This is a genomic window from Candidatus Roizmanbacteria bacterium CG_4_9_14_0_2_um_filter_38_17 (assembly GCA_002788855.1).
Taxonomy (GTDB): Bacteria; Patescibacteriota; Microgenomatia.
This window is the reverse complement of record PFSB01000010.1, coordinates 1-49,753: the sequence shown is the minus strand read 5'-3', so window position 1 is coordinate 49,753 and position 49,753 is coordinate 1. Positions and strand designations below refer to the sequence as shown.

Annotated in this window: 40 protein-coding genes, 2 tRNA genes and 2 rRNA genes; 27 read left to right on the top strand and 17 right to left on the bottom strand. The window is 39.4% G+C overall.

Annotated features, from left to right (window positions below):
- The first annotated feature begins 58 nt into the window (after positions 1-58).
- From CO050_02345 to rrf, 8 genes are all read left to right on the top strand, one after another.
- Positions 59-961 carry a hypothetical protein gene (locus tag CO050_02345; protein PJC31748.1) on the top strand — a complete coding sequence of 301 codons (903 nt, stop codon included), beginning with the start codon at positions 59-61 and terminating at the stop codon, positions 959-961.
- Positions 962-1,026: 65 nt separating this feature from the next.
- Positions 1,027-2,454: a hypothetical protein gene (locus CO050_02340; protein PJC31747.1), complete on the top strand. Its 1,428-nt coding sequence runs from the start codon at positions 1,027-1,029 to the stop codon at positions 2,452-2,454.
- A gap of 49 nt (positions 2,455-2,503) precedes the next feature.
- A complete protein-coding gene (locus CO050_02335; GenBank protein PJC31746.1) occupies positions 2,504-2,968 on the top strand; it encodes a hypothetical protein in 465 nt (154 codons plus the stop codon).
- Positions 2,969-3,009: 41 nt separating this feature from the next.
- Positions 3,010-3,759 (top strand): hypothetical protein, encoded by a 750-nt coding sequence (locus CO050_02330; protein PJC31745.1) that lies wholly within the window; start codon positions 3,010-3,012, stop codon positions 3,757-3,759.
- Positions 3,760-3,804: 45 nt separating this feature from the next.
- A complete protein-coding gene (locus tag CO050_02325) occupies positions 3,805-4,248 on the top strand; it encodes a hypothetical protein (protein PJC31744.1) in 444 nt (147 codons plus the stop codon).
- 135 nt (positions 4,249-4,383) lie between these two features.
- A tRNA-Ala gene (locus CO050_02320) sits at positions 4,384-4,457 on the top strand.
- Positions 4,458-4,542: 85 nt separating this feature from the next.
- Positions 4,543-8,207 (top strand): 23S ribosomal RNA (locus CO050_02315).
- A gap of 84 nt (positions 8,208-8,291) precedes the next feature.
- A 5S ribosomal RNA gene (rrf, locus tag CO050_02310) occupies positions 8,292-8,408 on the top strand.
- 25 nt (positions 8,409-8,433) lie between these two features.
- Here the strand turns inward: rrf and CO050_02305 are convergent.
- Positions 8,434-9,642, bottom strand: coding sequence for a hypothetical protein (locus tag CO050_02305; protein ID PJC31743.1), 1,209 nt, complete (start codon positions 9,640-9,642; stop codon positions 8,434-8,436).
- Between the two features lie 199 nt (positions 9,643-9,841).
- On the opposite strand from CO050_02305, the gene CO050_02300 reads away from it, so the two are divergent.
- The 4 genes from CO050_02300 to CO050_02285 all read left to right on the top strand — a co-directional run bounded on the left by CO050_02300 (position 9,842) and on the right by CO050_02285 (position 13,372).
- Complete coding sequence (locus tag CO050_02300; GenBank protein PJC31742.1) at positions 9,842-10,909, top strand: hypothetical protein; 1,068 nt, start codon at positions 9,842-9,844, stop codon at positions 10,907-10,909.
- A gap of 33 nt (positions 10,910-10,942) precedes the next feature.
- Positions 10,943-11,206: a hypothetical protein gene (locus CO050_02295; protein PJC31741.1), complete on the top strand. Its 264-nt coding sequence runs from the start codon at positions 10,943-10,945 to the stop codon at positions 11,204-11,206.
- The gene (locus CO050_02290; protein PJC31740.1) at positions 11,185-11,616 is read left to right on the top strand and encodes a VapC toxin family PIN domain ribonuclease; all 432 of its coding nucleotides are present in this window, start codon (positions 11,185-11,187) and stop codon (positions 11,614-11,616) included. Before CO050_02295 ends, CO050_02290 begins: the two co-directional genes overlap by 22 nt.
- 73 nt (positions 11,617-11,689) lie before the next feature.
- Positions 11,690-13,372, top strand: a complete 1,683-nt coding sequence (locus tag CO050_02285) for a hypothetical protein (protein PJC31739.1) — start codon at positions 11,690-11,692, stop codon at positions 13,370-13,372.
- Here CO050_02285 and CO050_02280 read toward each other — a convergent pair.
- Both CO050_02280 and CO050_02275 read right to left on the bottom strand, forming a co-directional pair.
- Positions 13,365-14,081 (bottom strand): hypothetical protein, encoded by a 717-nt coding sequence (locus CO050_02280; GenBank protein PJC31738.1) that lies wholly within the window; start codon positions 14,079-14,081, stop codon positions 13,365-13,367. The two genes, CO050_02285 and CO050_02280, sit on opposite strands and share 8 nt — an antisense overlap.
- Positions 14,071-14,634 (bottom strand): hypothetical protein, encoded by a 564-nt coding sequence (locus CO050_02275; GenBank protein PJC31737.1) that lies wholly within the window; start codon positions 14,632-14,634, stop codon positions 14,071-14,073. The genes CO050_02280 and CO050_02275 overlap by 11 nt, the downstream gene beginning before the upstream one ends.
- Before the next feature lie 83 nt (positions 14,635-14,717).
- On the opposite strand from CO050_02275, the gene CO050_02270 reads away from it, so the two are divergent.
- Positions 14,718-16,022: a DNA repair protein RadA gene (locus tag CO050_02270; protein ID PJC31736.1), complete on the top strand. Its 1,305-nt coding sequence runs from the start codon at positions 14,718-14,720 to the stop codon at positions 16,020-16,022.
- A 1,364-nt stretch (positions 16,023-17,386) separates the two neighbouring features.
- Here CO050_02270 and CO050_02265 read toward each other — a convergent pair.
- Both CO050_02265 and CO050_02260 read right to left on the bottom strand, forming a co-directional pair.
- Entirely contained in the window at positions 17,387-17,698 is a 312-nt protein-coding gene (locus tag CO050_02265) for a hypothetical protein (protein PJC31735.1), read from the bottom strand.
- A 180-nt stretch (positions 17,699-17,878) separates the two neighbouring features.
- The gene (locus CO050_02260; GenBank protein PJC31734.1) at positions 17,879-20,095 is read right to left on the bottom strand and encodes a hypothetical protein; all 2,217 of its coding nucleotides are present in this window, start codon (positions 20,093-20,095) and stop codon (positions 17,879-17,881) included.
- A 46-nt stretch (positions 20,096-20,141) separates the two neighbouring features.
- Between CO050_02260 and galE the strand changes: the two genes are divergently transcribed.
- From galE to CO050_02245, 3 genes are all read left to right on the top strand, one after another.
- Positions 20,142-21,107 carry a UDP-glucose 4-epimerase GalE gene (galE, locus tag CO050_02255; GenBank protein ID PJC31733.1) on the top strand — a complete coding sequence of 322 codons (966 nt, stop codon included), beginning with the start codon at positions 20,142-20,144 and terminating at the stop codon, positions 21,105-21,107.
- A 63-nt stretch (positions 21,108-21,170) separates the two neighbouring features.
- On the top strand, positions 21,171-21,740 hold the full coding sequence (locus CO050_02250) for a hypothetical protein (GenBank protein PJC31732.1): 570 nt from the start codon (positions 21,171-21,173) through the stop codon (positions 21,738-21,740).
- A gap of 24 nt (positions 21,741-21,764) precedes the next feature.
- Positions 21,765-22,946: an ATPase gene (locus tag CO050_02245; protein ID PJC31731.1), complete on the top strand. Its 1,182-nt coding sequence runs from the start codon at positions 21,765-21,767 to the stop codon at positions 22,944-22,946.
- Between the two features lie 47 nt (positions 22,947-22,993).
- Here the strand turns inward: CO050_02245 and CO050_02240 are convergent, their stop codons facing one another.
- Genes CO050_02240 through CO050_02220 form a run of 5 tightly spaced genes read right to left on the bottom strand, consistent with a single transcriptional unit; the run spans position 22,994 to position 29,542 of the window.
- Positions 22,994-24,445, bottom strand: a complete 1,452-nt coding sequence (locus tag CO050_02240; GenBank protein PJC31730.1) for a hypothetical protein — start codon at positions 24,443-24,445, stop codon at positions 22,994-22,996.
- Positions 24,426-25,982 (bottom strand): hypothetical protein, encoded by a 1,557-nt coding sequence (locus CO050_02235; GenBank protein PJC31729.1) that lies wholly within the window; start codon positions 25,980-25,982, stop codon positions 24,426-24,428. The genes CO050_02240 and CO050_02235 overlap by 20 nt, the downstream gene beginning before the upstream one ends.
- Positions 25,983-27,023: an epimerase gene (locus CO050_02230; GenBank protein ID PJC31728.1), complete on the bottom strand. Its 1,041-nt coding sequence runs from the start codon at positions 27,021-27,023 to the stop codon at positions 25,983-25,985. It lies immediately after the preceding gene.
- Positions 27,024-27,027: 4 nt separating this feature from the next.
- Positions 27,028-28,620 carry a hypothetical protein gene (locus CO050_02225; protein PJC31727.1) on the bottom strand — a complete coding sequence of 531 codons (1,593 nt, stop codon included), beginning with the start codon at positions 28,618-28,620 and terminating at the stop codon, positions 27,028-27,030.
- Positions 28,610-29,542, bottom strand: coding sequence for a hypothetical protein (locus CO050_02220; protein ID PJC31726.1), 933 nt, complete (start codon positions 29,540-29,542; stop codon positions 28,610-28,612). The genes CO050_02225 and CO050_02220 overlap by 11 nt, the downstream gene beginning before the upstream one ends.
- An 84-nt stretch (positions 29,543-29,626) precedes the next feature.
- Between CO050_02220 and CO050_02215 the strand changes: the two genes are divergently transcribed.
- From CO050_02215 to cas2, 3 genes are all read left to right on the top strand, one after another.
- A complete protein-coding gene (locus CO050_02215) occupies positions 29,627-30,817 on the top strand; it encodes a transcription termination factor Rho (protein ID PJC31725.1) in 1,191 nt (396 codons plus the stop codon).
- A 119-nt stretch (positions 30,818-30,936) separates the two neighbouring features.
- Complete coding sequence (locus CO050_02210) at positions 30,937-32,067, top strand: hypothetical protein (protein ID PJC31724.1); 1,131 nt, start codon at positions 30,937-30,939, stop codon at positions 32,065-32,067.
- 149 nt (positions 32,068-32,216) lie between these two features.
- Positions 32,217-32,978 (top strand): CRISPR-associated endonuclease Cas2, encoded by a 762-nt coding sequence (cas2, locus tag CO050_02205; protein PJC31723.1) that lies wholly within the window; start codon positions 32,217-32,219, stop codon positions 32,976-32,978.
- Here cas2 and CO050_02200 read toward each other — a convergent pair.
- From CO050_02200 to CO050_02180, 5 genes are all read right to left on the bottom strand, one after another.
- Positions 32,972-33,922, bottom strand: coding sequence for a hypothetical protein (locus CO050_02200; protein PJC31722.1), 951 nt, complete (start codon positions 33,920-33,922; stop codon positions 32,972-32,974). The genes cas2 and CO050_02200 overlap by 7 nt on opposite strands.
- A gap of 35 nt (positions 33,923-33,957) precedes the next feature.
- A complete protein-coding gene (locus CO050_02195) occupies positions 33,958-35,172 on the bottom strand; it encodes a hypothetical protein (GenBank protein PJC31721.1) in 1,215 nt (404 codons plus the stop codon).
- Between the two features lie 63 nt (positions 35,173-35,235).
- Positions 35,236-35,859 carry a hypothetical protein gene (locus tag CO050_02190; GenBank protein ID PJC31720.1) on the bottom strand — a complete coding sequence of 208 codons (624 nt, stop codon included), beginning with the start codon at positions 35,857-35,859 and terminating at the stop codon, positions 35,236-35,238.
- Between the two features lie 321 nt (positions 35,860-36,180).
- A complete protein-coding gene (locus tag CO050_02185) occupies positions 36,181-37,503 on the bottom strand; it encodes a hypothetical protein (GenBank protein PJC31719.1) in 1,323 nt (440 codons plus the stop codon).
- Between the two features lie 487 nt (positions 37,504-37,990).
- Positions 37,991-39,001: a hypothetical protein gene (locus tag CO050_02180; GenBank protein PJC31718.1), complete on the bottom strand. Its 1,011-nt coding sequence runs from the start codon at positions 38,999-39,001 to the stop codon at positions 37,991-37,993.
- Positions 39,002-39,114: 113 nt separating this feature from the next.
- Between CO050_02180 and CO050_02175 the strand changes: the two genes are divergently transcribed.
- The 7 genes from CO050_02175 (at position 39,115) to CO050_02145 (ending at position 47,104) form a co-directional block, all read left to right on the top strand.
- Positions 39,115-41,475 carry a leucine--tRNA ligase gene (locus CO050_02175; GenBank protein PJC31717.1) on the top strand — a complete coding sequence of 787 codons (2,361 nt, stop codon included), beginning with the start codon at positions 39,115-39,117 and terminating at the stop codon, positions 41,473-41,475.
- 79 nt (positions 41,476-41,554) lie between these two features.
- Positions 41,555-42,160, top strand: a complete 606-nt coding sequence (locus CO050_02170) for a hypothetical protein (protein ID PJC31716.1) — start codon at positions 41,555-41,557, stop codon at positions 42,158-42,160.
- Positions 42,161-42,164: 4 nt separating this feature from the next.
- The gene (locus tag CO050_02165; GenBank protein PJC31715.1) at positions 42,165-43,016 is read left to right on the top strand and encodes a hypothetical protein; all 852 of its coding nucleotides are present in this window, start codon (positions 42,165-42,167) and stop codon (positions 43,014-43,016) included.
- Positions 43,017-43,057: 41 nt separating this feature from the next.
- Positions 43,058-43,954 (top strand): hypothetical protein, encoded by an 897-nt coding sequence (locus tag CO050_02160; protein ID PJC31714.1) that lies wholly within the window; start codon positions 43,058-43,060, stop codon positions 43,952-43,954.
- Between the two features lie 210 nt (positions 43,955-44,164).
- Positions 44,165-45,439 carry a hypothetical protein gene (locus CO050_02155; GenBank protein ID PJC31713.1) on the top strand — a complete coding sequence of 425 codons (1,275 nt, stop codon included), beginning with the start codon at positions 44,165-44,167 and terminating at the stop codon, positions 45,437-45,439.
- Positions 45,440-45,470: 31 nt separating this feature from the next.
- A complete protein-coding gene (locus tag CO050_02150) occupies positions 45,471-45,911 on the top strand; it encodes a nucleoside-diphosphate kinase (GenBank protein PJC31712.1) in 441 nt (146 codons plus the stop codon).
- 68 nt (positions 45,912-45,979) lie between these two features.
- Positions 45,980-47,104 (top strand): hypothetical protein, encoded by a 1,125-nt coding sequence (locus CO050_02145; protein PJC31711.1) that lies wholly within the window; start codon positions 45,980-45,982, stop codon positions 47,102-47,104.
- Between the two features lie 102 nt (positions 47,105-47,206).
- On the opposite strand, the gene mgtE is transcribed toward CO050_02145, so the two are convergent.
- Complete coding sequence (gene mgtE / locus CO050_02140) at positions 47,207-48,472, bottom strand: magnesium transporter (protein PJC31710.1); 1,266 nt, start codon at positions 48,470-48,472, stop codon at positions 47,207-47,209.
- Positions 48,443-48,517, bottom strand: a tRNA-Arg gene (locus CO050_02135). Before CO050_02135 ends, mgtE begins: the two co-directional genes overlap by 30 nt.
- A gap of 405 nt (positions 48,518-48,922) precedes the next feature.
- Here CO050_02135 and CO050_02130 point away from each other — a divergent pair.
- A complete protein-coding gene (locus tag CO050_02130) occupies positions 48,923-49,675 on the top strand; it encodes a hypothetical protein (GenBank protein ID PJC31709.1) in 753 nt (250 codons plus the stop codon).
- The last annotated feature ends 78 nt before the right edge of the window (positions 49,676-49,753 follow it).

The window sequence follows — 49,753 nt, the reverse complement described above, 5'->3', positions numbered from 1 at the left end:
GGCAGGTACATATACTTATACTGTTGGTTGCTACGGCGATTCTATTGTAAATCCGGCCATGTGTTACTTAAATGCTGATGATAGAGAATCTTGTGATGTTACTGTCAACACTGTCTCAACCCCAACCGCCACTCCAACCACAGTTCCAAACACCCCTACCCCAACCGCCACTCCAACCCCCACTCCAACCGCTACACCCACTCCAATCCCTGGCTTTCAAGCATACATCCAGGCATATGATGCGGACGTCCATTCACAAACAAGTATTAACTTACAGGCTCCTCCAACTGGAGGATACATAGTTGGTAGAAACATCGGAGCTGAGGGAATTGTGTCGAGAGGGACGGGTTCAGATCTAAAGGGATACTCAGCCACCAATTGGAAGTCAACAACAGATTGGCCAATTATTTCTAACAACAGCTATTTCCCTCTAGCTCTGTTGAATAACAAAGTTCCTGATAGCACTGCCATTGATAACACTCCTTGCAGTGGCAAGCTTAACACAGGCTGTGTAAACAGCAACAATCCATTATATGACCATGTTTCTGGTCCTCTAACGGTTGAAAACTTAAATGTTGCATCAGGTAAAAAGGCAGTTATTTATGTTGAGGGGAATATTAATATTACAGAGAACATCACAGTTAATAATAATGGCTTTTTGATGCTTATTGCAACTGGGAATATTAATATTGACAAAGACGTTACTGAAATACAAGGTTTATATTATGCGGGAGGAACTTTCTCCACAGGTAATAATCTCTCTGGATATGAATCCCAACTTGAACTTGAAGGAATCTTTATTGCAGAAAAATTCAGTCTCGAGCGTAATCTTGACCCAGCAAGCGCCGTGAACAACAGCAATGCTCCAGCTGAGAAGTTTTACTACAAGCCATCGCTACTATTTTCCGCACCTGAGTTCTTACAAGTTCGATATACACTGTGGGAAGAGGTAGCGCCATAGAAAGTCTATATATGTCCAACATTTGCTAAAGTATACTTGCGCAAAAATCCAGTTTATGCTAACATATGTTTATGTTAAGCCAAGAAATTTTAGAACAATACAATATTTGGTGGCAAACCAAAAAAATCCCTGAAAAATATTTATATCCAACCAAAAGAAGTTATTTACAAACCATAATAAAGCAATTAGGCGATACACAAAATATAACTTCTATTGTAGGACCAAGGCGAGTTGGTAAAACTGTGCTCTTATACCAAACTATCGAATATCTTTTAGCTCAAAATTATAAACCCCAACAAATTATATTTTTTAAAGCAGATGATCCTTCTATTAAGATAAAAGATAACCTTGTGCAGGATCTTATACATACAATTGAAAAGTATCTAATAGGAAAGCCCATAACAGAAGCGTACAGCAAGAAAAATCCTTTAGTAGTTTTGATTGATGAAATTCAGTCAACTCCTTTATGGGCTGAATATCTTAAAAAATACAATGATTTAGGCTACCCGATAAAATTTATTATCTCAGGTTCCGCTTCGATAAAAATTACAAAAAACACTAAAGAAAGCTTGGTGGGAAGATTTAAAGAAATAGTAATAGCACCTTTAAGCTTTAGAGAAGTATATATTTGGTCTCAAAATGATAGCTTAGAGTATGTTCCTAACTTAGAAGCCATAGACTTTATTGACGTGAAAAAAATATTTACCAAGTCTTTGGTGGTTTGGGAGAGATTCAAAGGGGCAAGAACCCTAATGCTTAATATGTATGAAGAGTACTTGTTGATGGGCGGGTTCCCTCAGATTATCAACGATTTTTACAAACCGCAAAGTTATGACCAATCAGAGGTGACAGAATACTTGAAAGTTCAGGTGATAGAGCGAGTATTATTCAGAGACATACCCGAGCTAACAGGAATTAAAAATACTTATTTTTTGCAACAACTTTTTGCCTTATTGTCAACAGAGTCGGGTAGTGTTGCGAATTTAAGGGAAATTAGTCGAAAGTTTTCTGTTAGCTTTCAAACTGTGCAAACGCACCTTTGGTATATGCATGAATCTTATCTCATTTCTATGGTGCGAAAATTTAGCAAAGGGGGAATGTCACAGGCAAGAACACAACCAAAAATATACCTAACTGATACGGGAATTATAAATGCCCTAAACAATATTGGCAGAGAAGTTTTGTTGGATTACACTATGCTTGGAAAGTTGGTAGAAACATCAATTAGCTCTGTTCTTAGGTTCAAATATTATAAGTTAAATACGCATTTTTGGAGAGACAGGTTGGAAATAGATTTTATAGTTTCTACAGCAAGTCATTTGCTTCCAATAGAGGTCAAATATAGGAATGAAGCCACAAAAGAAAATTATCTCAACTTAAAAGAGTTTTCTAAACGTTACAACACAAAACAAGCCTTAGTTATTACGAAAAATGAATTTGAATTAGTGGATTCAACTCTTTTTATACCAGCTTGGGTTTTTACGTTGCTTTAAATAGTTAAAAAATTTGACAATAGTTTAAATACTTGGTACGCTTAAGCTTATGAAAGGGGAGAAGCTGATTTTAATTATTGTAGCCATTATAACGGTAGCCTTAATAGGAGCGCTGGTTTTTATTGGGGCTGATAAATCACAATTAAACATAGTTCCTGACACAGCAACAGTCCCTGCTGAAGAAAATAAGAATGGCGCAGTTGAAGCTGATCAGCGCGCGCGAGAGGTTATTAATACACTGGAGGAAGTGCCTGCTGCAAGTACAGCAGAAGATAAGCCTGCTAGGTTTAAGGCAAACATTGATTATACAGTCAAAGGGATTGATGATAATTATATCTTGCTGGAGGGAGAAAAAGGAGAGATGGCCCTGCCAAAAGATCCCGATCAGGTTAAGGTTTATGTGCGTACGGTAGACACTGACACGGAAGTTGCCATTGCCGAGATCAAGATTGGAGATAGAACACAGCTAGAGATTGTTCCTGGCAAGTCTGCATGGTTATATCTCCTTCGCTAGATGTAAATGGGGTCAGCCACCATTTACCATAAGTAATTTATATGAGTAGCTTTATAGGAAATGCTGTTACACCTCCAAGCGCACCAATTTTAGATGGTGGTTTTGCAGGTCTAGCAAGCTTTTTAATCCGGATGATTACTATTCTCGCTGGTTTGTTCTCGATCTGGAATTTTATTGTTGCCGGGTTCTTTTTTATGAGCGCAGGAAATGATCCAGAAGCCCTTAGTAAGGCGTGGGGGAGTATCTGGAAGTCATTAATTGGTTTATTGTTGATTGTCTCAAGTTTTGTTATTGCTGCTTTTATCGGCTGGATTTTTCTTGGCAGTCCAACTGCGATCATCGCTCCAGATTTTACGCCTGATGAGCTTCCACAAGTATCTCTTATGCCAACTGCAACTCCAGCTCCAACCCACGTACCCGCCCCAACCAATACGCCTACTCCAACACAAGTAATAGGCTGGTCAGTAAGTTCAGCAACACAATACATATTCAATCCAGATCCTAATGGCAAAATTGATTTTGTTATTACTGGTCCGCTGGGTCAAACTATTTCTTGGGTTGCATATGATCAGCCATACAACGCAGCTACTGGAGCTACAGTTTGCGGACAGGTTATGATTGATTCCATCGGTAAAACGGTAAGTTTTCCATTTTCTCAGCTTAACTTACCAAGTACAGGAAACAAGTATTATAATTTTGAGATTTACCCATCGGAGGTTGTTATTGGTGGTTGTCAAATAACAGATGTCTCAAGATACTATTTTGGGTTTATTTTTAATATTTCAAAATAGTTATAGGAGTTGACACAAACAGCAATACTTGGTACGCTTAAGCTTATGAAAGGGGAGAAGCTGATATTAGTCATTGTTGCCATTGTAACGATAGCCTTAATAGGAGCGCTGGTTTTTATTGGGGCTGATAAAAATACCTCATCAACTCCAAATCCTGAAAATCGGATCATAGATCAAGAAGAAACCAGTCCGCAGGCGGTTGATGAATTAAGGCCAACCGAAACACAAGAGGAGGTTTTGGATAATACAAATGAGGCTCTTGGTGAGTTTGATTTGGTTGTTTCCAGAATAGAAGATTCTAATATTGTATTAGCTGGAGGACCCAAGGAAATACTGGTTCCTATAGACGAAGCCTTGGTTCAAGTTATGATGGTTGCTGGTGGCAAAGCAGAATCTGCCGAATTTGCAGATATTGCAAAAGGTATGAAAGCTCAGCTAAAACTAGTTGACTCTGAACATCTCATTCTCACCCTAATTGACTCTCGTTAATACTCCTGGTAGAATATCACTTAGGAATTCGTTACTTTAAGAATGAGTGTAGACAAGAGAAATAAAACTGATGCAGCCGAAAGTTTAGTTTCGTAACCTGTCATATCTCTTCTTTAAGTCTGAATTCCATGTTAGGGGCCGTTAGCTCAGCTGGCCAGAGCACTGCATTTGCAATGCAGGGGTCGGGAGTTCGACTCTCCCACGGTCCACTTAGCACTTTGAAAATTTAATGATTGTAAGTAAAGAATGCAAAATCTAGTTTTTTAGGTTGCATTCAGCCATTTATGATAGATTCTCGTAATGCCAACGGTGGATGCCTTGGCAGTTTGAGCCGAAGAAGGACGTAGTAGGCAGCGATATTCGACGGGGAGGAGTCTACATCCTTATGATCCGTCGGTTTCCGAATGGAGTAATCCTTCCATCAGTAATGATGGGAATCCCGAGTTTTTAACGAGGGAGGGGAACCTGGGGAATTGAAACATCTTAGTACCCAGAGGAAAAGAGACAAATATGTATTCCGTCAGTAGCGGCGAGCGAAAGCGGAGGAGCCCAAACCCTGATTTATTGGGGTGTTGTAGGACCCACATAATAAGCATAGTAGATAGTAGTAGAACAGCTCGGAATAGCTGGCCATAGAGAGTGAAAGCCTCGTATATGAAACTTGAAACTAGCTTTAGTGGGATTCCTGAGTACCGCGGGACACGTGAAATCCTGTGGGAATCCGGCCCGGCCACGGGCCAAGGCTAAATACTCAAACTGACCGATAGTGAACAAGTACCGTGAGGGAAAGGTTAAAAGTACCCCTGTGAGGGGAGTGAAATAGTACCTGAAACCGTTGGCTAACAAACTGATAAGGGTCCGGTGTTAAAACCGGACTGATATTGTGCCTTTTGCATAATGAGCCGGTGAGTTTACTCTAGTTCCAAGTCTAAGCTATTTTTGTAGTGGAGGCGCAGGGAAACCAAGTCTTAAATAGGGCGAAATATCCTTCGATTATACTCAGGATAACCCTGAGCGGAGTCGAATGGGTTAGGAGCTGGAGTAAGACCCGAAGCTAGGTGAGCTATCCATGAGCAGGGTGAAGTTCTCCGAAAGGAGAATGGAGGCCCGAACCAGTAGATGCTGCAAAATCTTTGGATGACTTGTGGATAGGGGTAATATGCTAATCGTACCTAGCGATAGCTGGTTCTTCTCGAAATATATTTAGGTATAGGCTGTTAGTTTAAGCATTGGGGGTAGAGCACTGACTGGGGATAGGGTGAGTAATCGTCTTGTTTCCAACCAAACTCCGAATACCATTGTGTATACTAATGGACTCAGACATGTTGGGCTAAGCTAATGTGTCGAAAGGGAAACAGCCCAGACTCTCGGCTAAGGTCCCTAAATCAAAGCTAAGTGGATAAGAAAGTAAGTGTGTTAAGACACCCAGGAGGTTGGCTTAGAAGCAGCCATCCTTTAAAAATAGCGTAATAGCTTACTGGAATAACGCACTTGCGTCGAAAATGATCGGGGCTAAGCTTTGTACCGAAGCCAGAGATTTATTAATCTTTTGATTGATGAGTGGTAGAGGAGCGTTCCAGGGGCGGTGAAGTTGAACTGAAAAGTTTAGTGGAGCGCCTGGAAGTGAGAATGCCGGCATAAGTAGCGAGAATTGGGTGAGAATCCTGATCGCCGAATACCCAAGGTTTCCGAGGCAACGTTCGTCGTCCTCGGGTTAGCCGGATCTAAGTGTGCGCCGTTTTAGGCGTACTCGATGTACAACAGGTTGATATTCCTGTGCTATTTTTAGATTGTATTCAGCTAAGGTGTGACGGGGTGGGATAACTGGAGTCCAGCGTTAGTTGGATTTAAGCAGTAAGGTAGTTTCTGTTGGAAAATCCGCAGAAATGATGTCACGTTTACGTGATGTAGTCGAGCTGTGAATAAGATTCTTAAGATTCGTCAAGAGAAAATTCTGGTAATTTCTACTTCCAAGAAAAGCATCGTAGCTGGGTCTAAAAGTATCCGTACCGCAAACCGACACAGGTGGGTGGGTGGAGAACACTCAGGCGAGCGGAAGAAAGAGGTTCAAGGAACTCGGCAAAATAACTGGGCGTAACTTCGGGAGATGCCCTGCCAATGCCCTAGAGGTATTGGCCGCAGTTAAAGAAGCTGAGCGGCTGTTTAACAAAAACACAGGTCTCTGCAAAGCCGAAAGGCGAAGTATAGGGGCTGACGCCTGCCCAGTGCTGGTAAGTTAACCATCTGTGGTTATCACTTCGGTGAGAAGCTGTGGATGTAAGCTCCAGTAAACGGCAGCAGTAACTATAACTGTTCTACGGTAGCGAAATTCCTTGTCACTTAATTGGTGACCCGCACGAAAGGCAGAACGACTCAGCGACTGTCTTGAACCTTTGCCCGGCGAAATTGAAATGGCTGTGAAGATGCGGCCTACTTGCACAAGGACGAAAAGACCCCAGAAGCTTTACTGTAACTTAACATTGGCAAAATTGTGAGAATTGTCGAGAATAGGAGGGAGTCTTCGGACATTAGTGGAATACCTCTCTTTCTTATTATTGAGCCTAACTCTATATTATTAGGGAACATTGTTTGGTGGGCAGTTTGGTTGGGGTGACCGCCACCTAAAGAGTAACGGTGGCGTACAAAGGTCGGCTTAGCGCGGATGGAAATCGCGTGTTATGTGTAAAGGCATAAGCCGGCTTAACTGTGAGACGGACAAGTCGAGCAGATGCGAAAGCAGGTCTTAGTGATCCTCGATTCCACTGTGGTTGTGGAACGAGCTTAACGGATAAAAGCTACTCTGGGGATAACAGGTTGGTCTCCTCCAAGAGTTCATATCGACGAGGAGGTTCGACACCTCGATGTCGGCTCAGCGTATCCTGGGGGTGAAGAAGCCCCCAAGGGTTGGTCTGTTCGCCCATTAAAACGCTACGCGAGCTGGGTTCAAACCGTCAATTTGGCGGCTTTACGCCGAAAGGCGAATTGCAAAAGTTGGCTCATATCGGTGAAATCCTTGCACGATTAACCTGTCGTGTGTTAGGATAATACCGAGGGAAGCTGATTGGTTTTTTCGTTATGCAAGCAACACATAAAGCTTACATTTCAGGATTTCTTGATGCGGATGGAAGCATCTACGTTAGGCTAAAGCCAAACGATAGTTATAAATACGGCTTCCAGATAGCACCAAGTATTGTTTTCTTTCAAAGTAAAAAAAACGAGAGCGTCCTGAAATATATAATCAATTTAGCCCAAGTTGGATATATACATAATAGAAAAGATGGAATAGTTGAGCTAACAATCTCTGACACAAAAGGATTGTTAACAATTATTTCGCTTACCAAACCGTATATAGTACTAAAACAAAAGCAAATTGAGCTATTAGAGGTAATTCTTAGAACTAAGCAAAATATTAGCTCCAGTAAAGACTTTTTACAATTGGCTAAGCTAATTGATAAATTTGAAACTTTGAATTACTCTCAAAATAGAAAAATAACAAGCAAGAACGTTGCTGCATATATAAAGCGAAACAAGCTAATTTAGCCCCGTAGAGACTTTGTTCAATCTAAGATTGAACAAGATAGATATCTTTCTGTAGAATCTATAATACGCCGACTCCCTAGTCATATACTAGGGTAGTAGTATAGTCCATTCTCGTTGGTAACAACGAATAAGAATGCGTAAGACAGGTTGGTCTCTATCCGGTGCAAGCGCATTGATACTTGAAGGGATTTGACTCTAGTACGAGAGGACCGAGTTGAATGAATCCCTGGTGTACCAGTTGTTGGGGATCTCTCCGGCATCGCTGGGTAGCTATATTCATTTAGGATAAGCGCTGAAAGCATATTAAGCGCGAAGCCCTCCCTAAGATAAGGTATCTTTAAGACTCCTGTAAGATTAACAGGTTGATAGGCTCTAGGTGTAAGTTCCGTGAGGGATTCAGCCGAGGAGTACTAATAGTCATAATCTATCATATATCAGCTGAATGCAGCCTGAAGAACTAGATTCAGGTATCGTATGGTACCTGGCATAAAAAGCTCTCTTTTTCCGGTTATTTTAGCGTTGTGGCACCACTCCTTTCCATTCCGAATAGGCAAGTGAAACACATCCGCGCCCACGATACTTACCTGGCAACGGGTTGGGACAATAGGTCGTAGCCGGAACAAGGGAGCTTTTTGAGCCAAAGGCTCATCCGCCTGTGGTGGATCTTAAATTTAGCCCTATTACCATAGCCAGCAATAGTTGGCCTTGTTGTAAGGTTAGGGGATAATGATCAAATAACCCTAATACTAAAATTGCCACAAGAGGTATGATATAAACCCCTCTTTTTAACCCAATCATATAAATTTTCCATATTAACCAGGCTAACAAACCCACCCCTATAATTCCTCCTTCTGAGAGTAGCAACAGGTAAATATTATGTGCTGGTTGAAAGAAAAACCCCGGTTCATTCACATCGCGATAATTACTCATTTGAACAACAAAGTTATTCATCCCAATTCCAACAATCGGTGAGCTTTTAAATAGTTCATAAGCTATATTATTAAGCTCAACTCTCCGTGACACACTCTCGGTCCCATATGTTATGGACAAAATACCCATTATGAATACGATTGCTCCAAACGCTAGATACTTATATAAAGATCGGATCTTTATATATTGAAATAATATTCCTATGCTAACTATTAATGCCATAGCGCTACCGCTAATATAAATTATCATAAGCCATAGACCCACGAGAAATAGTTTTAGATTCTTCCCAATCCACTGACCACTTAATATAAAAGGCATAGTAATTACAAAATATCCCGCAAGAATATTAGGGTGAGCAAATGTAGCGTATGGGCGTAAATATTCCCTGCCAAACAACATCTGTCTTGCGATTCCAGGGGTGTTTAAGCTAAAGCTCCGTTCCCCTAGAAAATAGAATAAGCCGCCAATTGAGCCATCATTAATTAGCTGTATCAGTGCCAGAAAAACAGTAAACAGCCCAGCTAGAATTAGAAGCTTGGTAATTTTCTGAATACCTAAGCTAGCTTGGCTAACATATGCCACTAACAAACCCATCTCTAAGTATTTTATCCATCTTAAAGTTGCAACCCATGGGCTCGAAGATAGCAATATATTAGCTTCAGCAAATATTCCCACAACTAATATCCAACCTCGAATATCGAGGACCTGGTCCTTCCCACGCTTGTAAGAAGTTATTAGCCAGGAGAGTAGCATAAGGCCTATTAATATATCTGTTAAATATACAGTAGGGGCCAAATAATCTATCCTAATGCCATTAATAAATGCAAAATCTGGCCAGAAATGCTTACCAAGCTGTACCGGGATTAACAATATCAACACATAAAAGAGAAATTTATGTAGTTGCTGTAGTCTTATGCGTAGCACATCCTGATTGTAGCAGATTCACAGCATAAACAGGTATTTGTAATTCTATTACTCTCAAGATATAATTACTCTCATAATAGGTAAACTATGAAACATAGGTAAACCATGAAACAAATGAAAGGAGCTGGAACTCAAATTGTCCAAAGCCAAAACACCACAAGTCAAACAGACTAAGGAGCCATCAAAAACGCCAACTACCATGGCGGATCTTCTAAAGGGAGAAAAGTACAATATCCCTAAGTATTCCTTGGGAGAAATGATAGAAGGAACCCTTTCTTCTATTCAACCAAAGGAAGTTTTAATTGATATTGGAGGAAAGGCCAATGCTGTTGTAGGGCACAAGGAATTGGAAGAACTCAGCGATCTTTTTCAAGACTTCAAAGTAGGGGACAAAGTATTTGGTAGAATTATTTCTGAGGAAAACAGGGAAGGACGTGTGGTTGTATCACTAAAACGCTTTACGTTTGATCATCGCTGGAAAGGCTTAACACAGGCATATAAAGATAGTGAAAAAATTACTGTCATGGTTCGCGACGTAGTTAATGGGGGCATCCTTATTGATTACAAAACCATCAAGGGATACATTCCCCCAAGTCATATCGATCCCGAGTTTCAGGAAAACCCCGCAAGTTTACGCGGACGTGAGATGGAAGTTAAAATTCTAGAGCTAGACCGTGAGCAAAATCGTTTTGTAGTTTCCCAGATGTTAGTTACCAGAAAAGAAGAAATTGCTGCCAAGCGTAAAGTTCTAAAAACTATTAAAGCTGGAGATGTGCTTGATGCAATTGTTGAGGGAGTTGTGCCGTTTGGTCTGTTTGTTCGTATTAATCCTAAATCAAAGAAAGATGAAGTTATTCTTGAAGGTTTGGTCCATATCTCCGAGATTGCCTGGGAGAAGGTTGAAGATCCCGCTGACTACTTCTCTGAAGGTGACGACATCAAGGTCAAGGTGCTTGAGAAAGATGAGCGCGAAGCTAAGCTAAACCTCTCTATTAAACAAACCACCGAAGATCCCTGGATTAAAATAGCCAAGAAGCTTAAAAAAGGAGACATGGTCAAAGGAGTGGTAACTCGCGAGACGGCATACGGTGTATTTATTGAGCTTGAAAAAGGCATCGAAGGCTTAGCTCATATCTCCAACATCCCATCAGGGCAAGAGCCAGACGTGGGAGATAAGGTCACTGTTCAGGTGGATACAATTGATTCCAACGAGCACAGGATTGCCCTCTCTGTCATTCCCACCTCAAAACCAGTGATGTATCGTTGACATACTTAAAGCAAATTGCTATAATTAAAGCATATGTTGATATCTAAAGTATCACCACAGGGTCAGACAAGTGTACCAGCTTTCATCCGCAAGCAACTCGCAATTAAGTCTGGCGACGAGCTAAGATGGGATATAGAAGAAAGGGTTCAAGGGTCTTTACAAATTATTATAACCGTTCCTACGGTCAAAACAATAAAGTCGTTGCGTGGAATTGCAGGCAATCTCTATAAGCAATACGGTGGAGGAGCCAAGTATCTTTCAAGTGAGCGTAATGCATGGAAGCAAGAAAATCAATAAATGAAGTAGATAGAGTATATTTAGATACAAGTATCTATATTTATCTGTTTGAGAACAATCCACGTTTTGCAGCAGACTCTGAGCAAATATTTCTTGACTTAGTACAGCAACAAACCACGATTATTGCTTCCACTTTGCTTATTACGGAGTTATTAGTTGCTCCAATAAAAGAAAAACAGCTTGAGTTAGCAAGAATATATAAGTATCTGGATGATCATATTCCTGGGCTGGAATTTATACCACTAACAAGGGAAATAAGTATTTTATCAGCCGAACTGCGAGCAAAATACAATCTTAAGACTCCAGACGCAATCCATCTTGCCACAGCGCTGGCAACAAATACTCAGCTATTTATCACCGCCGATAAGAAAATTAAAAATATCAAGGAGATTAAAGTACAATACATCTAAACCCTCGATATTGTCTATTGGTTGTATAAGACTCATGGTTGATATTGTCTGGGTATTTTGAGATGATACTCACGTGAAGTTAGCATTTTTTCTTATTAAAAAGGCAGGAGTTTTCTTTGTCAGTATTCTAATAACTAGCCTACTACTAACGATAGTAATGATTTTGCCATTAAAGCTTAATATTGTTCAGGCCAAATCAACATCAAGTGAGCTAAATGAACTGAAAGAGTTATTAGTCCAAACTTCAGACACTAATGATTCAGTAGATGTAGCCACAGATCGCAAAGAGCTACTAATCAAGACCATTGAGCAAAATTCAGACACCTTTTTTCAGCACGTACTAAACAGTCAAGAGACATCAGCTTTACCCCGGAAATTAACAGACTTAGGTCTTGTGGAGCAAGAAAAAGTTTTTAGTGGGAAGCTAAAACTAGTTATAGCTGATTATTTTGAGCAAAAAACTAGCTCGGAGGAACTATTTATCGGAAACTACGTTATTAAATCTAACAACCCACGGCTCAAGCAGCATATAAACTCAAAAATAAGAATTAAAGGATATGTCCTAGATAACTACGTAATAATAGATAGTGATCAATTAATTGAGGATTCTACGGTGTCAATATCTTCTGAAACTAACATTAGAGACAAACAAGTATTAGTTGTTCAAGTTAAGTTTAACAACAGCACAAGTGTTACAGATCAAGATTTTCTATTAAGATCATTTTTTCAACAAAATGATTCAGTTTCTGCATATTTTGAAGAAGTCTCATTTGGTAAAGTCAAACTCACTGGTAGAACCTATGGTCCAGTTGAAATACCACACCCTAACGATGACTGCAGCGACCCATATTATTACGATACTTGGGCAACTGAAATAGATGAACTCATTAATAATCAAGGTGAAATTTCGATAGATAATTATGACTATGTTGCATATTCAATTCCAGACTCACCATGCGGTCGACCAAATGGACAAGGAGAACTCTGGGGTAAACGCTCCTGGTACTATAACAGTTGGGGGAATAATTTACATAATTTTAAGCATGAAATAGGTCATAATATGGGGGCACATCACGCAAATATTCTAGAATGCACAGGTGATACAAAACCTACACTAAGTAGTTGCGATTCATTTGGTTACTCTGATGATACAGATGTCATGGGTTTTAGTGAAGGGCATCAATTTAATGGACCACATAAATACCATGTTGGCTGGATAGGAGAAGAAGAAGTGCAAAATGTATGGAGTGACGAAGTTGGTAGCTACAGATTTACAATTATACCCTCAGAAAGTAGCGAACCAGGTACTAAACTCATACGAATACATCACAACATACAAGAAAATAACAACGCATATTATTACCTGTCTTACAGGCAAAACATAGGAGTTGATGCAAGTCTACCCAGCTTAGTAACTCAAGGAACTCTAATTCACATACTAGAATATTCGGGATTTTCTCACTGGATAGACACAACACCAGATCCCATAACAGACGCTACTGGGCATCATGACGGCTTAATATTCGATGGTGATGAATATGGCGGTTTAAGTAGTAATATTTCAATTAAACAACTATCTCATAATGCAAATGGAGCGGAAATTGAAATTATAATATCTGAACAAGACTCTTCCCAAGCAATAAAAAATTGGCAACAAAACTGGGCCAAGGGTAGTATGAGATTTGACTACAACAACGACAATGTTGTAAACATCCTCGACTACCTCTACCTGCTTAAAGGTATTCTGCTCAACTAAAAACTTCAATTTGTCTCTCGACTAATCCAGTAAATTCAGAAATCATTTTCCCACTCCTAATCCAGTTTTTTTGACTCTCACTCAAAAGCTCTCCTAAGCCCTCCAAAGCACTCTTGGGTTTATAGAAGCTCATGAATTTATGTAGTGATTTATAGAAATTAAGAGTTTTGAGTCCTGTCCTAAATTCAATAATCTCATTATTTATTTCAGTGGCATATTTTGAACCTAAGAAAAAATGACCGTCAAAAATGTCTCTATTGGCTGTTATTTTCCGATCCTGAATTGCGACTAACTTATGCGCAATAATATCACCTATTTGTAACACATTTACCGAAGTTCCATAGAAATTTCTTACTTCATATGTATTTGGAAAGTCGCGAACTGATATTTCAATCTTAATATTACGCTGACCCTTCTCATAGGATACGAGCCAAAATAGGGTATTGTACTTTGTCGAGGAATCTATTACATCGTAATTTTTGTCTAAAATAGCTGTAATGCTTTTAATAAGCATATCTTTAGCTGATTTCAATATTAAACTCGGGATAATAAGATCAAAATCCAGATCTACAGAAAACCGGGGAAGCTCATAGAAAAAATAACAAGCTGTGCCACCTTTAAACCCAAGATTGGTGGAAACCTGGCTATTTTTATATAAAGAACTTAAGATATTTGACAAATGTACCTTGTGTTTTTGGCTATCCAGCATGTTTATTTATATATTTTTGTATTGTTTTGCTCTTAAACACATCAACGTTTAGATTATTCGCATAATTCCAGTCTACCGAATTTAAGTTATCAAAATGTTCTTCTCCATCCAGATAGACTTTATCCAAAATTGCTCGCTCCACGCAAGCCTCAAATACGCCATTATTTTCACTAATACCTTGTGAATTTAGTAGTATTGTATCTTTTATTTTACGGTACAGATATTTCTGATTACCAATTATTAAGGTTTCTGATCTGTTTGAAACAACAAAAATAGAAGTATACGGCTGAAACACAACCCCCGTTTTCTGCAACACAGTATATAAGCTAATGTATGACGGTTGGCGCAATTTATTTGCAAGTTCCTCTCTTGAGTACTGATTATCAAGCGAATAGATACCCTTGGTAAGTCTGAGTAAGTTACCTTTCTTAACGTGATAACTTAAAGCCGACAGTAAATTTTCATCTGGCTGTTTACCAGTAAGACGAGCAACGTCAGATACACTAAAAACTGTCTGAAAAGCACATTTGCGACGTAGTATTTGATTAATCATAACATCTACATAAGAAATAATCTTAGGTAGATGTTACAGCATAATGACGTATTTGTCAATATTATATATAGTACAATTAGCCCATGGTGAAAGCTACAACCCTTTTTGTGTGTCAACAATGTGGCAACGAGTTTCCTAAATGGAATGGTCAATGTCCAGCTTGTCATGAGTGGGAAACCTTAGTTGAAGTAAGCACCAAGGATATCCGCAAAACCAAGAGCTCACATCGCTCTTCAACTACATCTCCAATCTCTTTGTCCAATACAGTTAATAAAGACATCGTACGCGTCTCAACAGGGCTGTTGGAGCTAGATAGGGTATTGGGTGGAGGTCTAGTAGGAGGACATGTGGTTCTCTTGGCGGGGGAGCCAGGAATTGGTAAAAGCACAATTTTGCTACAGGTAGCAGACAAGGCAGGCTGTCTATACGTTTGCGGAGAAGAATCACCTGAACAGATCAAAATTCGAGCTGACAGGCTTAACATTAAAGGAGCAAGCATTGAGCTTTTCCCAGAAACCAACATCGAAGAAATCTTAACTACCATCAGTAAAAATCCAGATACTAACCTTGTTATAGTTGACTCCGTTCAAACTCTTTGGTCCGACGGTTTAACGGGAGTTCCCGGCTCAATTGGTCAAGTTCGCTACTGCTCGCAGAAGCTTATTGAACTGGCAAAAAGACTCTCAATTCCAGTAATTCTTGTTGGTCAGGTAACCAAAGAAGGAACCGTTGCTGGCCCTAAAGTTCTTGAGCACGCCGTAGATACAGTATTGTATTTAGAAGGAGAACGCCTAGAAGAATTAAGATTACTTCGTAGCTTTAAAAACCGTTTTGGAACAGTTGACGAGTTGGCAGTCTTTAAGATGGGGGAAGATGGTATGGAAGAAATAGCGGATGCCAGTAAAATGTTTCTGGACGATGAACTCATTTCAGCTCCAGGAGCTGTTCTTTGCCCAATCATAGCCGGAGCAAGAGTACTATTAGTTGAGATTCAATGTCTAGTTGTGGATAGTAAAATTCCCAACCCTAAACGAGTAAGCCAAGGTTTTTCTCGTTCCAGACTTGAGATGATCGCCGCAATTCTACAAAAGCATCTACGCATTCCACTTTACCAATACGATATTTTTATTAACGTCTCAGGCGGTCTAAAGATCGAAGACCCCGGTGCAGATCTGGCGGTGGCACTTGCAGTCTACTCATCAGTAAAAAATAAGACACTTGCCAATAATAGCTGCGCACTGGGAGAATTAACGCTCTTAGCAGGTGTAAGGCCAGTGCTACAAGAAAACAAACGCCTTAAAGAAGCTAAGAGATTAGGAATGACTGCTGTTTATTCTAACAATACATCCAAATATCTACCTGAATTGATCAAAAAGGTCTTTAAATAAGGTCTACTTCTAAATAACCACATTATAGGATTTTACCCCATTTTCTTTATAACCCTAATCAGCATCTAGCATGTCTACGGCAGTAGATAGTTAACTAACAACTTATCCACAACGCATGTAGATAAGTTTACGGACCGTAAATAAGGGCTATAATTAACATCCTATATTATAGGATACTCATATCTTAACAGTATGTTAACTATGGGGCTTGACAAATAATATCCGCGTATGTTAGAGTTATTTTAGGAGCGAAAAAAGAATGAAAAAAATTAAGTCACTAATTAAAGCAGTCTTAGGGGATAAGCCAGGTAAACGCGCAAGTGTCTTGGAGGGGAAGTTGCAGCACAATGATTTCTTTACAAAACAAGCAAGAGAGCAGTTTTTACGATTACAAAAGAGAGGTTTAAGTATACCAATAGCAACCCTTTAGTCGCTTAAGAGGGCAAAAAGAAGTGGGTGGAACATCCCCGCAAGGGGACAGATCGAAAGAAAAGAGCATCACTATCGCTAGTACCGTTTGAACAGACTACGAATAGCAATGCCCTTTAGCCGCTAAAAATGTCAGTCAGATGACTGAGATATGGATTGCCAGGCAGATTGCAATCTATATTAGTGTAGTTGTAACAAATTGGTATATGGTTGTCAAGCCGCAGATGACCTTTGGTTACCCCAAGGCACGTCTTGTGGGTATTTTGACAGTAAAAGCGGGAGGTAGAGTGTAGGGCAGACACTCAACCTCCCGCTTTTTTTGTTATCAATTATCTACCTAGCTTCGGTAAACATATCACCTCATATAAAAGTATGAGCGAAACAAGGCGAGGCTATCCATTTCATGTAAAGCTCGGCTTGTAAAGAATGGTGCCTGACCCCATTAATCTGAGTTATTCTGGGATTGTAGCACGGAAGATGATAGAGCAACTTGGTGTGACAACATTGTAAAAAGCTTAAGCGTATCGGTAAGTAAATACTCAAATTAAGTTTATTGAACTCAAAAGGTCTGACCTTTTGAGTTCAGAATAAGCGTCTGCGAATCTCATTTCTGGATTCCCGCCTGTGCGGGAATGACGGAGGGTTAATGGGGTCAGCCATCATTGTCCTACTTGCAATAGTTTCGAATAACAGTTGCATCATTCGAAACTATGAATATTCCTACCGAAACCCAGAACATAATAAATCTCTTAAATCCATGGTGGACTCACGATACGTATGGTTTTAGCACTTGCAGATATGCCATGTCATATGATGTGCCCATTTTTTATTTGCTTAATAGCAACTCTACTACTTGTTTTCTATTAATTTTAGAATCTTTATAACCTAAGTCATGTCTAATCAACAAGAGAATATCCTCATACAGTGGTGATAAATTAACTTTTTTCATATCTCCCTTTTTTTGCTTCATTCCAAAATAAAATAAATTTATCTACTATTTCATCTGGAGCATATTTTAACAAGTCAACAACGAGATCTATCCTATCTTTAGGATGCCAGTTGGTAGTGCGATCTTTTGTAAGAATAGAATTAAAAATATCAAACAGCTTTTTGTATGTTTGTATTTTAAGATCATTCTTGATTTTTAATTCTTCAATTTGCTTAGTAGTTCTTGAATTAAGATACCAAAGTAAAAAAGGGATAATTAGAATATTTAGCCCTGTAAGTAATAGAGTTGCTATTTCCATATTAGTTTCCTTATGTATTAAAAAATGGGCATTTCATATATTATTCATAATTCCATACCTTATACGAACTCTTTCTGATTTTCGAAGTCAGATTCATCAATTCTGCTTTTATTTCTGCTTGATAAATAGCTTAAAAGTTCTCTCTCATGTGCATCGCTCGTACGGTCTTTAGATTGAGTTTCACCTAAGTAAGTATATCCTAGTATCCCCTGAAGAATAGACGACGTTTCCTAACTGATCAAAGTTAGATTCAATCATTTTCGGATAAGCTTCGCGCTCGAGTTTACCAACAAAAACATACTCAACTGCATATCTCTCTAGTAATCTTTTTACCTCAGCTAAATCTTTAGAGGTATACATTGTCTCTACTTCCGTTCTTCTTTTACCAGCCTCATCATAGCTACCTCGCCATAGCCATTCATGAACCGGCCATCCTAAAACAGTTGGCAATCCAGTATTTGACGAGACTCGCGCATAGGTCGTGTATGAATCTCCTACCGCCTCTAAAACAACCGGACACTTGCCTGCAGCAGCAGCACATAGCTTGTCTGCTCGCATATCTAGCCAGATGACTCCATTGTAATCCTCAGGGTATCTTTCCATAAGCCACCCTAAGCCATACAGCTCTTTATAGTTAGAAAGGCTATTGTAGTAGGAGTTAATTCCGAATAGGGGATAGATTAGAACAACAAATGTCATTAGAAGCAAAATAGCAGCATAGATAATCCTAGAGAGTCTAAGTTTAAAATTAAAAATTAGTTTTACAATCGTATAACTTACAACCAATGAAAGCATCATATATGCCTGATAACCCAGCTTAAACATAGTATTAGCTCTAAAGTGTGCCGGATAAATGTCTCTAATATATATAATCTCTGGAGCCCACAAGAGACCTACGGATAAGACAATTATTAGGAGCATAAACTTGTCTACTGGCGACTTCATAAGGTCCTTAAATCGAAGGATAAACCGCAAATATCCAAGTACACCAAAATAGAAAAACCCCCAGAGGATCATATGCATCCAGGGTTTGGATATTTGACACTTACCAGCTTCCGCCGTAAATGGACCAAAGCTTATCTGGCGCGTATTCTCAGCATTATTAAAGGCAAGGCCTTTAATAAATACTGATGCTGCCTCGTATCCACAGTTAATACCTAAACTTGAAGAAATAGGTCTAAAATTTGTCCTAAACGGATGTGAAAAAACCATAAAACTAATAGCAAGGATAAGCACGGCTACCAGAAAAGATTTAATCTTTTTTAGAGATATGATAAACAGTGTAGCTACAGTTAAAGCCCCGTAGATCAAAAGATCCCAGGCATTGGTCATATAAAATACGGCGAGTAAAAAACCAAATCCTATAACCACTTTTAATTTAACTTTTCCATACTGAATAAGCGCTAGTAATCCAGCGAGTATTAACATCACAAATGGAATGTTATTCACATGCCCATGGAGGTCAGAAACTATAAAGGAATATGCAGGAAACTCATGAATGGTAAAAGGAATAAAACGAGTAGCATTAGGATACCAGTAGTTATTAAGGTTAAAGTCCCAGGTAAGTTGCCAGGGAGCTAGTGGAAGTGTGTCTCCCAGAGGATAGCCTGCTGTAAACGCGTAGATTGTGTGCAGGTTGCCAGCAAAAGTCACCAGCAACCCAGACAATATTCCCACCACCAAAAGTTGCTTAAGAGAATATAAAGATCGGATCTTTATATAAAATAAATTTATCCCTAAAGAAAAAGAGCACACAAAAGTAAAAGCGGCAAGTGTTGCAATTTGTAGATTATATGTAACGGCTGAAGGAAGCATAGATAATCTAGTTAGTACGGCAGCAACTAATTGACCGAAGTAATAGTAGTTAATATAAAAACCAGCTATGTTTTCCGGAATAACCTCGCCGATTTCCGGCTTAGCGATTGTGGCCAACCACATATCCTGGGGAGGAAATGTTCCACTAGCGAGCATTGTGCGCACAAAACCGTAGTCCATTAATTTCTCCAATCCCTCAATTGCTGGTTGATGCGCTCTAACATAGCTCCAAAAAGCAAGTACTGCTAAAAACAGCAACTCTTCAATAATGAAAAATTTTATATCTTGTTTATTAAATTTTAGGGATCTTTTTCTAAGCACTAGATAATTTAAACCCGCCAATATGACTAAAATTCCCAGTACAGCTGGAAAAGTAAAAGGAACTAGCTTGAGGTATCCTCCAATAAACACTAGGTAAGATAATACCAACATCCCTATTACTTTGGTAAAAATATACCCTTTGTCTACAAATTTGGAGAACAAAATGGAAGTTATAGGTATAAAAGATAGGGTTATAAACATCAAGGCTAACCACCAAGTAAGGATATAGAGAATATCTAGTGACGGCATTAATGACGACATTAAGCTATTTTACCGCATTCATTGAGATAAGTGATAAAATAGGCGAATGAAGGTACTAGTAACTGGGGGAGCAGGGTACATAGGTTCAATAATGGTCCAGATGCTTCTTAATAATGATCACGAAGTGGTAATAGTAGATCGAACTAAAAACTCCACAGTAGAAGCCAATAAAAGGGCCAAATTCTACCAACAAGACATCTTAGACATGGCTAAGCTTGAAGAGATTCTTAAAACAGAGCAGCCTAATGCTGTAATTCATTTTGCTGGACTAATTTCGATGGAGGAGTCTACCCGCAAGCCCGAGCTGTATTTTAAAGTAAACACTTTTGGATCTTTATCACTAATAACTGCAATGCTAAATGCAGGTATCAACAATCTCATTTTTTCCTCATCTGCTGGGGTCTACGGCAATACCGATGTGGTTCCAATTGTTGAGTCAGGAGTAAAAAAACCCACTAATCCTTACGGCGAGAGTAAACTATTGGTTGAACAGATGTTGCTCTGGTTCTGGCGCACTAAAAACCTAAGCTCATTAAGTTTGCGCTACTATAACCTGGCTGGTGCCAGCAGTGACGGATCTTTAGGAGAGACCCATGAGCCCGAAACCCATATTATTCCTTTGGCTCTTCAAGCTGCTCAAGAAGGAGCTGAATTTAAGCTTTTTGGTGACGACTATCCCACTACTGATGGCACTTGTGTCCGTGATTACATTCACGTAGTAGATCTCTGCCAAGCCCATCTTATGGCACTAAGCTCATTAATAAACGATCCTCGTCACGACGCTTACAATGTTGGAACGGGTAGAGGTTGGTCAAACAGGCAAGTCGTAGATACTGTAAAAAAAATCACTCAAAAAGAGCTTTTAGTGAAAATTGAGGTTAGACGACCCGGCGACGCAGCTGAGCTTGTAGCCGATTCAACAAAGATAAAACAGGCTCTTGGTTGGAAGCCACAGCACTCGGATCTTGCGGAGATTGTTCAAAGTGCTTGGGAATATGCTGGCAAGCAGTGAACAGTGAACAGAAGACATTCCAGGAATGTCAACCTTGCACATTTCTGGAATGTACAGAATATGATGAAACAAAAAAAACTTAAAGTAGGTTTTGATTTTGATGGAGTTATTGCCTATAACCCTCTGCGAATTTTTAGAAAGCCCACAAAATACTTAAAAAGCCTTATTTTAGGCAAAAAAGAACTAGGCTTTTACTATCCAAAAAGCATTTTCGAAAAAAGGATCTGGGAGCTAATCCACGAAACAAGTTTTTTCCCAGCGCCAGGAATAGATGAGCTACGCAATCTACTCAAAAAAAATAAGATCGAAGGCTTTATTATTACCAGTCGCTACTCCTTCTTGCGTCCTCAACTGGAGCGCTGGCTCAAGCGAAACGACCTATATGACTATTTTTCAGGCATTTATCATAACGAGAGTGACGATCAACCCCACAAGTTCAAAGAAAAGATGGTTAAATCTCTTAAAGTAGATTACTTTTTGGAGGATAACTTAGACATAGTTGAGCATCTTAATAAAACAACCAAGACGCAAATCCACTGGATCTATAACCTATTTGACAGCTACTTACCATACAAACACAAACACCCTCACTTGAAATATTTTATTAAGCAAATAGTGCACTTGACAAAATAATAGTACATATTGTATAGTGTAGTTATGAATTTCATGCCAAGACTTGCCCAAGGGCGACTCGCGCAGTTATTAAAGACTCAAAAAATAGTTATTATTTTGGGCTCACGTCAGGTTGGAAAAACCACATTGGTTCAACAAGTTTTTAGGACTAGAAATGTCTATTTCCTTAATCTTGATATTGAAGTAGACAAGCAAAGATTTTTAGCAGCTTCAAAAATCACACCAAAAGCGGCAATCAAAAGTTTTGGAATGCCTGAAGTTCTTGTTATTGATGAGGCGCAGGGATTGATAGAAACCGGAAAGATAGTTAAAGGCTGGTACGATTCGGCAATTTCAACAAAAATAGTACTTCTTGGTTCTTCAAGCCTAAACATATTAAACCAGTCAACCGAGAGCTTAACAGGACGCAATGTCAAGCTTTTTCTCACGCCGCTTCTATTTAAAGAAATAATATCAACCCAAGACTGGTATTCAACTGCTTTTTCTTGGAACAAAATACAAAGGCAGTTTTCTGAACAAGTAAGGACTCTATTACTAGAGACTTTGGTTTTCGGTAGCTATCCTGAAGCTGTAACAACTGCACAGAAACCGCAATATTTAACAAACTTGGTTTCCGACTTTCTCCTTAAAGATATTCTCAACCTTGGATTAGTAAAAGATCCAGGCGTAATAAAAAGACTACTGATGCTTTTAGCTTTTCAAACAGGCTCAGAAGTCTCTATAAATGAGCTTGCCAACAATTTAAATTTATCCAGAGTTACGGTTGACAGATACATTGATCTTTTGGAACAAACATTTGTTATTTTCAGACTTCCAGCTTTCAGCACAAACTTGCGAAAAGAAATAGCAAAAAATTCAAAGATCTATTTCTGGGACACGGGTATTCGCAATGCGCTACTGGGCGAATTAAGCGTAAACCCTTTAAGATCAGACATAGGAAAACTGTGGGAGAATTGGGTTGTTTCGGAACTTGCTAAAGAAAATATTCAGCTCGAGCTTGGGAAAACACTTTATTTTTGGCGTTCCCGAGCTGGAAGCGAAGTTGACCTGATTGTAAAAGATGGAGAAAAGATCAGCGCTTTTGAAATTAAGTGGTTATCGCATAAAAAGAGAGGATCAAAAGCATTTAAAGATAAGTACGGAGTTGATGTAAAAATAATAACCAGTAATTTCCCAATAGTTTCCCTGGCAGAAAAAAATGATTAACTTTGACAGCTGCCTGCCTTACAAACACCCCCCCCATTTGAAGTATTTTATTTAGAAACTAAGGGATCAAGAATTATAATAATCACCTTATCCATATTATCGCATTCACTCAACAAGTCCGTATCTATTTTAGTTAACTCACTTTTTGGCACTAACACGGTCTTATGACTTACCTGATTACAGTCTACTCTGGAAGAATGTATCACAGTTAACTTGGATTCAATAAGGTCATAAGCAATTTTTATAGGAGCTAAGTTGTATTCATTAAAACTACTACTGTCACTCAGCAACAACACGCTTTCGCTACCAACTTCTGCTTGCTGTAGATATTTAATAATAAGAGCTGTTTCTTGATGGTTGACTAGTTGAAATATCCTTATTTGGCTTTGGTACACATTTATTCCAAAGATTACGATTATCAGGATATATATTAAAATTTTAGGCAAATAACTGCTAATTTTTACCAATGCTATTGCAGCAAATATATAGCCAAATGGCAAAAAATATATCCCTCGCATAGTAGGTGCATATACATATGGAGAAGTTATTCCAATAGCAACAATTGTGCATATGTACAGTGATAAGATAATTGCATAAGATAGATTTTTTATCTTCATAACGACCATAAATGAACCTATTAGAGCCAATATACGGGTAATAAAATCTAAGTATGGTCCAATAACAAAATGGTTGTAGTTGTAATCGAAATTTTTGTAATACAAGGCGAAATTACGCAGGATATTTATTATGACTTGTGATTTATTCTCAAACTCTGGATTCAATATGGTTTTTTCTGCTGTTGGACCTAAATGTTGTTGAATGGAAAATAAAGCTAAAGATACAAAGATAAGATAAATTATCACCATCTGTATATATTTATCCAGATTTTTACGCTTGAATAATAGTAATAAATAAGGGCTAAGAATAAAAGGGAAGAGAGGACCAATATATACATAAAATGATAAGCCAAGCAAAACTCCAATCAATATATAATTTAATCTTTTATCTTTAAGACGAGCTTGCTCTGCTAGGTAAAATAAGAGCATTAGCATAGCTAACGCAAGAGGATTTACTTTGCCAATTTTAAGAAAGTTAGCAAAGTAAGCAGAAGAACATATTAATACCGCCGTCATAAGCGCAACTTTGCGATTAATCAGGCTCCGTAACCATGTATAGCTAAAGAAAGAAATAGGAACTATCAAGATAACATTTGAGAATCGCCACGCAAAATTATTGACTCCTATTACCCACATGAATAATGCTTGCCAAATACTACCCAGAACAGGATTTTGAGAGAATACTCCATTAAGGTCGAATGGATTAACCATGAAACTCTTTGAGACTATATCAGCTGCATAAGTAAAAAAATACCATTCATCACCTACGAAAGAAAAGCGCCATGAATTTATACCCCATGTATAGAAGACTAGAGTAGCAATATATAATGTCACCAGCAATAAATAATCCTGATATTTGATATTATTCAATATTTTTCTCATAGATCATCACCCTTGGGTGGTCGTAGACCGTGAATGATTCATCAGATGTTTGATCAGGAATTGAAAATTGAAAATTAAAAATTGAAAATCGCGGATAGCTAACAAAATCAGCTACTAACTCAAAGCCTAGCTTTTCAGCAAACAGGTCTTGATAATATTGAGCTGTTTGTGGATAGCACCTATCTGGTGGGAGATTCTCGCAATCTGTCAATTTCATTAGCGGTGTATACAGACGATTGCTAGCCATAATGATATAGTCTGTATTAACAAGCTTTTCATTTATGCTCTGCCATTTATCTGGTGTATCAGATTCATACAATGGAAGCTCAATATAGCTATAGATAGAACTGTCTTTTATAGGCAAGGGCAACCTATCGTCCCAGTGTTCTACCGCCAGGGTTGATCCAGCTGGAATATTACTAAACATCCACTCTGACGCAGCAACTCTCGAGTGCGGACGAGAATATATAGACATAAATGCCAGTGGCCAAATTACAATTACGATTAATAAGGGTTCAACCTTTAATTTTAATAAGGGTTGAACCCTTGATATAAACAGAGCAGAAAAGATAGCTAGTAGAGGATAGAGGGGAAGCATATAGCGCATAAACTTAACCGCCGATGACCCCATAAAGAGAAAAAAGGGAACTGCAAAAGCAAAAATTACTATAAAAGGCTTCGCCTTTATATGTAAGAAGACAAAGGTAGTGCCTGCGATAGCTAATATCCCCAAAGGCCAGCCCAAACCCCAGCGGACAATATTATCAATAAAGTATAAATAGGCCCTTGTGCCAACATACTGCAGTGTATAAGGAAAGATAAAGGCATCTTTGCGCATAAGCGATTGCTGAATTAACTGTGACCTAAACTCGGCAAAATCCAGTATTGCATATGGCATAGCTACAGCAAAAACAATAAACGACACCATTCCAATAACCAATACTTGCTTAAAGCTTACACGGCGAAGAATAATTACTGCCAACACTGGGAAGGCGAGGAAAACTGCTGGTATTTTTGTGGCCAGCGCCAGACCAATAGCGGCACCTAATCCTATCGCCAATCGTATAGAATACCTGGTCCTCGATATTAGTTTTAGGAGTAGATAGAGGGTTAGAGTGGTAAAAAAAGTGAGGGGAATATCTGAGATAAAAAAGTGCGCTGACTGCATAGGTAGCACGGATACTGCATAGAAAAATGCAGCAAGATCAGCAATTTTGGGCTTTATTTGTTTGGCAATGAAATATACCAGTAAGACCGTTCCTGTATCAAATAACGCCGAAATAGCTCTTCCTATGTACAACATTCCACTATAACTATCCAATCCAACTAACCAGCTTAAAAACTTCAACAAGTATATAGGAAAAGATCCATACGCAAAAAAATCTGGGTTAAGGGCATCTGGAAAGCGCAAACGTTCTGCCACCATAATCAGCATTCTTTCATCGGGATGTAGATGAAATCCGGCATCCCAGTCTATGCCATACAGTCTTAAGAATAAGGCTAGCAGTAGAATAATAGGCAGTAGATATTTTTTCATTTAGAGGAATTTCTTTACAATCCCCAGTATTCCTTGTTTCCAGCCCACGGTATGTGTAATTCCGGTAGATCTTGCTTTAATTTCATCATAGTTAGATAAATACCACTTATAAGCTTTAATAAGAGCCTGGCGATTGGAGTGCTTAGGTTTCCAGTTCAAGTCCTTTGTGAGTTTATCTATCGACACAAATGAATCTTTGTCTGCCGTGTCATAAACCCACTGATATAAAGGCGATAATCCTATTTTTTCAAAAAACCAGAGGGCGCCTTTAACTGGACCAGCTGGAGTAGGAACTAGCTTTGAGCGAGAACCAGCAAATTCAAACAGTGCTCCCAAGTCATTTTTAACTGTACTAAATTCTGCTGCGCCAATATTATAGATAGCGTTGTATTTTTTTAAGTCTCTTGAAGATATTAGATAAATTGCCTCTATCAGATCATCAACATCCAGAAGCTGGTATCGATTGTTTCCACTACCAATCACTGGAATTTTTTTCCCATCATGTATCCAATCAAACAAAATCTCAAACACTCCCAATCTTCCAGTACCTACAAACGTCTTAGGGCGGATTATTGTCACATTTAATCCTTTAGCCATGGCTTGCAAGCAATAATTTTCTGCCGCTATCTTGCTCTTACCATATGGTCCTACACCAATTAGTGTATCATCTTCATACACTGGATGTTTTTTTGGCACACCATACACAGCCGTAGAGGAGATATGAATAACCCTCTTCACACTATTAGCTTTGGCAACTTCAAGAATACTCTTAGTTCCCATGATATTTACATCCATAATAGTTTCAGGTTTAGATAAGGGGAGAGCAGCGGCTGTATGGATTACAACGTCTATTCCTTTCATAAGTTTCTTCATCTTCTTTTTGTCTCTTACGTCAGCCAAAATCATCTTGCAATCTCGCGGATATTCAGTCTTATTAAAGGGGTTAATGTCTACTAGAGTCAAGCTATGCTTTTTCTTATGAAAATAAGTCGCCAGGTGAAGACCTAAAAATCCAGCTCCACCCGTGATTAATATGTTCATCTAATTATTCTAGCACATCAACTTTCTTATAAACCCGAATCGTTGGGTGATCAAATACAGTAAACGTCTCCTCCGCCCAAATCTCCTCAAATGAACCCAGAAGGTCTGACCTTCTGGGTTCAAAATAGGGGGGTTGGGTGTGGATAAGTTCAAATCCCAGACGACCTGAAAATAGTGCATCGTAATATTTTTCTAATAATGGATAATTACCGGCGTTCTGAGGTAGATTTGCAAATAGACGCCTAGAGGGAACAAAAATATAATCTGCTTTTTCTAGGTGGTTGATCAGCTGATCAGACAGCTCTTCTTCCTGATCTAGGTGATAGAAATCAAAGGAAATCACAGTAAGTTCATTTTCATTGCGTACGGGAATATCAACTACATTGGCAGTTTCAGACAGTATGTAACTGCCATCAGGAATATTCTCATTAATCCAGGTAGATGCCGCAATTCTAGTGTCAGGCATTGTATATATCTGAAAAAGCAATACTCCCTGAGCCACTGTAAAAAGCAGAACTAGTATTACTGCTAGTTTATTTTGCAGTTTATAGAGTGCGTAAGCCGTGAATACCGCAAATAGGGGATAGGCTGGCGTCATAAACCTTGTCCATTTGGCAAAAATTAATGAGTTTACAGCAATAATAAATAAAAATGAAAATATCAAAATTACAAAAAACTGCTTCCTATATTCTCTAAGTGATAGTAATAACCCAAATAAACCAAAAATACTGGTAATAAATCCAACCGCAAACGGAAAAACTCTAATTGCCTGGAAAACCAAAGGTACTGAGTTCTCAAACTGTCTGGTATAAAAAACCTTAACCTCTCCAAGGGCTACAGCTGACTCATATCTCATCGATGAGAGATATGACTCGTAATCAACGAGGTTATATGGTGAAGCTAACAGTGCAACCAGCACTGCAAATACCGTAAATATAAGCCAGAAATAAATAAACCTTTTCCAGTCCCGCGCAACATATAAGCTGGCAACAATAACGGGTGCTATAAAATACAAAGCCGAAACCTTAGTTCCAACCGCTAGCCCAAAGACGATTCCCATAAGTATTGATCTATACTTAGGACCAGGTCCTAAGTGGAGAGTGAGGTAGATAATTAACATGAAGAAGAAAGTTAGTAGTGATTCTGTTGTGCCAAAATGAGCAGCTTGAATTAGCCCCGGCATAAACGCTACTAAAACAGCAGTCAGTAGGGAGTAGGAGGTAGAAAGTAGTTTGCGGGATATCAAATATACCAGGGGAATAGTCAATGTAGAGAAGAGCGCTGACCAGAAACGCAAGTTATAGATCGCTTCTTTAAACGGAACCAGTCTTAAATCCAGACCATGAACAAGCTGGTAGCTGAAGTAAACTAGATACAAAGGAAGTTGTCCATAAGCAAAAAAATCAGGATGAAAACCACTGTTTAGGTTCAGCTGGGATATTGCCCTCGCCATGTTATTTTCGTCAGGGTGGAAAAATAAACCATCTCCCCAGGTTAGGCCATAAAATCGCAATAATCCTCCTAAAGCTACTATTAAGATAAGTAAAATTAGTATCGAGAAGCGGGTTCTCGAAGTTAAGGTTTGTTTAGATGACATACAGAATTAAGATGATGCTTAACCCCCATCCCAAAACTGTTAAGACAAGAGGCATGTCTGAGGTAATCAATCTTTCCGGCTCTTGCCCAAGTGAGCGTTCATAAATAAGCTGGGCATAGCGCATGATCCCAATAATTACAAAAGGAACTGTTATCATTAACCACTTGCGCTCCAAAATATGCGGAGCATACTGTAAAAGCAGAGGAGTTAGTAGCCTTGCTTCGCTCTTAGGGAACTTAAGCGTTCCTTCGATGAACGTAAACATTGCATAAGTCACAATAGAAGCTGTAGCAAAAGTAGAAACATAAAAATCCAGCATTTTTTCATGGTAATGTTTCAGTGAAGTCCTTGTTCTAGTACCTTCATGTGTAAACTCGGAGCGGCGTTTGCTGGCAGCAATAAACAATGACAAAAAGACCACCGTAAACATCAACCATACTGGCAAGTGAAGACCCGTTAGCACCTCTCCTGCAAAAGCTCTCAGCACGAATGACAATGCGATCGCCAATATATCCAAAATAGCAAAGCGCTTAAGATAGAAAGAGTACAGAACATGTAATGCAAAAAATCCCACGGTAATAAAAAAGAAGTTCACACGGATCGCAAATGCCGCCACAAATCCCAAGATGGTAAGTAGAATAATAATCTCAAAAGCGCGCGACTTTGGAAACATGCCCGAGGCTATTGGTCGAAATTTCTTCTTGGGATGTTTTTTGTCGAACGGCTCATCAATGATGTCATTTAATAAATAACTAGCTGATGATATAGCGCAAAATACAATAAAGCCCTCAATGGAGCGGAGTAGGAAAATAGGGTCAAACAGTTTGCCATTAAAAATGATTGCAGCAAACAGCAATAGATTCTTTATCCATTGACCAGGTCGCAATGCTTTAAACAAAGGAGGGAGCTTAAGATTATTCATATAAGCTATTTTAATGTATTTAATGTAATTTGACAAAGTTAGCAAGGTAAGCTAATATAAAGGAGCTTCGAAAGTTGTAGTCCAATGGATTACACTTTACCCAATTATTTTAGATCTCTGAGCTTTATGGCAGAAACAGACGAAACAAAACTACCTGAAAAATCTGACGATACCGAGGTTGTAACAGGAATTCTAGATTTAAATCCAAATGGACATGGGTTTTTGCGGCCCAAATTTCATCACTCACCTGATGATATCTATATAAGCCAATCTCAAATTCACAAATTTTGGCTCAGATCGGGCGATCAAGTAAGTGGAATTGCTCGTCCACCTAAAGAAAGTGAACGTTATTGGGGATTACTTAGAGTAGACAAAGTCAATGGAGATGACAGTAGTAAAGCAACCCGCCGCCCTAAATATGACGAGTTAGTTCCAATATATCCAGATAAGCAGCTAATACTTGAAACCGATCAAGACACCCTCAGCACGCGAATTATTGATCTTATAAGTCCAATTGGTTTTGGTCAGCGGGGGTTAATTGTGAGTCAACCCCAGTCTGGTAAAACAACTGTTCTGAAAGACATTGCCCATGGCGTTGCTCAAAACTTTCCTGATGCTCATATTATGGCTGTATTAATTGGTGAAAGACCAGAAGAAGTAACAGATATGAGTAGGTCAATTAAAGGTGAAGTAGTTGCCTCAAATTTTGATGAAGCTCCCGAAAAACAGACTCGAGTTGCTGAAATTGCATTAGATAGGGCTCGTCGCCTAGTTGAGCTAGGTAAAGACGTTGTGGTGCTTCTTGATTCAATTACACGTTTAGCCCGCGCTTACAATCTAAATGTTTCACCATCGGGAAGAACATTGTCAGGAGGGTTTGACCCTGCAGCTTTATATCCAGCTAAGCATTTCTTAGGAGCAGCTAGAAACTGCGAGGGTGGTGGAAGCTTAACTATTATAGGCACTGCCTTGGTAGATACAGGTAGTCGAATGGACGAACTAATCTATGAAGAGTTTAAAGGAACAGGTAATATGGAGGTGCATCTTAGTCGGAAGCTTGCTAATCGCCGGATCTATCCAGCAATAGACATAGATAAGTCATCTACAAGAAAAGAAGAGCTACTTATCAGCAAAGAAGACCTTCCAAAGATTGTGACTCTCCGCAACATGCTTTCTCTACTTGGAAGTGATGAGGAGCGCATCATTACGCTAATTAGCCAGATCAAGAAGTCAAAGAACAACAAGGAGTTCTTGGATAACCTCAAAGAAGGATAAGAATAACTCCACAAGGTCAGACCTTGCGGGATTAATGGAAAAGTGTCAAACGCTGGATGTTTGACAAAGGATTCTAAATCTCAGCTTGGAATCTTTGGTATAATTCCAGTGCCCAAACAATGATAAACCGAATTCATTGGCATCATCAAAAGGCACGCTTAAAACGTGACCTAGCTGCTCTCCTGCAGGATTTGAAATTATGGCTTAAATTTAGCGCTAGCTATATCAAGTCTAAGTTAGAATTTTTTGCTGAACACTTTGAAAGCTTTAAAGGGATTATAGTTACATTTCTATTGCATAAACGAGGTCGTTATTCGCGCTCATTCCTAAACGTATCGGTATTTGTTATAGTTGGAGCGGGCTTTATTGTAGCTCCAATCATTAAAGAAAGTCATCCAATTGTGGGGGGAACGGGCTTTGAGGACTATGAATCACCTTCTGCGGTATTGTCATCGCTCACATATGATGAAATATCTACTTCTACTCAGATCTCAGAAAAACCACGTGATCAGGTTATTGAGTACGTTGTTCGAGAGGGTGACACTGTTTCATCTATTGCAGAACAGTTTGGTGTTTCTGAAGATACCATTAAATGGGCAAATGATCTAACTGTCAAAAATCCCGTGCTCAAGATCGAGACAATGCTAAAAGTCCCACCTGTTTCAGGAGTAGTGCATACAGTTAAAAAAGGGGAAACTGTCTATTCTATTTCCAAAAAATACCAGGCTGAAGCTCAAAATATAGTAAATTTTCCCTTTAATGAGTTCGCCGATTTAGAAACTTTCGCCTTAGACACAGGTCAGATCTTAATTGTACCCGATGGAGTTATTCAAGGCGCAAAGCCAGTCATTCGTCAAGTTCCACTTGCCCCTGAGATTATTGCCCATGGAGATGGCCAATTCCTATGGCCAACAAATGGTAGAATTACTCAAAACTTTGTTTGGTATCACAAAGCTATAGACATTGCCAATAAGCAAGCACCATCAATTGCCGCAGCCGACACAGGTACGGTTGTATATGCAGGCTGTCTAAAATGGGGATATGGCTGTCATGTGATTGTCGACCATGGCAATGGCTTTCAGACGCTCTACGCACATCTTTCCCAGTATTATGTAAACGTGGGTGACGCCGTCGCTAGGGGACAGTCCATCGGTCAGATGGGGTCAACTGGTCGGTCAACTGGTACTCACTTACATTTTGAAATTCGCAAAAATGGAGTTGCCCTTAACCCCATGAGCTTCCTACAGTAAGGGCCTATAGGTAAGTGGTATACCGTGTCCTGGGTCCGATTCCCAGTAGGTCCACAGAAGTGTTTTAAAACCGGGTTTTAAAATAGAATATTTCTAGATCTAAACAGTAGATGATTGCATTATCTAGAAATATTTGTTAGATTGAAAACATGCCTAGCACCCGTAAAAGAGTGAATGATCTTAGTTTAGGCTTGATCGACGGCCTAAACAATATTGTGCTATATGCAATTGAAAGTGGAGGATTTAATGAGTCAGACAAGCTGCTTAATGTATTTAGCCCTGCTCAGATTCAAAAAGCAGTTTACAATCTTAGTCAAGCCAACTTGATTAAATTAAACAATAAAGCTAAACACAAACAGTATATTTTGACCAAGCAAGGCTTAAAAAGACTACAAGGGCAGATTCCTTTTTATGATGAACAGCGTAGCTGGGACAATAAGCTATATCTGGTTACCTATGATTTTCAGATTAAGCACAACCAGCGCCGTGACGCCTTCCGTAAGGCACTAGTCAGCTTAAGCGCCGTGATGATACAGCAGAGCGTATATCTAACCCCATATAATCCTCATTCCACCATTCTTAAGCTAAACCAAGATGGTCAGCTCAATGATCAGATTGTGGTCTCCGAACTTAAACAAAGCGGCATATATGGCGAGGCTTTAAGTTTTAAAGAATTGGTTTGGAAGATCTATAATCTCGAAGACATTAATAATAAGTATGCACTATTCATAGGAAGACACAGTCATTATAAGGCAACTAAGGTTAAAAGAGAGTGTTTGCATATAGCTTTTGAGTACCTCGCCATCCTAAAAGAAGATCCACAGTTGCCTTTCAATTTACTTTCAAGTGAATACCTCGGTAAACAAGCATATACTCTATACTTAAAACTTCTTAAGAAAGCTAACTACTGAGTGGCTTTAGTAGGAGCAACGGTTACATTTGGAGCTGCGCTCTTCTCATCCAATTCTAGTGGCGGTTCCATAAAAGCCTCATTCGTTGCCTCTTCAGGGCCAAACAACACTGGTTTAGGCGTGGGGGAAGGACTTGTAACTGCCTGTTGATTATTTTGTACATCCTGTGCGCCTTCAGCTGGCTGTTGAGGTTGGGTTTGAACAATCAAGTCGTTAATTTCAGTTAAACGCTCTTGAGCATTTTTATAATCGTCCGAATCTCTTTCAACTAAAGTTAATACTTGTGTCATTGCCGACTGTGCTTGAAGTAGTTTCTCTTGCTTGCTGTATGCAAAAGCAAGATTATAAAAAGCATTTGTATAGTCCTGTTTTAAGGAAACCGCTAGCTCAAACTGACGTTGGGATGCCTCAAATTCATTTAAGCTAAATAATAACTGACCATATGCCAACCTTAGCTGTGCATTATTAGGATCAACAGCAATCGCCTGCTGATATGTAGCAACTGCCCATTGATCTGATCCTTCTGCCACATTTATGAGACTCTGATAGATATTAGCTAGAACCGCCCAGCTATCAGCTCTTAAGCTGTCTATGGCTATGGCATTTTTTGCTTGCTCTATAGATTGAGTTACTAGCTGCTGAATAATCTGCCTATCTTGATCTGTTAAGTCTTTGTTAGCCGCTAAAGAATTAGCTATCGCAAGGTTAGTCTGAGCATAACTCAGTCTATATCTTATATCATAAGGATTGAGCCCAATAGCTTGAATCTGTGAATTGTAAGTTGCATCTCCACGATTGGCAGCCGCTTCTCTTATTGATCTACCGAATACATACTCTCCAGCAGCAACTCTATAACCTACATACGATAACCCTCCCGCCAGAGCTAGACCCAGTGTTAATACTATGTAGCTAAATACTGTATTTTGTTTATTCATTTGTTTCATCACGCTAAGCGTGATTTCATGGTTTACCCATTAAATTAATCAACATTAAATGCGTCAGAAATCTTAACCAACTTAATTTTTGTAGCAGGCGAACTAGACTTCACGCCGTACTCTAGAAGCAGAACCAGTTGAGCAAATAGCAAAGTCATACCAAACGGTATAAGTAGCTGAATTAAAAAGATACCTAATATAACTCTCAAAATGCCCTTATTGTTTTTCTCAGCATGTCTAAATAGAACGTGCACTCTACGCACTAGCAATAGGTAGCTTCCAAGTCCCAATATTCCCACTGTAGTTAATAAATGAAAATACATATTACTAGAGAGACCAAAGGAAGCAGTCCAATAATCAGTCAAATTAATACTTGCTGGTTTATAACGAGTAAAGGCAGTAATGAATCCATCAGGCCCAACTCCAAATATCGGAGCATTTTTAAAGCTTTCAATTGCTATAATCCAGCCAAACTTAAACGGTAATAAAGGAAAAGGAGAAACTTGAGATAACACGTATCCAGTTCCTATAATTCCCAACGATAAGATTGCAAGGCAGATGTAGCCAAATAGACCGCGCTTAGGTAGGTTAAGAAGTAGATATGCAAGCACAATTAACAAAAATACAGCTTGAGAGATAACGTCCCCCAGGGGCGACAGCTGTGATAATGGAAATTGCAGGGTCACCTGTCCAATATTAGTTGTGTAACTAAAGTTTGCTAACTCCATGCCAACATTTATAAGATTCCACACTGCAACCACAAGCGCTCCGTGTAGTAAGCCATTTACTAAAGCATAATCACTATTGCTTATCATGGTAACAAATCTAGCAATTGGCAGTTTGTCTGCATTTGCCTCTATAGGTAAACCATGAAACATATGAATGTCACTCTGTTTACTCACTATAGCTTTTGTTTGGACTACTAGAATATAGAATAGTATCAACATTAACATCGCTCCCGCCGCGGCGGGAGATAACAAAGAGCCAATGGTATTAGATGAGGCAAATATAGCGCCTGCAATATAAGAAACTGCCAAAGCTAATAGTGGCATATCAAAAGAGGTGCTCATCCATCTTAGGGAGCCCGTGCGGTAAACTTCGTATGCCCAGAACAGAAGTAGTCCAACATTACCAACAAGAAGCACTAATAATTTAGGAATCCCAATGGAGTCTCCAAAAACTGCTGGCAAGAAGAAGACAGGCAAAAGAAAACTGACCAAATATAATATTATGTTTCTAAATAGTTTCATTTGTTTCATGGTTTACCCATTTTTATTTCAATAAACGAGACTGTATCATAGACAAAAACTTACTGTCAACTATTAGTTGATACAACTATGTACACTCTTATAAAACAGTAAATCCATATTTTCTGGTTCAGGCTTATCCTTAAGGGATATATCCAAGCCCAAGACATCGGGAATCTTATTACCAGTCTTATTGGAAACAGATATATTTTCTAGTCCATCTTTTATTTCCAGTTGTTTAGCTGGTTGGACTTGACCTACATTTCCAAACACAGTCTCAACATGGGGTGTATGTAAAGAAAATACAACCACTAACGTGGAAAGAACAAGCAAGGTGGAGTAAAAAGCGTTAGCGGGTCGGTTAAAGTCACCTAACTTAGCCAATAGCTCAGATCTCTTATAATGCGCAAGCTCATCACTTATGAGCACCTGAATCTCATCTATATTTCTTCCTTGTTGCTTTAGATCCTGTATTTTCAAAAGCAGGACTATAGAGTAGAGAGGTAAAAATCCTTCAGTATAAGAAAGGTGTGGACCTGACTGTTGACGTAACATATGTGGTAGCAAGCCTAGCTTGATGTAATGGCGAATGCGATTAATTGGATTACCACTGCCGAAGTCATACCCAGCCTCTTTAGCATTTCTCACTATTGCGGATACGCTAATATATTTATCTATGCTTTGGTCAATATTTTTCACGCTTAGTTTTTACTTAATTTCTCGTCACGAGAACGTATTTCTAATACCACTATAAACTAGTGTTAATGCAAATGTCAAGTGGTAAATATGATGTAGTTAAGTAGTAGTATGATAGTTATATAAGACCAAAAAAGAGATGTAAAGCTACAAAATGATACGTTTGACTAATTTTAGTCGCGAGAAATAGATTTTTTAAATAAATACTCAAAATTAGTAGAAATTTGTAATTCCATATTGGTATTTGTAGATTATTTATTTATCACTCAAAGATGGTTAACTGCTACACAATTGGAGTAGGGCATTTAGCTTGTAGAATTAACCTTAATTAGAAAGACTTGCGCTTGTTGTTGCAAGCTCTGCCGAGAGAGTAGATAGCTCATCATCAAGAAATAGCGGAGCAATTCTCATAACAGGAGTAGGAGTAGGGGTAGGCGCAACGTAGCCAAACTCAAAACGTTTCAGCGCGATTCTGGGTTTGAGCTCAGGTCCAAATCCTACGCTGGCTCCTAGATATACTTCGGGGTATTGCTGTAGTAATGAATAAGGAATCGGATGACCACAATCTTGACCTAAGATAACTGTAAAATTACCACTGCTACCGGGAGTAGTGGAGCAGCGACCGGTGCTATAGATAGGGTCTATAGCGTCGCTGGTGGGATATAAAGAAAAACTGAATTCATTTTCATATGATAGTGGGATTCCAAACATATCTTTAAGCTTGCCTGTAAAAGGAATAGTAACAGTAAGACTATCCTCAACCGAGCCTGCAGACCCTTTATCTAAGATGTCAGTTGTAGCGTTTATAGCCGATGAAAGGGAGGTATTCATCCTACCTAGTAGGAATATGTTGGAAGATAAGATTAAAAATAGTAGCACCAAGGAAAAGTGAGAAGAAAAAAGAGGCCTGAGAGAGGCAGTAATGCTTGATTTAGGCTCGTCTATTGTTAAGTCTGGTTCATTTTTTGGTACAACATCTACCTTTAATGCAACATCTGCAACATTGGTATTTATGAGTAGCTCTTTTTTTAAGGTAGTTGCTGCTTGCTGATCAAGTTTTGTGACCGACTCCATAAAGTCAATAAATTTGCGTATACTTGCCAACTTTCTTTTATAAGAGGCCTTACTATATTGTTTGTCCAGTAGTATAAGGTAGGCCCTAATAGACTCTGGAATAAGTTTAACCTCATTATGTAGTAAATGCCGTATATCACTGATATAGTTTTTTATAGTATGATCAGTTACTTTTTTTCTCTGAAGCCAAGTACGAAATGAGCTTAGAGTAGAACGGCTATGATTAAGTGGATCTATGTTGAAGTTCAAAAATGGGTCAGTAGTCAAATATCCCTCCGTGACTACAAACTTAAAGAAACTTTTTAAGCCCGCAACTTTCCTTGCAACCGTTGAATTCGAAAAAGTTCCTCGAGAAAGATGAGCAGAGAACTCTCCTACGATAGCATTATCTACATAAGAAATATATGCAGAAGGCTGTGCGGTGCTTATGCTATATCCATGGGAAGGTAAGTAGGTGATCAACCAACCCAAAAAAAAGACAACATCAGCCACATAGTTATCCACAGTAGCTGTGGATACATTAGTACTCTCAAGATAAGACTTATATTTTTGTAGGAGAAGTGATTCCCGCATGATTTATAATATACCTAAATTATAAAGGATTATACTAATTATAACAATACTTAATTCACGCAAAGCAGCGCGAAAAGCAGGTGTACAGGCGAAGCTTGTGTGTGAAAAAAACAACGTCTCTGTTTTTGGTATACAAAAATGTAGACATGTCTAGGTACCCTTTTAGGGTATATCCATATACACCAAGTAGAAGGTTTTGATTCTTCTCTCAGTACTCAATCACGGGAAAAAGGTATTTTATCAGTTAAGGATACCAAGTGCTAGAATTATTGGATAGGGAGTTTAGATTGATTTAGCGGGCCAAAGGACGAAAATAGAGCAACGTATATGAGCTATCAAAAGTGAACAAGACAAGGTCGTTCACTTTGCTTTAGTAAAGAGATCGACCTTAAGCGAGTGAATGTTCTATCCTCTCAACTTAAGGCAAGACCTTCCATTGCATGTAGGGTCTTGCTTTGTTTCGCTTGTTTTGGTAACTAATATATGGTTACTTGTGAGAGTGGTGCATCCTTTTAACAATTATGAAGGACCAAATTGACACAACAACCAGTCCGAGTACAACTAGCGAGACTATAGGATTAGGAAAGGCAAGTGCGGGAATTTTAACATTATCGCTAGGGGATAGGATTAACAGTCCAAACGGCAGTTTTTCCACATCAACCGTCAGCTGGGTTGTTGTGTTCCCCAATACTACCTTTATAGGCGCAGCTATTACTTGTTCAAAACCCAGTAGCGATCTTATTCTAATATCAAAGTCTGTAACTCCATAAACAGGAGACCCATTGCTTATTTGCACAAGTAGCTCGTGAGCTTGATCTCCAAACACAACAGTAGGTATGTGGGGGATAAACAATAAAGAATCAGCTATCTTTAAGCCATCAACTGATACATTTTGTTGTATTATGCCATCTTTTGTTACGGTAATATAGAGCTCAGTTGAGGTATAATGATATGGTTTATTATATTCACCTAAGCGGATAGAAAGATAATAATCACCCTCGCTGGCATCCTCGGGGATAGTTAGATCTAGTTGAAGCTCCCTTGCTTCCTCAGCTTCCATAAATAGTTTTTGGGCTTCTTTGCTTATAGATAACCAATCCAAGGCGTCACACGCTGATACCTCTACAACATTACAGTCAATTGAGGATTGTGAATTAAACGGTACAACGGCTAGGTCCAAAACCACTGCTGATTGGTAGTTGTTAATCTCTAGAGGCAGGGATAGGCCAATTCCGGGCTTGGCTCGCAGAAGGTAAGACTGAGGTGAGCTAGTAAATGGACGAGACACTGTTTTATCCACAGCAAGTGTCTGAAGTAGATAGCCTTCATTGATAAATTCAGCTGAAGCTTGTGGAGCTTTGGCATTTTTTGTCGAGGACTTAATCTCAATATTGTGAACCTCAATCTGTACATCGGCCCCTTCCAGCGTCTGAGCAAGCACGGGGTTATGAAGAAGTACTAAGAATAAAATAGTTATAATCGAACTTAGATGCTTCATAGCTTTAAGTATACCAAAAAGTATAAGTAAAACAGTAAAACAGGGTCAAACCCTGCTACCTTAGCTAGCAGGGTTTGACCCTGTGAGCGATTTCATTATTGTATAATCTAGCAATGAAACAATATAAACACACAGATGTTGAAGCTAAATGGAGAGTCAAATGGGATCAAAATAAGACATATCAAGTGGACCTAGACAAAGCCAAAAAACCCTTCTACAACCTCATGATGTTCCCGTATCCCTCCGCTGAGGGTCTTCACGTAGGGAACATGTACGCGTTTACAGGAGCAGATGTTTACGGTCGTTTTCAGAGACAGCAGGGATACGACGTATTTGAACCTATTGGGCTAGATGGGTTTGGTATTCATTCAGAAAACTACGCTATTAAACTAGGCAAGCACCCAGCTAAGCTGGCCAAGGTAAGCCAAAAACGTTTCTATGAACAGCTTGCCCGCATTGGCAACGGGTTTGCCTGGAATAATAAACTTGAAACCTATGATCCCGAATACTACAAATGGACTCAGTGGTTGTTTATTCAGATGTACAAAAAAGGTTTAGCCTACCGGGGGAAAGCAATGGTGAACTGGTGCCCAAGTTGTAAGACAGTGCTGGCTGACGAGCAGGTAGAGTCAGGGGTTTGTGAACGCTGTAAAAATGAGGTCGAGCGCAAAGAAATGGAGCAGTGGTTCTTTAAGATTACTAACTATGCGGATAAATTACTCGAGAACATCGAAAAAATAGACTGGCCCAACAAAATAAAAAGCGCCCAAAGACAATGGATAGGTAGGTCCGAAGGTCTAGAGATAGCCTGGGAAGTAGCTAAAACAGCTGAAAAAATCTGGACTTTTACAACACGCCCAGACACTATTTATGGAGCAACTTTTATCGTTATAGCTCCAGATCATCCCATCTTAAACAAGCTCAATATCTCCAAGGAAGCCAAGGAATACAAATTGCAGGCTCTAAAAAAGACCGAACAAAAACGCAAAGCAACAGAGAAAGACAAAACAGGCGCGGATACTGGTTTTGAAGCTATTCACCCGATTACGGGTAATAGAATCCCAATCTGGATAGCTGATTTTGTACTCATGGATTATGGTACTGGGGCAATAATGTCTGTTCCTGCCCACGACGAGCGCGATGCAGCTTTCGCAGCAAAGTTTAACCTACCAACTATAGATAAACTGGCGGATAAAGATGAGGTCTTTAAGCTGCTAGAGGACAAAGATGCCGGTGTTAAAAAAACAAACTACCACCTTAGAGATTGGCTTATTTCCAGGCAGAGGTACTGGGGTCCACCCATACCTATGGTTTATTGTGAAAAATGCGCGCGCCTCCCCGGCGGACAAGGCTGGCAGCCTGTACCTGAAGACCAATTGCCGGTTTTACTTCCAGCTGTCTCTGACTGGGAGCCTAAAGGCGATGGAAAAGGGCCACTAGAAAAAGCACCAGACGCGTGGTTATATACAAAGTGCCCCAACTGTGGAGGTAAAGCTAAGCGTGAGACTGACGTTTCTGATACCTTTTTAGATAGTTCATGGTACTTCCTGCGCTACCCCAGCGTCAAGAAAAATATAGAGAACCCGCTTCTCGATGTGCCGTGGGATGAAGGGTTGACTAAGAAGTGGCTGCCGGTTAATGCGTACATTGGGGGAGCAGAGCACGCCGTTTTACATTTATTATACGCACGCTTTGTTACGATTGCCCTTCATGACTGGGGAATGCTGGATTTCGAGGAACCTTTCCCTTTCCTTTTTAGCCACGGGCTGATTATCAAAGATGGAGCTAAAATGAGTAAAAGCCGTGGCAATGTCATCGTTCCAGATGATTATATAGACAAATATGGTGCGGACACACTACGAATGTATTTAATGTTTGTAGGTCCTTACAGCCAAGGTGGAGATTTTCGAGACACCAGCATGGCAGGTATGAATCGTTTCCTACTTCGATGCTGGAGCTTATTTACAGACAGCCAAAAAGTGAAAGCTAAAACAACTAATAAGCTTTTGCGCAAGCTAAACCAGACCATTAAACAGATGGGGGAAGATATTGCCTCTTTTAAGTACAACACGGCCATTGCCAGATACATGGAATTAGTTAATGTCTGGCGAGAAACTGATCAGGTTTTAAGCAAAGAGGACGCAATTAGTGCTATCAAGATAATTGCCCCGCTTGCTCCCTATGTTTCCGAAGAGATATACCAGAGTCTTACTAATGATGAAGAGTTTGCTTCAGTTCATCTGGAGCTCTGGCCTAAATTTGATGAAAATCAGGTGAAAGAAGACATAATCACCATTCCTGTTCAGGTCAACGGCAAGCTGCGCCAAACTCTTGAAGTAAGTTGTGAGCAGTCAAAAATACAAAGCGAAATAGAAAAATTAGCCAGAGAGCTTCCTAATGTAAAAAAATATCTCTTGAGCGAGCCTAAAAAGACCATCTTTGTCCCAGGTCGCCTCCTTAACTTTGTAATCTAAGAAAGCGAAACAAGGCGAGGCCTTTCATGCAATGAATGGCCTTGCCTTAAATTGAGCTATCTGATATGCTCCGAATATTGTGCAGTTTGAGGATATTGCTCAGCTTCTGCAGAAATACCGTTTCCCTGTAGGTCTGGTTATTGTGGGGTTATTCCTATTTTCTATCGGGTTAGCAGCCACCTTGGGTAGAGATAAGCAGAGTGAGGTTGTATTTAACACTCAAGAGCAGCTAACTCCAGCTCAAACTACAGTCAAGATAGTCGTTATAGACATCGGCGGAGCTGTAGAAAAACCTGGCGTATATGAGCTACCCGTAGGCTCTAGAATAAAAGACATCATCACTGAGGCAGGTGGCTTCATCAAGGAAGCTGATCAGGAACAGATTTCACTAAGTCTTAACCTAGCCGCCTTATTGACGGATGGACAAAAAATCATCGTACCCTTTCAGGGTGAAGAAATGGAGGTGGGTGCAGCTCAAACCGTGCCCGGAGCCAGCACAGATAAGCTGATTAACATTAATAATGATTCCCAATCTACGCTCGAGACCTTAACTGGAATTGGCCCAGTACGTGCCGCAGAGATAATTGCCAATAGGCCTTATGGTGAGATTTCTGAGCTAGTTTCCAAAAAAATCCTTGGGCAATCCATTTATGACAAGATTAAGGACCAGATAAGCGTCTACTAAAAAATTGTCTCCAGATTATTTTGTCAGCATCATCAACCAGCAATTACCCGAGCCGCAGGCATCCTTACTCGCTGGAATGCTTTTTGGTCAGAAATATTCCCATATGCCTCAAGCACTATATAACGATCTTATTACAACTGGCACCCTACACGTTGTGGCGCTTTCAGGTACAAATGTGTCAATTTTGATCCGGGTTGTGGACAAGGTCTTTGGCAGCATAGGTCGCAGGTTTGGGTTTATTGCTACTATGGTCACTATCACGCTTTTTGTAGCCATGGTAGGAGCTGATCCGCCTATTGTACGCGCAACAATTATGGGAGGGCTTGCGACGTTAATCTCATACATTGGGCGAAGAACCTATGTCATCTACAGTTTACTGTTTACCGCCGCACTAATGCTCATCATCAAGCCAGAGTGGCTTACTAGTTTATCTTTCCAGCTTTCTTTCTTTGCCACGCTGGGAATAATTATCTTTGATAACCGTGGCCAAAAACCACATTCCAGGAATGTCAACCTTGCACATTCCTGGAATGTACAGATAGGGCTGGTAGCGAGCTGGTTTAAGTTTATTTTTATGGAAAATCTACGAACAACTCTCGCTGCCCAGGTATTTATCACGCCTTTACTGGTATACAGTTTCGGGCGCCTATCTTTAGTGGCTCCACTAACAAACGCGCTCGGATTATGGGTAGTAGAATACATTACATGGCTAGGCATACTACTTGTTACTGCGGGAGCTGTCATAAGACCGCTAGGAGTCTTGTTGGGTATGATTTTATGGTTACTGCTGACAATATTCATTGTGATTGTCGAAGTAACAGCACTAATTCCATTTGCACAGATTAATTTCTTCTAGAATTAATCAATAGCTACTGATAATATTAAGAAATAACTAATATGAATAAAAAAGCACTTTCACTCGTAATTACAGTCTTAATTCTTATCTTATACTTATCACAATTTTCACCGCCCAATAGTAAAGATGCCCGAATTATCTTTTGTGACGTTGGCCAGGGTGACGGCATTTATCTCGATCTACCCAATAATATAGACGTCGTAATAGATGGAGGACCGAATACTAAGATTCTTGAGTGCCTGGGTAAGTATATGCCTTTTTGGGATAGAGAAATAGAGATAGTGGTCTTGACGCATCCCCAGGCAGACCATCTAAATGGTCTTATAGAGGTTGCCAAGCGTTACAAGGTTAAGCATTTTGTCACCAGCCCAGTCGGCAATGCTACCAAAGGATACCAAGCGCTAACAAAAGCAATTCAAGAGGGGAATACTACTATTCAAAATATCTACACTGGTGATGAAATAAAAATTAATGATATTACTTTGCGTACTCTCTGGCCTAGTAGAGAGTTTGTTGCAGATAATACCAATGCCACAATTTCAGCCAATATTTTGGGAGCCACCACAACCAACTCTGATCTAAATGATTTTTCTGTAATACTTCAACTAGAATACGGTACCTTTGATGCTGTGTTTACCGGAGATGCAGATGAAAATATCCAAGATGAAATTCTAGCTGCAAATACCAAGCTTAAACCAGTGGAGATCTTTAAAATACCACACCATGGCTCTCGCTACGGTTTACTAGATGAGTTTATAGATAGATTTGAACCGGGTTTCGCTGTTATTTCGGTGGGCAAGAATCAGTGGGGACATCCAACCCCCGAACTGCTTTCTAGGCTTAGTTTACGTTCTATACCTATACTAAGAACAGACAATGATGGGGATATAGTGGTTATTACCGATGGTCAGCAATATAAAATAGAGAGTGATAAATAATAGCATTTGGGAGCGCAGATAAAGACCAAACTTATTTCAAGGATTAGCTATCAGAGTGGACTAGAGAGTGCTAACCACGCTCAAGACAAAAAATACAAGGACAAACCTTATAGAAGACTAAAGAGCTATTATAAGACGAGGCAAGGTTGAGCCCTTTACGAAGTGAAAGGCTCAACCTTTGGTTTTTAAGCTGTGCTAAAATCATTTCTTATGGCAGAGAAATATCACAAAGAAAATCTTGCAAACGGCCTTACAATAATTACAGTACCAATGCCCACCAAGTCTGTAACAGGGCTATTCATGGTTCGGGCAGGTTCACGCTGGGAACAAGATAAAGTCGCTGGAATATCTCACTTTCTTGAACACATGGCATTTAAAGGAACTACTAAAAGACCCTCAGCAATGCAGATTGCAGAGGAGATCGATGCAATTGGCGCCGAGCAGAACGCTTTCACCGGAAAAGAATACACTGGTTACTACGTAAAAGCTGCAAGCGCTCAGCTTAGCCTGGTAATTGATATGCTTTCAGATATGTTGCAAAATAGCCTGTTTGTCGAAGCAGAAGTTGAGCGTGAACGGGGAGTAATTCTGGAGGAAATAAATATGTACGAAGATCATCCCAGTAGTAAAGTGGGGGAGATCTCTGAAGAGCTAATATTTCGAGGTACAAGTTTAGGCAGAGAAATAATTGGAACTAAGGCAACCGTTAGCTCCATGACAAGAAAAGACATCGTGGATTATCGAAACAACTGGTACACTCCTTCCAACATCGTCTTGGTCGTCTCAGGTGGAACAACACATCATAAAGTAATGGAGCTTGTCAATAAGCACCTTGGCAACTGGGGCGGTAGTAAGCTTAAAAAAACTAAATCCACAAAAAGTATAGTTCAAAATAAACCCGCGCTATCTATTGTTAACAAAAAAACGGAGCAAACTCACATGATCTTGGCTCTGCGCACATTTGATCGTTTTGATTCCAGGCGTTATCCACTTTTAGTACTTTCTTCCATACTTGGAGGCGGGATGAGCTCTCGCTTGTTTCAGGAAGTACGTGAGCGTCGGGGACTAGCGTATAGTGTATTTTCATATAGCCAGAGTTATCTTGACGCCGGGTATTTAGGTATCAAGGCAGGCTTAGATACTAAACGATTAATCCAAGCGTTAGAGGTCATCATGCAAGAGCTCAGACACGTCTTAACTGAAGAAATACCAGCCAAAGAACTAACAAAAGCCAAAGAGCATATAAAAGGCAATTTCATCTTAAGTCTTGAGGATTCAGGCGATGTTGCCAATCATTACGCAGTCAAATACTTGCTCGAAGGTGAGATTAAAACGCCCCAACAAGTAATAAATAAAATTAACTCAGTTACAGTAGAGGAGGTAAGGGCGGTTGCTAAAGATATCATAAAGGATAAGAATATTAACTTTTCAGCAATTGGGCCAATTAAGGATAGACAAAAAATAGCCAAGCTGTTACAATTCTAACTATATAAAGATCCGATCTTTATATAAAAAAATGGAGAGAACTGTAGTCATCATTAAACCAGACGGAATGCAGAAAGGCTATGCTGGTCAGGTTGTTTCCCGCCTCGAAAAAGCTGGCTTTAAGCCAAAGGAAGCGAAAGTTGTAGACCTAACCGAAGAATTACTCAAAGTCTGGTATGTCCATCACAAAGACAAGCCATTTTTCCCTGACATAGTTTCCTTTATGACTGAGTGTCCAGTTTTGGCCATGATCTGGGAAGGGGAGGACATTATAGCAAAAGTTCGTAACTTAGCTGGAATAACAGATTCAACCAAAGCAGATAAAGGCACCATACGTGGAGACCTTGGTGAAGACATTCAACGTAACGTCGTGCATATCTCAGATTCTCCTGAGTCTGTAGAGAAAGAAACCAACCTCCTCTTTGGCTCAAGCGTTGATGGCTGTTGTGGCGGCGGCTGTTGTGGAAGTTAGACATAATTCCATAAATATGGTATTAATCTGTTGACATAATTCCATAAATTTGGTATAATTTTGAGGAAATGATTACACGGCAGCTTACTAAAAACATACTCTCGCGCCAAAAATCGGGATTTATTAACATTATTTATGGACCAAGACGAGTGGGTAAGACTGTTCTGCTTTCACAATTGACAACTAAAACTCCCAAGTCCGACGTGATTTGGTTCAATGGCGACGATGAAGATACACGATTAGCTCTGTCTTCTACTTCCCAAACTAAAATCAGCAAGCTTATTCAGAAATACGGGATCATAGTTATTGATGAAGCGCAAAGGATAGACAATATTGGTTTGGTATTAAAAATTATGATTGACTCGTTTCCAGAAAAATGTTTTTACGTTAGCGGGTCTTTGTCCTTAAAACTCGCCCACGGCATCCAAGAGCCCTTGACAGGTCGTTTTCAGCAATATCTGCTCTATCCACTATCAACGCCAGAACTTGGACAAGGACTGATCTTACACCAACTGTCCGCGCTACTGCCAGATCAGCTACAGTTTGGTGGCTACCCATATTTACAACAGCTACCCTCGTCTGCCGAAAAACAGGATTACTTGCGTATGATTATAAAATCTTATCTTTTTCGTGATCTGCTCCTGCTTAAAGACATTGGGCGTCCTGAAGCCTTGTATAAATTAGCTGTTTTATTGTCTTTTCAAGTTGGTTCAAAAGTCTCAATAAATGAACTTGCGAGTGCTCTTGGAATTGACGCAAAGACAGTAACAAGCTATTTATATCTTTTAAAGCAGGGTTTTATTATTTTCGAGCTTGGATCTTACTCGACTAACCTTCGCAAGGAGGTGGCAAAAAGCAGAAAATATTACTTCTGGGATTTGGGAATTCGTAACAGCCTAATTGGTCAATTTACTCAACTTGATCTTCGAAATGATATAGGGCAGTTGTGGGAAAATTTCGTAGCTATAGAACGAATTAAGCATAATAGCTATGGTGGTACGCAACCCAACTATTATTTTTGGCGCAGTTATGAACAAGCGGAGGTTGACTGGTTGGAAGAAGACAGCGGTCACTTGGTGGCATATGAGTTTAAATATGGTAGCATTGCTAAAACGCCGAAACTATTTAAACAATCCTATAATACATCTGTTTTGACCATTAATAAGGATAATTATCTGAATTTTATAACCTAAAAGTTGAACTCCACAAGGTCTGACCTTGTGGGATATAAAAGCGAGTATAAGGCTAAGCCTTTAATACGTAATTTGATCTACTAATATAGTATTTTGATATACCTACAATAGCAAAAGAGTTGCCAAACTTAAGAAAGCTAGAAAGCCAATTATATCCGTCGCTGTCGTGATAAAAATTGAAGAGGCAACAGCAGGATCAATGCGTACAGCTTTTAATATAAGAGGAATGATCGCACCAAAAAATCCTGCAACAACCAGATTAATCATCATCGCAAAAAACAGAACAACACCTAACAGAGGTGAACCTTGCCAAATAGTTGCAATTATTCCCACAATTAAGCCAGTAATAAGACCATTTAAAAATCCAGCCGAGAGCTCTTTTACCACTACAGACATTGCGCTTTTTGCTTTAATTTCACCCGTTGCCAAACCCCTCACCATAACAGCCAAAGTCTGAGTTCCTGCATTGCCCCCCATACCTGCTACAACTGGCATAAATGCCGCTAATATTACTACTTGGCTTAAGGTTTCTCTAAACATAGAAACAACAAAAGCGGCAGACAATGCTGTAAACAAATTAACAATTAACCACTTAGATCTAAGCCGAACAGATCTGAGCGGAGAATCATAAATATGCTCTGCGATGGGTAATCCGGCAAACTTATAAAAATCCTCTGTATTTTCATGTTCCAATACTCCCAGTAAGTTCTTAGTTCTAATTACACCTAGTATCCGACTTTCTTTGTCACTAACAACTATCACCCGTGCTGATGTGCCCACAACTTTTTCAATAAGATGCTCTTGATCAAGCGTGTACTTTACCACTGGCAAAGGTGCAAGTCTTAGCCCTTTTAAGCTCTTTACTTCCTCCAAGACAAGCTTTTCAATAGGTAGCTGCCCCAATATCTTACCTTCCTTGTTTTCCACAATAATAGTTGGAGACTTGCCAGTTGTCTGGTAATGGTTTTTAAGCTTAGTCTCCAGATCTGCCCTTGAGCTATCTTCTTTAATCTCAATAAAATTCATATCAACCAGTCTTCCAGCTGTATGATGTGCAAAAGATAAAAGCTGCTTTAATTTTTCACTCTTAGAGTGGTGCAGCAGTTTTAAAATACCTTCTCTTCTATGAGTTGAAAGAATATCCAAAGAGGTTACGGCATCATCTTCATCGGAATATGTAAGTGCATCGGCAATCTCTTCATCTGAAAGTTGGTACAGTAATTGCTTGCGCCAATAGCGGTTCAACCCCAGAAGAAAGTGCGGCTTCTCTTCATTTGAGGCAGCTTGGTATCTCTCCAACAGTTTCTTATGCTGATTCATATATCCACTATAACATTTTAGTGTCCCTGGAAGGAATCGAACCTTCATTTAGGGTTTAGGAAACCCTTGTTCTGTCCATTGAACTACAAGGACGCATCTCTCTCTATTTTACTGTAAAATGATATCAACTGCTAGAACAGTCTCTATCTATGAAAAGTACAACAACCTATAGCATTGACATACTATATCAAAGGGTATATAATAACTATGCATTATTGACCCTGAGAGCGTTGTGGGAGGTACGGGCAGAACTTCTCACAACGCTTCCGGGGTTAATTTTTTGCCAACCTGTTATAAATAATTATAGGAATAGGGGAGAGGTTACAATTATTTCACAAAATCCATGACCAAAATTTTCAAAGCACTATTATTGTTTTGGCTGGAGTTGTATTATGAGTATAAATATTACTCAAGTTATGGATTGTTATATAGACATAATAGTGAATTGTGTTATAAATGGTTAAACTAAACAATAATTAACGATTATCATATTAAGAGATGAATCATATAGTAGGTTACAAAAATAGGTTTATGCAGATTATAGGACATGAAGAGAAACGAAAATTTCTCATCATGCGTACAGTTGGTAATTTTCTTGTGCTTTTTGCATTATATGGAGTGGCTGCAACATTCGCTCCTATTGCCTTTGCGCAGGTAGGATATTATTATCGGTCATATACAGGTGTAGAGTACAGGGTTGAAGGTGACCTCATCGTCCGTTCCTATGAAGAAAGCTCTAGCAATCCTATTGCCAAACTGCTAAGCAATGCTCAACCAAGCGAACAGCGCGTATCTCCAACCTCCACAGACTTTGGAATTGTCATTCCTAAGATTGGCGCTAACTCAAACGTTGTGGCCAACGTCGACGCAGGAAACGAAAAAGAGTACCAAGATGCTCTGCAAATAGGAGTTGCCCATGCCGCTGGGACTGCTTTTCCTGGGGCTAAAGAGGGGAACCGCAAGACATATCTGTTTGCTCACTCGACAGATAATTGGTGGAACATAAACCGCTACAACGCCATTTTCTTTTTATTAAAAGAACTAGAGCCAGGGGATGAAATAGACATCTTTTACAACAATAGACGTTATGTGTATGAGACTGTGGAAATTAGGACTGTAGAAGCCGATGACGTGCAGTACTTGGTCGAACCTTCAGACGAGGAAGTGCTTATCCTTCAGACCTGCTGGCCACCCGGTACAACGCTTAAACGCTTACTTGTAATCGCCAAACCCATCGCCAATCTTGAATAACAAATCCCACAAGGTCCCGTATTCTAGAAACTAATGCAACCCCTAGGGATTATTAAGGTACTCAGAAAATACTTCCTG

Bases quoted from the DNA above. Each gene is read 5' to 3' on its own strand.
- CO050_02345 (PJC31748.1), top strand. From the start codon at position 59: ATGTGTTACTTAAATGCTGATGATAGAGAATCTTGTGATGTTACTGTC.
- CO050_02340 (PJC31747.1), top strand. From the start codon at position 1,027: ATGTTTATGTTAAGCCAAGAAATTTTAGAACAATACAATATTTGGTGG.
- CO050_02335 (PJC31746.1), top strand. From the start codon at position 2,504: ATGAAAGGGGAGAAGCTGATTTTAATTATTGTAGCCATTATAACGGTA.
- CO050_02330 (PJC31745.1), top strand. From the start codon at position 3,010: ATGAGTAGCTTTATAGGAAATGCTGTTACACCTCCAAGCGCACCAATT.
- CO050_02325 (PJC31744.1), top strand. From the start codon at position 3,805: ATGAAAGGGGAGAAGCTGATATTAGTCATTGTTGCCATTGTAACGATA.
- CO050_02300 (PJC31742.1), top strand. From the start codon at position 9,842: ATGGCGGATCTTCTAAAGGGAGAAAAGTACAATATCCCTAAGTATTCC.
- CO050_02295 (PJC31741.1), top strand. From the start codon at position 10,943: ATGTTGATATCTAAAGTATCACCACAGGGTCAGACAAGTGTACCAGCT.
- CO050_02290 (PJC31740.1), top strand. From the start codon at position 11,185: ATGGAAGCAAGAAAATCAATAAATGAAGTAGATAGAGTATATTTAGAT.
- CO050_02280 (PJC31738.1), bottom strand. From the start codon at position 14,081: ATGCTGGATAGCCAAAAACACAAGGTACATTTGTCAAATATCTTAAGT.
- CO050_02275 (PJC31737.1), bottom strand. From the start codon at position 14,634: ATGATTAATCAAATACTACGTCGCAAATGTGCTTTTCAGACAGTTTTT.
- CO050_02270 (PJC31736.1), top strand. From the start codon at position 14,718: ATGGTGAAAGCTACAACCCTTTTTGTGTGTCAACAATGTGGCAACGAG.
- CO050_02265 (PJC31735.1), bottom strand. From the start codon at position 17,698: ATGGAAATAGCAACTCTATTACTTACAGGGCTAAATATTCTAATTATC.
- CO050_02260 (PJC31734.1), bottom strand. From the start codon at position 20,095: ATGTCGTCATTAATGCCGTCACTAGATATTCTCTATATCCTTACTTGG.
- galE (PJC31733.1), top strand. From the start codon at position 20,142: ATGAAGGTACTAGTAACTGGGGGAGCAGGGTACATAGGTTCAATAATG.
- CO050_02250 (PJC31732.1), top strand. From the start codon at position 21,171: ATGAAACAAAAAAAACTTAAAGTAGGTTTTGATTTTGATGGAGTTATT.
- CO050_02245 (PJC31731.1), top strand. From the start codon at position 21,765: ATGAATTTCATGCCAAGACTTGCCCAAGGGCGACTCGCGCAGTTATTA.
- CO050_02240 (PJC31730.1), bottom strand. From the start codon at position 24,445: ATGAGAAAAATATTGAATAATATCAAATATCAGGATTATTTATTGCTG.
- CO050_02235 (PJC31729.1), bottom strand. From the start codon at position 25,982: ATGAAAAAATATCTACTGCCTATTATTCTACTGCTAGCCTTATTCTTA.
- CO050_02230 (PJC31728.1), bottom strand. From the start codon at position 27,023: ATGAACATATTAATCACGGGTGGAGCTGGATTTTTAGGTCTTCACCTG.
- CO050_02225 (PJC31727.1), bottom strand. From the start codon at position 28,620: ATGTCATCTAAACAAACCTTAACTTCGAGAACCCGCTTCTCGATACTA.
- CO050_02220 (PJC31726.1), bottom strand. From the start codon at position 29,542: ATGAATAATCTTAAGCTCCCTCCTTTGTTTAAAGCATTGCGACCTGGT.
- CO050_02215 (PJC31725.1), top strand. From the start codon at position 29,627: ATGGATTACACTTTACCCAATTATTTTAGATCTCTGAGCTTTATGGCA.
- CO050_02210 (PJC31724.1), top strand. From the start codon at position 30,937: ATGATAAACCGAATTCATTGGCATCATCAAAAGGCACGCTTAAAACGT.
- cas2 (PJC31723.1), top strand. From the start codon at position 32,217: ATGCCTAGCACCCGTAAAAGAGTGAATGATCTTAGTTTAGGCTTGATC.
- CO050_02200 (PJC31722.1), bottom strand. From the start codon at position 33,922: ATGAAACAAATGAATAAACAAAATACAGTATTTAGCTACATAGTATTA.
- CO050_02195 (PJC31721.1), bottom strand. From the start codon at position 35,172: ATGAAACAAATGAAACTATTTAGAAACATAATATTATATTTGGTCAGT.
- CO050_02185 (PJC31719.1), bottom strand. From the start codon at position 37,503: ATGCGGGAATCACTTCTCCTACAAAAATATAAGTCTTATCTTGAGAGT.
- CO050_02180 (PJC31718.1), bottom strand. From the start codon at position 39,001: ATGAAGCATCTAAGTTCGATTATAACTATTTTATTCTTAGTACTTCTT.
- CO050_02175 (PJC31717.1), top strand. From the start codon at position 39,115: ATGAAACAATATAAACACACAGATGTTGAAGCTAAATGGAGAGTCAAA.
- CO050_02160 (PJC31714.1), top strand. From the start codon at position 43,058: ATGAATAAAAAAGCACTTTCACTCGTAATTACAGTCTTAATTCTTATC.
- CO050_02155 (PJC31713.1), top strand. From the start codon at position 44,165: ATGGCAGAGAAATATCACAAAGAAAATCTTGCAAACGGCCTTACAATA.
- CO050_02150 (PJC31712.1), top strand. From the start codon at position 45,471: ATGGAGAGAACTGTAGTCATCATTAAACCAGACGGAATGCAGAAAGGC.
- CO050_02145 (PJC31711.1), top strand. From the start codon at position 45,980: ATGATTACACGGCAGCTTACTAAAAACATACTCTCGCGCCAAAAATCG.
- mgtE (PJC31710.1), bottom strand. From the start codon at position 48,472: ATGAAGGTTCGATTCCTTCCAGGGACACTAAAATGTTATAGTGGATAT.
- CO050_02130 (PJC31709.1), top strand. From the start codon at position 48,923: ATGAATCATATAGTAGGTTACAAAAATAGGTTTATGCAGATTATAGGA.